The 49,246-nt window shown below is 35.1% G+C and carries 50 protein-coding genes and 2 pseudogenes (1 of these 52 running past the window's edge); 20 read left to right on the top strand and 32 right to left on the bottom strand.

Annotated features, from left to right (window positions below):
• Positions 1 to 60: 60 nt before the first annotated feature.
• The 12 genes from istB to DIS06_RS13055 form a co-directional block, all read right to left on the bottom strand.
• Entirely contained in the window at positions 61 to 825 is a 765-nt protein-coding gene (istB, locus tag DIS06_RS13110) for an IS21-like element helper ATPase IstB (protein WP_110113690.1), read from the bottom strand.
• Positions 822 to 2,084, bottom strand: a complete 1,263-nt coding sequence (gene istA, locus DIS06_RS13105; protein ID WP_239422054.1) for an IS21 family transposase — start codon at positions 2,082 to 2,084, stop codon at positions 822 to 824. Before istA ends, istB begins: the two co-directional genes overlap by 4 nt.
• Positions 2,085 to 2,291: 207 nt before the next feature.
• Positions 2,292 to 3,521: an MDR family MFS transporter gene (locus DIS06_RS13100; protein ID WP_162595973.1), complete on the bottom strand. Its 1,230-nt coding sequence runs from the start codon at positions 3,519 to 3,521 to the stop codon at positions 2,292 to 2,294.
• Between the two features lie 102 nt (positions 3,522 to 3,623).
• Positions 3,624 to 4,040, bottom strand: coding sequence for an ArsD-related vicinal cysteine protein VcpD (gene vcpD / locus DIS06_RS13095; RefSeq protein WP_094913327.1), 417 nt, complete (start codon positions 4,038 to 4,040; stop codon positions 3,624 to 3,626).
• A gap of 19 nt (positions 4,041 to 4,059) precedes the next feature.
• Positions 4,060 to 5,163, bottom strand: coding sequence for a GTP-binding protein (locus DIS06_RS13090; RefSeq protein WP_094913326.1), 1,104 nt, complete (start codon positions 5,161 to 5,163; stop codon positions 4,060 to 4,062).
• Between the two features lie 31 nt (positions 5,164 to 5,194).
• The gene (gene arsL / locus DIS06_RS13085; RefSeq protein ID WP_094913331.1) at positions 5,195 to 6,469 is read right to left on the bottom strand and encodes an arsinothricin biosynthesis radical SAM protein ArsL; all 1,275 of its coding nucleotides are present in this window, start codon (positions 6,467 to 6,469) and stop codon (positions 5,195 to 5,197) included.
• A 16-nt stretch (positions 6,470 to 6,485) separates the two neighbouring features.
• Positions 6,486 to 7,298: a putative arsinothricin biosynthesis methyltransferase ArsM gene (arsM, locus tag DIS06_RS13080; RefSeq protein ID WP_162595972.1), complete on the bottom strand. Its 813-nt coding sequence runs from the start codon at positions 7,296 to 7,298 to the stop codon at positions 6,486 to 6,488.
• 18 nt (positions 7,299 to 7,316) lie between these two features.
• Positions 7,317 to 8,537 carry an ATP-grasp domain-containing protein gene (locus DIS06_RS13075; RefSeq protein ID WP_094913324.1) on the bottom strand — a complete coding sequence of 407 codons (1,221 nt, stop codon included), beginning with the start codon at positions 8,535 to 8,537 and terminating at the stop codon, positions 7,317 to 7,319.
• A gap of 11 nt (positions 8,538 to 8,548) precedes the next feature.
• The gene (locus tag DIS06_RS13070; RefSeq protein ID WP_094913323.1) at positions 8,549 to 8,863 is read right to left on the bottom strand and encodes a carboxymuconolactone decarboxylase family protein; all 315 of its coding nucleotides are present in this window, start codon (positions 8,861 to 8,863) and stop codon (positions 8,549 to 8,551) included.
• A 392-nt stretch (positions 8,864 to 9,255) separates the two neighbouring features.
• Positions 9,256 to 9,498, bottom strand: coding sequence for a hypothetical protein (locus tag DIS06_RS13065; protein ID WP_094913322.1), 243 nt, complete (start codon positions 9,496 to 9,498; stop codon positions 9,256 to 9,258).
• Between the two features lie 297 nt (positions 9,499 to 9,795).
• Complete coding sequence (locus DIS06_RS13060) at positions 9,796 to 10,473, bottom strand: hypothetical protein (protein ID WP_061793455.1); 678 nt, start codon at positions 10,471 to 10,473, stop codon at positions 9,796 to 9,798.
• A gap of 211 nt (positions 10,474 to 10,684) precedes the next feature.
• Positions 10,685 to 11,140, bottom strand: coding sequence for a DUF4304 domain-containing protein (locus DIS06_RS13055; RefSeq protein WP_061793456.1), 456 nt, complete (start codon positions 11,138 to 11,140; stop codon positions 10,685 to 10,687).
• A gap of 341 nt (positions 11,141 to 11,481) precedes the next feature.
• Here DIS06_RS13055 and DIS06_RS13050 point away from each other — a divergent pair, with 341 nt between their 5' ends.
• Positions 11,482 to 12,039: a recombinase family protein gene (locus DIS06_RS13050; protein WP_110113689.1), complete on the top strand. Its 558-nt coding sequence runs from the start codon at positions 11,482 to 11,484 to the stop codon at positions 12,037 to 12,039.
• Positions 12,040 to 12,080: 41 nt separating this feature from the next.
• Complete coding sequence (locus tag DIS06_RS13045) at positions 12,081 to 15,146, top strand: Tn3 family transposase (RefSeq protein ID WP_061793468.1); 3,066 nt, start codon at positions 12,081 to 12,083, stop codon at positions 15,144 to 15,146.
• On the opposite strand, the gene DIS06_RS13040 is transcribed toward DIS06_RS13045, so the two are convergent.
• The 3 genes and pseudogenes from DIS06_RS13040 to DIS06_RS20960 form a co-directional block, all read right to left on the bottom strand.
• On the bottom strand, positions 15,115 to 15,498 hold the full coding sequence (locus tag DIS06_RS13040) for a hypothetical protein (RefSeq protein WP_110113688.1): 384 nt from the start codon (positions 15,496 to 15,498) through the stop codon (positions 15,115 to 15,117). The genes DIS06_RS13045 and DIS06_RS13040 overlap by 32 nt on opposite strands.
• 11 nt (positions 15,499 to 15,509) lie before the next feature.
• The gene (locus tag DIS06_RS13035) at positions 15,510 to 16,910 is read right to left on the bottom strand and encodes a protein NO VEIN domain-containing protein (protein ID WP_110113687.1); all 1,401 of its coding nucleotides are present in this window, start codon (positions 16,908 to 16,910) and stop codon (positions 15,510 to 15,512) included.
• A 615-nt stretch (positions 16,911 to 17,525) separates the two neighbouring features.
• A pseudogene (locus DIS06_RS20960) lies at positions 17,526 to 17,630 on the bottom strand (YHYH domain-containing protein); the annotation flags it as partial.
• A gap of 799 nt (positions 17,631 to 18,429) precedes the next feature.
• Between DIS06_RS20960 and DIS06_RS13025 the strand changes: the two are divergent.
• Entirely contained in the window at positions 18,430 to 18,729 is a 300-nt protein-coding gene (locus DIS06_RS13025) for a hypothetical protein (protein ID WP_110113685.1), read from the top strand.
• A 406-nt stretch (positions 18,730 to 19,135) separates the two neighbouring features.
• Here DIS06_RS13025 and merA read toward each other — a convergent pair whose 3' ends face one another.
• From merA to DIS06_RS13005, 4 genes are all read right to left on the bottom strand, one after another.
• Positions 19,136 to 20,785 (bottom strand): mercury(II) reductase, encoded by a 1,650-nt coding sequence (gene merA / locus DIS06_RS13020; RefSeq protein ID WP_263622130.1) that lies wholly within the window; start codon positions 20,783 to 20,785, stop codon positions 19,136 to 19,138.
• Positions 20,786 to 20,820: 35 nt separating this feature from the next.
• Positions 20,821 to 21,240 carry a mercury resistance transcriptional regulator MerR gene (gene merR, locus DIS06_RS13015; RefSeq protein WP_404825867.1) on the bottom strand — a complete coding sequence of 140 codons (420 nt, stop codon included), beginning with the start codon at positions 21,238 to 21,240 and terminating at the stop codon, positions 20,821 to 20,823.
• Between the two features lie 190 nt (positions 21,241 to 21,430).
• Positions 21,431 to 22,402: an arsenic resistance protein gene (locus DIS06_RS13010; protein WP_110113683.1), complete on the bottom strand. Its 972-nt coding sequence runs from the start codon at positions 22,400 to 22,402 to the stop codon at positions 21,431 to 21,433.
• A gap of 105 nt (positions 22,403 to 22,507) precedes the next feature.
• Positions 22,508 to 22,909: a MerR family transcriptional regulator gene (locus DIS06_RS13005; protein WP_110113682.1), complete on the bottom strand. Its 402-nt coding sequence runs from the start codon at positions 22,907 to 22,909 to the stop codon at positions 22,508 to 22,510.
• 69 nt (positions 22,910 to 22,978) lie between these two features.
• On the opposite strand from DIS06_RS13005, the gene DIS06_RS13000 reads away from it, so the two are divergent.
• The 5 genes from DIS06_RS13000 to DIS06_RS12980 all read left to right on the top strand — a co-directional run bounded on the left by DIS06_RS13000 (position 22,979) and on the right by DIS06_RS12980 (position 25,822).
• Positions 22,979 to 23,224, top strand: a complete 246-nt coding sequence (locus DIS06_RS13000) for a hypothetical protein (protein WP_110113681.1) — start codon at positions 22,979 to 22,981, stop codon at positions 23,222 to 23,224.
• A 24-nt stretch (positions 23,225 to 23,248) separates the two neighbouring features.
• The gene (locus tag DIS06_RS12995; protein ID WP_110113680.1) at positions 23,249 to 23,578 is read left to right on the top strand and encodes a hypothetical protein; all 330 of its coding nucleotides are present in this window, start codon (positions 23,249 to 23,251) and stop codon (positions 23,576 to 23,578) included.
• A gap of 374 nt (positions 23,579 to 23,952) precedes the next feature.
• Positions 23,953 to 24,267 (top strand): ArsR/SmtB family transcription factor, encoded by a 315-nt coding sequence (locus DIS06_RS12990; RefSeq protein WP_110113679.1) that lies wholly within the window; start codon positions 23,953 to 23,955, stop codon positions 24,265 to 24,267.
• Between the two features lie 28 nt (positions 24,268 to 24,295).
• The gene (locus tag DIS06_RS12985; protein WP_110113678.1) at positions 24,296 to 25,594 is read left to right on the top strand and encodes an NAD(P)-binding domain-containing protein; all 1,299 of its coding nucleotides are present in this window, start codon (positions 24,296 to 24,298) and stop codon (positions 25,592 to 25,594) included.
• A 15-nt stretch (positions 25,595 to 25,609) separates the two neighbouring features.
• On the top strand, positions 25,610 to 25,822 hold the full coding sequence (locus DIS06_RS12980; protein WP_110113677.1) for a hypothetical protein: 213 nt from the start codon (positions 25,610 to 25,612) through the stop codon (positions 25,820 to 25,822).
• 264 nt (positions 25,823 to 26,086) lie between these two features.
• Here the strand turns inward: DIS06_RS12980 and DIS06_RS12975 are convergent, their stop codons facing one another.
• The 8 genes from DIS06_RS12975 to DIS06_RS12940 form a co-directional block, all read right to left on the bottom strand.
• Positions 26,087 to 27,727 carry an FAD-dependent oxidoreductase gene (locus tag DIS06_RS12975; RefSeq protein WP_110113676.1) on the bottom strand — a complete coding sequence of 547 codons (1,641 nt, stop codon included), beginning with the start codon at positions 27,725 to 27,727 and terminating at the stop codon, positions 26,087 to 26,089.
• Between the two features lie 68 nt (positions 27,728 to 27,795).
• Entirely contained in the window at positions 27,796 to 28,077 is a 282-nt protein-coding gene (locus tag DIS06_RS12970) for a HesB/IscA family protein (protein ID WP_110113675.1), read from the bottom strand.
• A gap of 32 nt (positions 28,078 to 28,109) precedes the next feature.
• Positions 28,110 to 29,876 (bottom strand): arsenical pump-driving ATPase, encoded by a 1,767-nt coding sequence (arsA, locus tag DIS06_RS12965; RefSeq protein ID WP_110113674.1) that lies wholly within the window; start codon positions 29,874 to 29,876, stop codon positions 28,110 to 28,112.
• A gap of 15 nt (positions 29,877 to 29,891) precedes the next feature.
• Positions 29,892 to 30,248 (bottom strand): arsenite efflux transporter metallochaperone ArsD, encoded by a 357-nt coding sequence (gene arsD, locus DIS06_RS12960; protein ID WP_110113673.1) that lies wholly within the window; start codon positions 30,246 to 30,248, stop codon positions 29,892 to 29,894.
• 88 nt (positions 30,249 to 30,336) lie between these two features.
• Positions 30,337 to 30,756: an arsenate reductase (thioredoxin) gene (gene arsC, locus DIS06_RS12955; RefSeq protein WP_110113672.1), complete on the bottom strand. Its 420-nt coding sequence runs from the start codon at positions 30,754 to 30,756 to the stop codon at positions 30,337 to 30,339.
• Complete coding sequence (locus DIS06_RS12950) at positions 30,749 to 30,955, bottom strand: hypothetical protein (protein ID WP_110113671.1); 207 nt, start codon at positions 30,953 to 30,955, stop codon at positions 30,749 to 30,751. Before DIS06_RS12950 ends, arsC begins: the two co-directional genes overlap by 8 nt.
• 42 nt (positions 30,956 to 30,997) lie before the next feature.
• Positions 30,998 to 32,296: an arsenic transporter gene (locus DIS06_RS12945; RefSeq protein WP_110113670.1), complete on the bottom strand. Its 1,299-nt coding sequence runs from the start codon at positions 32,294 to 32,296 to the stop codon at positions 30,998 to 31,000.
• A gap of 15 nt (positions 32,297 to 32,311) precedes the next feature.
• On the bottom strand, positions 32,312 to 32,656 hold the full coding sequence (locus tag DIS06_RS12940) for an ArsR/SmtB family transcription factor (RefSeq protein WP_110113669.1): 345 nt from the start codon (positions 32,654 to 32,656) through the stop codon (positions 32,312 to 32,314).
• Between the two features lie 351 nt (positions 32,657 to 33,007).
• Between DIS06_RS12940 and DIS06_RS12935 the strand changes: the two genes are divergently transcribed.
• From DIS06_RS12935 to DIS06_RS12925, 3 genes and pseudogenes are all read left to right on the top strand, one after another.
• Positions 33,008 to 33,559 carry a recombinase family protein gene (locus tag DIS06_RS12935; protein WP_110113668.1) on the top strand — a complete coding sequence of 184 codons (552 nt, stop codon included), beginning with the start codon at positions 33,008 to 33,010 and terminating at the stop codon, positions 33,557 to 33,559.
• Between the two features lie 36 nt (positions 33,560 to 33,595).
• Positions 33,596 to 36,544 carry a Tn3 family transposase gene (locus tag DIS06_RS12930; RefSeq protein WP_110113667.1) on the top strand — a complete coding sequence of 983 codons (2,949 nt, stop codon included), beginning with the start codon at positions 33,596 to 33,598 and terminating at the stop codon, positions 36,542 to 36,544.
• 348 nt (positions 36,545 to 36,892) lie between these two features.
• Positions 36,893 to 37,600: pseudogene (locus tag DIS06_RS12925) on the top strand (IS6 family transposase).
• Between the two features lie 27 nt (positions 37,601 to 37,627).
• On the opposite strand, the gene DIS06_RS12920 reads toward DIS06_RS12925, so the two are convergent.
• The 4 genes from DIS06_RS12920 to DIS06_RS12905 form a co-directional block, all read right to left on the bottom strand.
• Positions 37,628 to 38,317, bottom strand: a complete 690-nt coding sequence (locus DIS06_RS12920) for a helix-turn-helix domain-containing protein (protein WP_110113666.1) — start codon at positions 38,315 to 38,317, stop codon at positions 37,628 to 37,630.
• A gap of 206 nt (positions 38,318 to 38,523) precedes the next feature.
• The gene (locus DIS06_RS12915; protein WP_110113665.1) at positions 38,524 to 39,312 is read right to left on the bottom strand and encodes a ParB N-terminal domain-containing protein; all 789 of its coding nucleotides are present in this window, start codon (positions 39,310 to 39,312) and stop codon (positions 38,524 to 38,526) included.
• A 108-nt stretch (positions 39,313 to 39,420) separates the two neighbouring features.
• Entirely contained in the window at positions 39,421 to 40,722 is a 1,302-nt protein-coding gene (locus DIS06_RS12910) for a replication protein (protein ID WP_110113664.1), read from the bottom strand.
• Positions 40,723 to 41,260: 538 nt separating this feature from the next.
• Positions 41,261 to 41,827: a hypothetical protein gene (locus DIS06_RS12905; RefSeq protein WP_110113663.1), complete on the bottom strand. Its 567-nt coding sequence runs from the start codon at positions 41,825 to 41,827 to the stop codon at positions 41,261 to 41,263.
• Positions 41,828 to 42,647: 820 nt separating this feature from the next.
• On the opposite strand from DIS06_RS12905, the gene DIS06_RS12900 reads away from it, so the two are divergent.
• Genes DIS06_RS12900 through DIS06_RS12890 form a run of 3 tightly spaced genes read left to right on the top strand, consistent with a single transcriptional unit; the run spans position 42,648 to position 45,605 of the window.
• Positions 42,648 to 43,628 carry an alpha/beta hydrolase gene (locus DIS06_RS12900; RefSeq protein ID WP_110113662.1) on the top strand — a complete coding sequence of 327 codons (981 nt, stop codon included), beginning with the start codon at positions 42,648 to 42,650 and terminating at the stop codon, positions 43,626 to 43,628.
• Positions 43,629 to 43,635: 7 nt separating this feature from the next.
• Entirely contained in the window at positions 43,636 to 45,030 is a 1,395-nt protein-coding gene (locus tag DIS06_RS12895; protein ID WP_225002294.1) for a sensor histidine kinase, read from the top strand.
• Positions 45,018 to 45,605, top strand: a complete 588-nt coding sequence (locus DIS06_RS12890) for a response regulator (RefSeq protein WP_110113661.1) — start codon at positions 45,018 to 45,020, stop codon at positions 45,603 to 45,605. Before DIS06_RS12895 ends, DIS06_RS12890 begins: the two co-directional genes overlap by 13 nt.
• Before the next feature lie 167 nt (positions 45,606 to 45,772).
• On the opposite strand, the gene DIS06_RS12885 is transcribed toward DIS06_RS12890, so the two are convergent.
• Positions 45,773 to 46,168 carry a helix-turn-helix transcriptional regulator gene (locus DIS06_RS12885; RefSeq protein ID WP_047752052.1) on the bottom strand — a complete coding sequence of 132 codons (396 nt, stop codon included), beginning with the start codon at positions 46,166 to 46,168 and terminating at the stop codon, positions 45,773 to 45,775.
• Positions 46,169 to 46,315: 147 nt separating this feature from the next.
• On the opposite strand from DIS06_RS12885, the gene DIS06_RS12880 reads away from it, so the two are divergent.
• The 6 genes from DIS06_RS12880 to DIS06_RS12855 form a co-directional block, all read left to right on the top strand.
• Positions 46,316 to 46,531: a helix-turn-helix transcriptional regulator gene (locus tag DIS06_RS12880; protein ID WP_181170547.1), complete on the top strand. Its 216-nt coding sequence runs from the start codon at positions 46,316 to 46,318 to the stop codon at positions 46,529 to 46,531.
• Positions 46,532 to 46,568: 37 nt separating this feature from the next.
• Entirely contained in the window at positions 46,569 to 46,817 is a 249-nt protein-coding gene (locus tag DIS06_RS12875; RefSeq protein ID WP_047933333.1) for a hypothetical protein, read from the top strand.
• A 482-nt stretch (positions 46,818 to 47,299) separates the two neighbouring features.
• Complete coding sequence (locus tag DIS06_RS12870) at positions 47,300 to 47,764, top strand: hypothetical protein (protein ID WP_110113660.1); 465 nt, start codon at positions 47,300 to 47,302, stop codon at positions 47,762 to 47,764.
• A gap of 28 nt (positions 47,765 to 47,792) precedes the next feature.
• Positions 47,793 to 48,041, top strand: coding sequence for a hypothetical protein (locus DIS06_RS12865; RefSeq protein ID WP_098998315.1), 249 nt, complete (start codon positions 47,793 to 47,795; stop codon positions 48,039 to 48,041).
• Positions 48,042 to 48,061: 20 nt separating this feature from the next.
• The gene (locus DIS06_RS12860) at positions 48,062 to 48,367 is read left to right on the top strand and encodes a hypothetical protein (RefSeq protein WP_047933325.1); all 306 of its coding nucleotides are present in this window, start codon (positions 48,062 to 48,064) and stop codon (positions 48,365 to 48,367) included.
• 67 nt (positions 48,368 to 48,434) lie between these two features.
• Positions 48,435 to 49,246: the 5' portion of a hypothetical protein gene (locus tag DIS06_RS12855; RefSeq protein WP_110113659.1), read on the top strand. It continues 313 nt past the right edge of the window; 812 of the gene's 1,125 nt are visible here — the first part of the coding sequence; the start codon lies at positions 48,435 to 48,437; its stop codon lies off the right edge, out of view.

The raw sequence follows: 49,246 nt of genomic DNA, 5'->3' as shown, positions 1-49,246 counted from the left end.
TGTCAACAACGATTCAAATTTCCCCAATTTCAACGAAATGAAATTCCCCATTATGAACGGCTAAGTCGTTGTTTGGGCAGGATAAATTCCTGCTTTTTTCTTTTCTCGCAAACGGTAGGAGTCACCCTTGATGTTAAATGTAATCGCATGATGTAAGAGGCGATCCAAGATAGCCGTTGCCAGTACATCGTCACCAAAAACTTTTCCCCATTCAAGGTACGATTTATTAGATGTTAAAATCATTGCTCCTTGTTCGTATCGCTTTGAAACAACCTGGAAGAAAACATTGGCTGTTAGTTCATCAAAAGGAAAATAACCTACTTCATCTACAATCAACACGTCTGGACGACTCCAACGATTTACGAGTCGCTGGAGTGTCCCTTTATCATTGGCCTTGCGGCACTGAGCCACTAAGTCGTCGGCCGACAAAAATAGGGCTGTATATCCTTGGGTAATCGCTTCAATCGCAAAGGAGACGGCTAAATGAGTTTTTCCTACACCCGGAGGACCCAGTAATATGCGATTTTCACCATTGGCAATAAAGCGACATGTTAAGGTTTCCTTGACCCTTTTCTCGCTCAGACTTGGTTGAAATGTAAAGTCAAAATCATGAATCGTTTTGGTGTAAGGCAGCTTTGCCCGTTTCATTCGCTTTTCTAGTTGATCGGAATCTTGTTGCTCCGTTTCATGCAAAACGATAGTGTGAAGAAACTCAGAATATGATACATTATCCTTAGAAGCGTCTTCTAGTAAACTATCAAGTTGGTTGGCTGTATGATGCCAGCCGAGCTTCTTTAAACGTTCCAATAAGAGTTCGTTCATCATACAGACTCACCTTCTTCCAGTGCGGCGTAAGCAGCGAGAGGGCGTTTTTCCACATTTGGAGATGGGGTATGAGAGTGAAGACCGTCGGTCGCCAAACCTTCAACGTTCTTCGCTTTCTGCCCTTTTTCTTTTGTATGTAGCCCATCATAGTGTTCCATTCGGATATGAGTAGTTGCTTTTCCTGTAAGAACCGGATGCTTTGCGATACATTCATGTTCATCGTAAATCTCTAAATGATGATCGAGTGTTTCTTTAATTTTGAGCATTTGTCCAGCGTAACGGTAAGGAACTGAATACTTTTTTCCACGATACGACACCACACAGTCCCGACTGACTTCTCTGGTCTCCCAATGTGAAGTAGGAAACAGAGGCTTCACTCCCCATACCTGCAGGAACTTCTGTTCCTGCTCAAATCGTTGAAAGGGTGACTCATTAGTAGTCTGATTGATTTTCTTGTTAGCTATTTGATCTAACCATATACGTACATCTTCATTCAATGCATATAAAGTTGGTCCATGTTTTCGCTGAAAGAAGTTGTCTTTCAAATACTTAATGGTTCTCTCTACTTTTCCTTTTGTCTGTGGACGCTTAGGGCGACATGCTTTTGGTACAATCCCATAGTAGGCTAAGAAATCTTCAAACTTGCGGTTAAAACGGATTTCTATAGGACTATGCTTGATAACAACGGTCTTCATATTGTCGTAGAGAATTTGTTCTGGTATCCCGTTAAAATACGAGAAAGCATTCATATGACACTTCATTAAAGTTTCGAGATTCATGTTGGTAGTAAACTCTACATACTTCATTCGAGAATAACCTAAGATCATGACAAATGCATAAATGTCTTGTAGTTTGCCATTGACTAAGTATCTTCCTACGTACGCCCAATCCATTTGTGCTTGTTTCCCTGGTGGTGTTTCAAACCGTAAGGTTGCCTGTTTCTTTGGTTGTTGACGAAGAGGACGAACAAAATCTCTTAGAATCGTCATCTTTCCCTCGTAACCCATCGCTTGAATCTCCTCTAACAGTACAACACAGTTGGTTGTCCCTTCTTTAACTCGTTGAAGGATGTAGGACTTATAAGGTTCCAGCTTACTCTCTTTATGCTGATCAGTTTCCTTGCGTTCCGGCAACTGATTGCTTTTTAGATATTTGCTGATTGTTTTACGATCGAAGCCTGTTGCTTCTGCAATGGCTGTTTTCGTCCATCCTTTCTGAAATAATTCTCTAATCATAAAAAACTCCCCAATCTTCAGCATCGTTTCTTCAACTCCATCTTTGATGTTTGTTTCGAAACGATTATCTGTTATTTTTGAGGAATTTAAAACCGTTGTTATTGAGTATTTTACAACCGTTGATTACATATCCTTTCATTATGGGCATATTAGTACTTTTAACTAATAAGACTTACTTATAAAATCTTTCTCTTGCAATATAATCTTATAAGTAAGTCAATAATTTTAGCTTTACATGCTATTCTGTACTTCAATAATTTTAGCTTCCTCTTTACTAGCAACTTTGTTACCCAGTATATAGAAGATTAAGGACACTGCTGTTAGTACACTTATGATTATAAACATCATTTCTCCTCCTAACCCCTCAAGGAGAGAGCCTCCGAGTGCAGGTCCAATGAACATACCAAGCATTCTAAAATTACTAGCTCCAAAGTATGTTCCTTTTAAATCACCTTTTGCAAGCTTATCTATAAACAGGCTTCCAGAAGGAACTATTAAGATTTCACCTAATGTAAAGACAATGATACCGAGAACAAATATAGACCAGTGGAAGCCTGCCGAAAATGCTAACATTCCAATGCAAAGTAACCCAGTACCGATTGCCATATTTACTAAAATAGGTTTCTTTTCTGACCATTTGGTGATGAATGGTTGAAATATTACTACAACTATTGCATTAATCGTTAATAGCATGGAGTAAATAGAAGCAGCATTGTCTATTTTTTCTTTCATAAAAAGAGGTAGGTTCGAATCATATTGTGCATAGCCTATAAATGATAAAATGCCTGCAAGGATAAAGAATCCTAAAGCTAAGTCTTTTCTTATAACATTGATGGCTGCAGAAATACGTACTTTCTCTTTTTTACCAGCTGGTTTAAGCTCGTTTGAGAATTTATTTAATGTAAAAGTTAGAGCGATAGCATAAATTAAATACAGACATCCTGTAATGATGAAAGTTAAACCGGCGGATTTTAATGCAAAATATGCTCCTAATAATGGACCAATAGCAGCTCCAACATTTATAGCCATATATCTGTATGAAAAGACCCGCATTTTCTTTTCCTCAGTTGTTAAATCAGATAATAGAGCTTGGCTTGTTGGTTCAAAAAATGATCGACAAAGACCATTTAAAATATTTAGAAGAATAATAAGTACTACATTAGTTGTCATTCCAAATCCAATAAAGACGAAAGCCCATACAAACAGGGTATATAATAAAACTTTCTTTCTCCCAAACTGGTCTGATAAATTCCCGCCAAAAAAGCCACCGAACACGCCAGAAATAGCACCGAAACCAACTGTAAGGCCTATTAGTCCAACACTAAGATCACTTTCATTAGCTAAATAAATAGTCAAGAAAGGTAAACTCATAAATGAACCAGCCCTAGCAAACATTGTTCCAAAAATAATCACCCACACTAATGGATGATAAAATTTAAACTCCTTTATTAAGCGATTCATATATATAACTCCTAACATTGTGTTTATAATAATAGCTACTCAGTAATGAGTAGCTATTATTATTTAATTCTCTTAAAAAAACAAAATTAAATTAAACTTTGGCTATTGTAAAACTTCAAGATCAAATTCATTTTGTTTCATTTCAGTCTTAATAGAATCAATAATTTCTTCAATATTAGGACTTTTCAAAAAAGAGACTAAGCAATCATTTACATAAACAGCTGGAGTAACAGTTTCAATGATTCTATCAGATTGAATAAAGGAGTAACCTTTATCTCTTACTGACGTTGTAAGTTTTTTAGTAGCAAGGACACGATCCAATGAAATGTTATAATCATATACGTAAACACTAACTTCATTATTAAAATTATTTGTAATCTCTTTTTTTATATTTTGTACTTCTTCAAGGTTAACATCTATGCTATTACAACATTCACTCTCTTTACTTTCACAACAATCTTCGCTTGAAGTGTTCTGATTTAAAGCTGGGATAATCTCGACAAGTATTTTGTTCGCCAATTTCCTATACCTCCCATTGTTAGTTAGTTGCTAATCGATGCACAGGTTTGGGCGGTAATGGACTAAAACATTGCTCATATGTAATAGTTAATGCCGTACCTAATGTTTTATTTGTATAAGCTAATGCATCATTTACTATTAGTTTTAAAAGGTTAGGGTTTGATTCACATCTTATATTGATTACAACTCTAAAATCTGTCGATTCTGTAAAGTTTTCAATAGATGTTTCCGGAATCATTCCGGTTTGTACCAAACTGGTTTTAACATAGCTTTGCCCTTTACCCAAATATGTCTTTAAATGGGCAATAGCCATTTTCTCTTTTTGAAAATGTGCATCTATTTTGCTTATAAAAGTATCTGTCCATAGCTGAGGATTAATTAATCCCTCATTCTTTTCTAAATCCCCGAGAATATTAAGCCAGGCTAATTCAGCTTCTCCTTGAGCATAAATATCATAATCAATGTCTAAAATTCTGTGACCTCCATCATCAGTTTTTAACCAATGATTTGCTAAGTCTTCAATATTCAAGTTGTGTTTTGCTGAAATCATTTTAACTTCAGTATCAGGAAATCTTTCATTTAAAAATGTAGTAACTTGCTCTAATTTGCTTTTAGTAAATTGATCAATTTTATTGAGAACAATTAAGTCAGCTTCAGCGATTTGTTTTTCAAAAATATAGTTAACTGTTTTTGAAAAATTAACGCCTTCTTCTACATTTAATTCATTAATTATTCTGTTAGGGTCTAATACGATTGTTAAAGGAGAGATAATGAACTCGGCATTGTAATACTGTTTTAAAGGTTGAATGACAGTAGCAGCTAAATCTGTGCAGCTTCCAACAGCTTCTGTAATGATTATATCTGGTTGCTTAGTAGATATAATGTTATTCAATACTTCATAAAGCTCATCGAATTTACAACAGAAACACCCACCTGTTATTTCTTCTGTATTTAATCCATTATCTTTCGCTAGTTGTGTATCTATTAACTCATCACTTTGATCGTTGGTTACTAAAGCAACTTTGAATCCACGAGATTCTAGATGAATTGCCGATTTAATCATTGTAGTAGTTTTACCTGCACCTAAAAATCCACCTAATAAAATAATTTTTGTCTGCTTCATTAAATTAACTCCCCTCCAAAATAGTAATAATTTAACACTTCAAACAACAACGCTTAAATATGCCTTCTTCTTGAGGCGTTAATGATGAAAAATATAATTCATCGATAGATGGATCTGGATGTTTCCATTCATAATGAAATTCGTACTCTGTTAAATCTAAAGATTGAATGGAGTTTCTCTGTAATAATGGTGATCCTTTATATAGATATAATCTGGTTTCATATTGAATAGGATCAATAATGTCTTCCAATTGATTATCAGCAACAAAAGCTCTAAAAGTAGATAAATCTTCTAGTTTCGTCCATGGATTAAACATGATAAAGGTTGGGTTTAGTTTTATTCCTGTTTCCCTTAAAAATGAAATTGCTCCTTCAATGTCTTCTATAGAGGTATCTTTGGCTACTTCATCAAGAACTTCTTTAGAAGGAAACTCTAATGCAGAAGTAATAAATTTGACATTCAGCTCTTTCATTTCTTTTAAAGTTTCTTGGTTCTCCAAGATATGGTCTACCCGTGTAGTAAAGTCATAAGTTAGAAAAGGAAATTCTTCATTAAGCTTTCTTAGAATTTTAATTCCATGGTACTTTGCATTAAAAAAGTCAGCATCAATGAAAGTTAAGTGAGTCATTCCTTGGTTTACTAAATTTCTTACATCACTAATTACGATATCTTCAGGTACTAGAATTACTTTTCCATCATAAGCTGCAAAAACTGAACAATATAAACATTTATGGTGACAACCTCTTGCAATTTCTGTAGTACCAACTACTTGTTCAGAACCTAATAGTTTATTGATTTGAATTTGTGGGTATTTCTCAAGTGGCGGTAATATTGTCCTTGTAGGTACGTCTAAGTGCTTTCTAGACATAAAAGGGTGAATTACTTTTCCTTGTAAAGCATCTTCGGCTAGTAGGATGCCTGACAAATCTTCAACCTTTTCCCCTGCTAGAAGATCTGTTAACTTTACCAAAGGGATTTCCCACTCCCCACTAATACAGGAATCGCTATATATACCGGAGAGTCTATTTGCATTAATAGTCGCATGTTGTCCAAAGAAGGTGATATGGGCATTCGGATTTTCTTCTCTTACCATTTTGGAAATCTCAATACCAGCAGATACCGCGTCGAATAATGGAATTGATATAGCCACAAGATCAACATCTTTAAACTTTTCTTTTTGAATTCCTTCAACATATGTATCTAAAACAGATACTTCGACTCCAGCATTAATTAAAGCTGTCGCTGCAGAAGCGACAGTATGAGGCTGAAATCCTCCTTCAAAGTTGGATACTAATAATGTTTTCACAAAGATCACTCCAATTTTATTTTTTTGCAACAATAAGGTAATAACCTAACTCTTCATCAATAAATTTTGCTACTTCAGGACTTTCTTGGACTAATTTTTGATGTTCTTCCTTAATTGAATCGTGTTCGGATCTTAAGCGCTTATCTCTTTCATCTTTATCAATGGAATAGTCGATACATTCAATATTTCTAAAGCCTTGTTTTTCTAAAATTCTTACATTTTCACTTAAACTTAGACTTCCACCACGACATCCACAGACTAATCCCTCGTGTTCTCTAACTTCATCTGTAACCGGCTTAAAGGATACAAAATCTGTGTAAACAAATAGACCGCCTGATTCTAGGACTCTATATGCCTCTGATATAACCTTTTCTCTATCTGGTACTAGGTTCATAACACATTCGCTATATGCGAAATCAAATTGTTCATCCATGTAAGGTAAATCCTTTAGATCTCCCTTAAAGAATCCAACCTTTTTTTGTAATTCTATTTCTAATTCTTTTGAGTTTTCTCTAGCCTTTGACACCATATTTTCACTGAAATCAATCCCGATAAATTGCTTACCAAGTGTATGTTCCTTTGCTAATCCTATTAAAGTAGTACCCATTCCTGAGCCCATATCTAATATTCTTTTTTTACTTCCAGATATTAAGTACTCTTTTATCTTCTGTGTCGGACCCTGAGGGGAAAATCTATTTTCGCTTGAATTATAAGGGCCTTCTCCCTTAGCTACCGAATCGTAGAAATTATATATTTCTTTGCTAAAACCACTTTCATTAACGGCCTCGTTTGGACTACAGCATGATGATTGAACTGTTAATTTATTCACAATCATTACCTCCCGATCTTATAAAATATTAAGTTGCAATGCTTCTTCTGTTTTCTCAATTTTATTTTTAATATCTTCGTAAGTTTCCCCTTCTACAACAAAGTAACCTAATCGATTGTAATTGCTGGTTGTACCACTAACTTTTGATCCTGGCTTATAAAATAATGAATAATTTTGTGCTAGGCCTAGATCTTTCATATCATAGTGCAGGACACCCGATTTATCAGCTGCTAAAAAACGAATAGCTGCAAATTTAGCTTTTTTGACATTAGATTGTATTCTTTCTTTTTCTCCAAGAATAATTTGAAGTGATAACCTTCTTAAATCTATTCCTGTTACTGTAGTTACTAAGTCAGGGATTCTATCTCCACCAGGCCTTGCATTAACTTCTATTAATCTAGGGCCATTGGGAGCTAATTTAATTTCAGAATGGGTAACCCCGTTATTAATGCCTAATAAACTTAACGTTTCCTTAATCAGTGAGTTAATTAGCTCCAAATCTCTTTCACTAATTTGTGCTGGAACAATATGTCCAACTTCCACAGTGGGGTTAAATGTAGCTGTTTGTTTTTCTGTTACTGCAAGAACTGTTGTCTCGTCATTAATGGTGAAAGCTTCAACACTAAATTCAGGACCTTCTAAGTATTCTTCCATTAATATTTCAGAGTCGATTTCTTGGCCCACGAGATTTTTTTCTTTTGTTCTAATGTTAGATACGGCATCCCATGCTTCTTCAATTGTGTTGCATTTTTTAACCATACTACTCCCTGACTCATTTGATGGTTTAATAATCACAGGAAAAGTAAAATCTTCTACAGCGTTCAATACTTCTCTCTCATGAGTAATTAATTTGTGTTTAACTTCCCATTTTGTTCCCTTTAAAGCTTTTCTAGTAAGTTTTTTGTTCCTACAATTAATTGCTCCTGTATAACTCATAGCATTTTTAAGTCCTAAATTTTCAGATATTTTTGAACATAAGGTTAAACGGTATTCATTTAATGTATAAACGCCGACTATCTCAAACTGATTTTTCAGTTTATTTACTTCACTCAATACTGAAAGCTCATCATTTAAGTCAATTTCTAGAGGGTAATCAACAAACAACGCTTCATGAAGCTCTATCCTAGAGTTGAATAGTATAGCTTTGTATCCTAATTCTTTAACTAGCTTTGCTTCTTCACATTCATTGTTTCTTGTTCCTAAAATAACGACAGCTTGTTTTTTTTCTTTGGTTAACAAATTAATCCCCCTCACACGCAACAGTTGGATTGAGATTGATCTGTACTATTTGAGCTATCTGCACAAGAATCAGTAAGACCAAAATCTAATTGATCTTTAAACATTGTTAATGTAAGCGCATATAATTGACTAATTTCTTCGTTTGTAATCCCATTTTGTTTTGCCTTGATAACTAAGCCTCTTATTTTATCTTTGTTTCCAAGGGCCATACATGCAGCCATACTTGCAATTAATTTTTCTTTCTCATTCATTGGTCCACCATTAAGTGCTTCATCGCTAAATGAGTTAAATTTAGAATTTAATGAACAAATTCCTTCAAGCAACATTAACCATTTCCCCCTTATATGTTTTAACGTTATAGTTTTTTATAATCCAATCGTTTAACTGATAGAAAATAAAATAGCATTCAAATATTTTACTTGTAAATTGCAAGTAAAGTATTTGAATAAAAAAAGAATTCCTTTTAATTTTAACCGTATGTTAAAATAAACTAGAAAATATTTCTTTTTTTTAATTGTAATTTGCAACTGTTTATTTTGTCAATATAAAACAAAAAGATAACATGGATAAGTTATCTTTTTTTACACTGAATTAATAATTTATAAAATATTTAATCTTTTTTACAATATTTCTCTTTACTTTTGACTAATTAATTAAAAAAGGCCACCAATTATCATTTGTATAAAACGTTAGTAATCTATTATTGTATTCATATCTTTTATGTTAAATCTTTTAACCGTTTTATTTGCTTCACTACATATTTTGCATCTGAACCAACTCCTCGAATCGTTGCCGATGAAAACGATCGTTGCCATGAAAGACCTACAAAATATAAACCATTGATTTTTTGGCTAACTCCTTTTCTTTGCAAAGGACTACCTAAAGTATTTAAAGCTCCATCAAGGGGTTTTAGATATACAACATTTGGTCGATATCCTGTAGCAAAGATGACTGTATCCACTTTTTCCTCTTTTCCTTCTTCCCATATAACCCCTTGTTGGGGTAGTACCAGCGAAGCTGTCACCACCCGCAATAAGGAAATGTCAAGGTTATAATAAGTTGTTTAAGTTAAATACTTTCAACACACATACCCCCGTCTTGTTTTGGATGGGGGTAAAATAAAGTTGTTAAATAAGGATACTTTAGCAATAAAGTCTTTATAAATCTAAGTGTTCTTCAACAATCGCGCCCGATTGTTGAAGAACAGAAGGGCTTCTATTAGCTGGTTTAGTTCAAAAGGGTATAGAACGGGAGAACATTACTCCCACTCATAATCATCAGTCACTAGCTCGACCTTTTCAGGTATTATTTTTTGAAGAGAGTCTATTGTTGAAAAGTGTTCATCATTTGAGAACGCAGTAATATAATCGCCATCATACCCTACCCAAAACATCGTCGAACTTTCAGTTAAAGTTGCTATCGGCGTATTGGCTATCCACTTTAATTTAACGAGACTGGTTCGGTTTTTTTTAGTCTTTTTTACATGATAAGGCGATTCATATTCCCTTTCCTCTAGTCTGAATACATCCTGTTTTAAGGACCACAATGATAAGTTCAACATGCTTCCATTCCCGTACAAATAAGGATAATATTCTTTAAATTGTTGCGGGCTTCGTATAATTGTTTTTACAAAGAACGTGTCTTTACGACTCCCCTTCATATAATTAAACTCTATATTTTGCAGCTTAAACAGTTCTTCGTACTCTGCTTGTTGAAAATCATAGATTTCCGCAAGGGAATAAATAGGGTAATAATCTTGGTTCTCCATCCAATTGCAAAAGAATTCTTCATGGGCATCTGTATAATTACCATCAATATAACAAGAAAACTCTACGATATATTGGAACTCACCGTTAATCCCAAAAGGATAGGTGGCTTCTGGCCCCGATACAGTTATTATTTTTTCGGGAGGGAAGTAGCTTATTTCTACCTTCATTTTAATCGCCTCTCTTAAAAGGTTCGAATAATTATATTTTTATTATATTACTACGTGTATCATTGTTTTCGCTGGCTTATTAGTATTATCAGCTTATTGATCTAACCTCCGTTTGTTCAATAAGAAAAGCATCCCTTGTTGAAGGAGTGCGCCCGATTGCTACCTTAGCTTGTTAAACTAACGCTCCCGTTACACAATAAGGGAAATATCTTTAATCAAAATTGATTTCACCTTGTTTTTTTGCTTTTTTCTTAATAATCCGCGCTATTTTATCTGAATTCCACCACTCCTCGGCTTTAGGTAAAAGAGAAACAACCTCATATGCTAATTTTTCGTAAATGTCGGGTGGAATAGGTTCCTCGTCATATCTAAATGAGTCGTGTTCCTCCGTTGGTTCAAGTCGAATACATGGAACATGGTGAGTTGTGTTTACCTTATCTGGAGGAAAGTGAGTTCCACCCTTGATTGTAAAACCATTGGTTGGTGAAGCACCTATTTCAACAATGAACCCACCACCATACTTGTCAAAGAAAAAAGAGATAAGGTCAATTCGGGTTTCTAATCTACGTCGAAAATGCGGAAAAGAACCTTTAAATCCCTTTTCCCTTAATAATGGAATAAGAATTGATTTCAGTGCTTTAATCATTTCATCACGTCCAGAAGCCATTATACCCTACTCCTTTTAATTTATTAAATCCTATTTTATCCGAGTGCTCCTTACGTTAACCTGCACCGTTAGTTCAATTAACCTTGCTCCAGAATCTGGCCCGATTGCGGAATAGAGTAACTGAAGCTTTTAACTTTAACTTTACTACTTTTTTATAAAGTAGTATTTGTTATGTAATCGCTGTAACAAAAACGACCATTTCTGTTACATGATATGAAAATTAATATTTTGCTTACTAATCCAGTATATATCGCGTAACAAAAATATGTAACAAAATCATTTGTAACAATATTAATTGTTTGATAGTTTTGGTACAATTATGACGAAAGGTGAGGATGTAAATGAAATTTGGTTACATGCGCGTTTCGACCATTGATCAAAATTTAGATCGCCAAAAGAGGCAACTTGAAGAATCTGGATGTGAACGTATCTTTTTTGAAAAAATAACAGGAACGAAAAGGGATCGACCAGAGTTGAACCGTATGTTGGAGTTTCTTCGACCAGAAGACACCGTCGTTGTAACGGATTTAACTCGCTTATCACGTTCCACAAAGGATCTGATTGAGATTACAGAACTCATTGCCCAAAAAGGCGCACATTTAAAAAGTTTAAAGGAGTCTTGGCTGGACACAACAACGGCACATGGAAAAATGTTGTTTACTATTTTTGCTGGAATTGCACAATTTGAGCGAGATCTCACTTCTGAAAGAACAAGGGAAGGCATTTTAGCTGCAAAAAAACGGGGAAAGTTTCCGGGAAGGCCAAAAGCTGATGAAGAAAAGATCAATTATGCCCTATATCTTATGGATCAAGGGATGAGCCGGACAGACGCTGCTGAAAAGGCTGGTATTTCCCGTATGACTTTGTATAGAAAGCTGAAAAGGGAGGAAAAAGGTTAATCAAAATTAGGAAGTGAATGAGCTATTTGGAAAGGACAAATATGGATATTGAAAAGAACAAAAGTAACCAAAATCGTTTAAGGATTCTTAGTGAGGAAGAAATAAAGACTATTTATGAAAAACCAAATTTCACATATGAAGATCGTTGTTCTTACTTTTCTCTCTCACAGCCTGAGAAAGATTTGCTACATACATTGCGTTCCATCAAATCTAAAGCTTATTTCGTTCTACAACTGGGTTATTTCAAAGCCAAACAGCTATTTTTTACATTTGACTTCCATGAGGTAGGAGAGGATCTACAGTATGTTTTAAAGGAATACTTCAACAATAGTGAACTTGATGATTGGAGTCCGATTGATAAATCTACTCGTTTAAAACAACAACAATTGATTCTTAAATTATTTAGCTACCGTAGTTGTGGCATCGCAGAACGGCATACCATGGAGGAAAAGGCCCGTAAGGCTGCAACATTTTTCGGTAGACCCATTTATATCTTTCGCGAAATCATGAATTATTTGTCTGAGCATCGTATTGTCGTTCCCGTTTATAGTTTTATGCAAGATATCATAGGTCAAGTAATAACCAATGAACAAAATCGATTGATTACACTAATTCAAGACCATCTTAAAGAAATGGATATCAAAGCCTTAGATCAGTTACTGGAAGACTCGTCTGGATTGTATGAGATTACGTTACTGAAGCATGAGCCGAAAGATTTCAGTGCTACTGAGATAAAGCGAGAGATGGAACGAGGTAAACAAATACAACAGTTGTATCATTTGGCCCAAGAATTGTTACCAAAGCTAAATATTTCGAACGAAAGCATCAAGTATTACGCTTCTTTAATAAGCTATTACTCTGTCTTTAGACTGAAACGTCTGAATGAATGGATTGTTTATATTTACTTATTATGTTTCGTATTTCATCGTTATCAACGGATGAACGACAATCTGATTAACACCTTCATATATAGCGTGAGGGGTTATATCGATGATGCAAAATCAACAGCAAAAGAACGTGTTTACCAGTGCTATACAGAGAGCAATCAAGACATAAAAAAAGCAGGGGAACTACTCAAAATATTTACTGATGATCATATTCCTGCCGATACTCCCTTTAAAGATATTCAAAGTCGTGCATTTACGATTCTGGAACGTCAGAAACTGGAATCCGTAGCGAAACAGATCACTGCAAATATAAAATATGATGAAACTGCCTTCCAATGGGAACAGATTGATCAGCAGGCACGGCGATTTAAGCGTTATTTAAGACCCATATTTTTGAAGGTTGATTTCGTTGCTCCTTCAACTAATGATCCATTAATTAAAGCAATCGATTTTATGAAGACTGCTTTTAATAAGAATAAAGCGTTAGGACAATATCACTCAGATGATTTGCCAAATGGTTTCATATCCGATGGTGTGAAGCGTTATATCTCCGAACAAAAAACAATTTTAGCAGATCGCTATGAATTTTTGGTCTATCGCCTCCTACGCAACCGTTTGGAGGCAGGGGATATTTTTTGCTGTGACAGTATCCGATTTCGTAGTTTTGAGGATGACCTGATCAATGATCATCAATGGAAACAGAAAGAAACGTTGATCGCTGATACTGGTCTGACGATTTTCAATCAACCTATTCATAGTCATTTAGTTGAGCTTGAGAAGCGATTAGAAGACCGAATAACCGAGGTTAACCGAAGCATTTCATCCGGGGAAAATGAACATCTCCAAATCAAAAAACGAGGTTCACATACCCGATGGACATTACCATACACTCGGGATACAGAATCTCTTAATCACTCATTCTATGATACATTACAGCAAATAGATATTAGAAGTGTCTTGCACTTTGTTCAGCAAAACTGTCAATTCCTTAACTCTTTTGAGCACATTCTAGGACGTTACGCTAAACAGAATAAAGACAATCGAATTCTTGTCGCCTGTCTGATCGCATGGGGAACCAACATGGGGTTAGGTAGGATGGGGGAAATTTCTGATATTAGCTATCCGGTACTGGCTGCCACATCTGATAACTTTATTCGTCTGGAGACTTTAAAAGAAGCGAATGATTGTATCAGTAATGCAATAGCTAAACTCCCAATCTTTAAACAATATGACATTGGGGAGACGATCCATTCAAGTAGTGACGGGCAGAAAGTTGAGACTCGAATCAATACCATTAATTCTCGCCATTCACCTAAATACTTTGGTCTTGGTAAAGGGATTGTTTCCTATACAATGGTAGCCAACCATATCCCTGTCAACGCTCGAATTATTGGGGCCAATGAGCATGAAAGCCATTATGTGTTTGATATTCTTTACCATAACTCGACGGATATTCAGCCCGATATGCATTCCACGGATACTCATGGAACCAATGAAGTGAATTTTGCAATTCTTCAACTTTTTGGTTATCAGTTTGCGCCTCGCTATAAGGATATTCACAATAAAGTTAGCAAATCTCTTTATGGATTCAAACATCCAAGTCAATATGGCGATAAATTAATCAAGCCAGTCCGAAAGATTAATACGAATCTCATTATAGAAGAATGGGAAAATATTCAGCGAATTATGCTATCCCTTGCAGTTAAAACAACCACACAGAGCATTATAATTGGTAAGCTGAGTGCTTATGCACGGAAGAATAAAACCAAACGTGCTTTATGGGAGTACGATAACATTATAAGGAGTCTATATTTTTTGGATTATATTGATTCTCCACCTTTACGACGGAATGTGCAAAAGGCATTAAATCGAGGGGAAAGTTATCATAAATTACGTAAAGCAGTATCCTTTGCTAATTTTGGAAAATTGCGTTTTAAAAATGAAAATGATCAACATATATGGGGCGAATGCAGTCGCTTACTCTCCAATTGCATTATTTTTTACAATGCCAGTATTTTATCTAATATGTTGGCTTACCAAGAAACAAAGGGACTGGATTCAGACGTTATGAAACAAATATCTCCAGTCGCATGGCAACATATTAATTTCTATGGAAGATACGAGTTTAATATACAACAAGAGTCTGTTGACATGGATGCAATCATTCAAGAATTGGCCCATTCAAAATTTATATCTGAAATAGGGATAAACAATATATAAGGAGTACCTTGTTAGAAATTTTGGGGAAGCGCTCCTTATTCCCCTTTTTCGGGGGATGTGCAAAAACACCCTCTTTCTGTTTCAAAAAGTTTTGCATAGTGAACCTGGCTTCTAATATAGTTCTTTCTGCATCCTCCATTTTTTTCTGTGCTTCCTCGTTAGAACGTCTTATTTTTGTTGAAACTATTGTTGTCACAATTGCGGCTATTGAAACAAGTACCGCGGCTATTGCATAGGTGATAGTTAGGGTGTTATTCAAGAACGATATTTGATTTTCCTGAATTGAAATAACCTTGTCTTGCATTTCTTTAATTAGTGCTTCGTTATTTTGAACTGTATTCAGTAACAACATACGTTTTTCCCCTATTGATTTTTAGTCACTTTATAATTTGTTTCTTCAAATATAAAATTGGTGTTTTCAGCGATATCCTTAATTCTTTCGACTGTCGGTTCATTCGAAAGAATATTTTTCACAAAATAAACTACGTGTTTTTTATCTTGTTCTTTGAATTTCTTTGCTGTATCCAATTCATGTTTGGATAAGAAAAATTGGTCTTTATTTGAAGTTGTCGTCTTAACTTCTATATGTAATGGTGTTCCATCCCGTTCATAAGAAAGAATATCGTAACCATTAGTAGGGTCTTCGGCTATTTCTCTATTAACCATTTCTTCATATTTCGTTCCACTAAGTTTTTTACATTCGCTTTCATAAACAAAGATTTCGCCCATCAGTCCAATTTCCATTAACCGTTCATGTAGTTCTAAGTAATTTATAGGTTTATTTTTAAAGTTTCTAGCCAGTTCTCCAAAAGTATAAACTGAGGCTTCTACTTTTGCTTCTTGTTCCGATGACATGACTTTAACGCTAGTAGTTGGTATATCTTCATCAGCTAGATTCAGTTTTTTTTTAATATCATCTGCACACTCGAAACAAACAATTCTTCCATTTACAGAAGCCCAATTTTGAGTTTTATTTTCATAGCTTTCGCTACAATTACTGCACTTCAGTATATTTTCATTTCTTGTTTTTTTAATTATAAATGGAGTTAGTTTTCTATCTAGATTAGCTATTTCACCTAAATCTTTTATAAGTTTATTGGCCGTAAAAAAGCCATTATACCTAGTTTCTCGGCTATTTAAATCTTCAAACATAGGGTGAAATTTACTCGGAACTTCAAAAGTATTACCTGCATCAGTAATTACTTTCCCGTCCTGGAGATGAATACTTTTAATTTCCTTTAATTCCTCTACACTACATCCCTCTTGATATAACATATGCCAACAAAATTCTATTTTTTGCATTTCTAGTTTAGTAAAGTCTTTATTCAATACTTCCTCAATCGCCATAAATTCAGGTAATGTCAAGGGTTCATTTGGTGAAATCCTTTTCACTTTTACTTTACCTCTGTTTTTTAGCCTATTAAATTCAGCTACAATATCGTCTTTTAGCATTCTAGAGGAGAATCCTTCTTCATTCTTTAGAAGACCAAAGCCATATAGGAATTTAATAAAAGATTCCCTATAGGTACTCTGCGTATTTCTATCTCCTTCATCTTTAGAAACTACATTATTGTAATCTGAAAAAGTAATATCGGCTGCTTCCTTTGCCAGTATATCAAGTAACATTATATTTATGGCACTTCTGTAGGTCTTTTTTGAAGCCTTTGAACTATAATAACTTAAAAATTCCTCTATCACCCTGTTAGTGTAATCATTGAATATCCCTATTGCCTCGGCTGTAGGTACTACCTCTTTCTTTGACAAACTGACCCCTCCTAGTAATAAACAATCGAACTAATTCTATATTACTACGAATATGTAATAAATGGTTTTAAATAACTGAAAAAGAATTGGTATCCTTTATTTAATTAAGGTAAGCTTAATCGTGCTATTTTAAAAATAAGGGCATATTTATTAGTAATACCAATAACATAGGCTGGCGATATAAAGCCCCAGTGTATCCAGCCCTATACTGCTAATATTCTTAGAGATTTACAGAAAAAATCAGTTTATTACTTTGAAAATAGAGGTAAGAGTAAAAAGACATATTTGATAAACCTTTCTCTCTACTCTTCAGGTTTGTAAAAGGTCAGTACTATATAGTGCTGGCTTTTTTCGTTGTATCTGGATGTATCACTGTATGGCTATTGTTACTATGTAGGTATTGTTAAAAAAAGTTTTAAAAAATCCCACGCAAAAATTTTTACGCAGGAAATGACTTTTTATTGTAGGTGAAATCTGTAGTGCCCCTTATCTTCTATATTTCCACCAGTCACGAATCGTATCAAATAGCCAGTAGAGTAGGCCACCGATAAACAGTAATGCACCTAGCCCTGCGAAAGGGTCAATAACGGTAATGTCAGAATCATCTTCCTCTTCAGGTTCGTCATGATAGTGGTACTCTCCATATTCCAGCCCCCAGTCCTCACAGTTGGTGTAGCACGTATGCCCTCCATCTTCATCAGTGTTGCCAGGGTGTGCATATGTAACTTCCTGAGTAAATAAACAACTTAATAGAAATAGAAATGTAAAGATTGCCACCTTAAATATACCTTTCATTAGTCCCCAGCCCTTATACTCTTTTTTATATTTATTATACAGTAGGTTTTAGGGAAAATTACCAATTTCACAGGGTGGTTTAAAGGTAATTTATTACAATTAAAGTTACAGAAAAGCTGTGTGTATATTTTACGTGTAGCAGACCGACCACCCTGATACCCCCCGTCCCCCCCATATAGGGGCTTCCTCGCTTCGTACTGTTCATCGTGCATTTATTCCTGTATCAAGAGTGTCATTATGCTATATTCCTGCTTGCTTCGCTTGTTTCTTCATTTGTTTCCTTTCCTTTATTCATTGTTATTGTTCTATTGTCTTCTATTGCCTTGTGTATGTGTTCGTGTATCAATGATGCAGTCCGATGCATGTGGCTGGTGGCGGTGCCTCGCCCTGTCTGTATGGTGGTGTGTGATGGCACATGGTAGTAGCTTGGTATTGTCTGTATGGCAGCACTATATTGGTAGTGTGATATGTGGTGGTGATAATTCGTGGTCTTATAACTACAGTTAAGGGTCGAACACATGCTGGTAACGACGTTTATGAAAGCAGAACTTTGGAAAATGAATTACGGGAAAATATAAGGTTATATGAACTTATTAAAAGATAAAATATTGAAATTATATAAGTATTTAATCCTGTTTTAGATTCGTTACATAGGAAGTTTCTCTGTCCTTTTTAAGGGTTTAGTGCTAAAATTTCCCTGAATATCATTTTAGGGGGGCTTTTTATGACGTTAGACACTAAAGATGTTAGAAAACAAGTGAAAGATATGGTTGAGACTTTCGATGATAGTCCATTTCATGTTGAACACATTGGTGAAAAACTTGCAGAAAACAACAGACCTTTTAGTGAAAAAGGGGGCGTGATAACTAAAGAAATAAGACAAGCATGGGATAATGCAGCCAGGGACATTTTACGAGACCTTGGCAAGGAACAAGTGTTGATAGAAAATAGTGACGGTACTTTCTCTAAAAGGGGTACCGCCAACATTTCGGAAATTTTGTACGTTAAGAGAATCTTAACCTAAAAAGTCGAATTCCTGTACGTAAGGAACCGACTTTTTTAGGTTAGCTTGTTAAATTAAAGCACCATTATATACAGTATGATTTTTAAGCGTAATCATCGTAAACAACGAAACAAAAACAGCCTGTTTTTTAACTATGTTTACTTATTATCTTCAGTAAGTAATTATTTTTTTAACGTTAACAAAGATAGGACTTTACGTGGAGAGGTGGGTATGATAGGCTTGGATGCCTGATGAAACAACGGCTTCATCCTTTCAAGACCAATCATGCCCACAGAGGCTCCATGTCAAGTCCTTAAACGCTTATCTACGGATACATGTAAACAAAGATAAAAGGTGTACCACATCAACGTTTTAGAACGGATACTGTATATAACTGCGCTTATAGTTTAAGTATATTTATTCACATTTACCCTGCACAACAAGATAATTTCGAAACATCTTTATCAAATGTAAGTGCAGTTAGTTTTATTCCTTCCGCCATTGTTAAATATGGTGCAAGGGTATCTTTTAAATCATCCACAGTTAAGCCAAACTTAACTGCTAATGTCGCTGCATAAATCACATCACCTGCATTTTCAGATACAACATGAACCCCTAGAACTTTTAATGTTTTAGCATCAGCAACCATCTTAAATACACCTGTCGTTTCATGGTTTACTAATGCTCTTGGAATATCCTCTAAAGATAATACAGATGTTTTTACTTCATAGCCTTGATCTTTTGCTTGTTCTTCTGTTAATCCAACTGTTGCAACTGACGGATTTATAAATGTGACAGCAGGAACAACAGATAAATCTATTTTTTTATTTAACCCACCAATCGCATTATCAGCGACGATTCCACCTTCATATGCAGCTACATATACGAATTGAGGTCCTAATGTAACATCGCCTGCAGCATAAATGTTTTCATTACTTGTCCTTGCATAATCATTTATCAATATTTCTTTACATCTTCCAACTTCAACCCCTGCTGCACTTAAATTTAAAGAATCCGTATTTGGTTTTCTTCCTGTTGCAACAAGTAATTGTTCTGATTCCACTACCTTTTTCTTGCCATCTACCGTTACATAAACCTTTTTTACGTCTCCAACTTGTTCTATACGCCAATAAGTTGCCCCTTTTACAAGGTTAATACCTTGTTCTGTCAAAACTTTTTCTACGGCTTCTGAAATCTCTGGATCATATCCTTTTAAAAGACGCTCACTTCTTTGTATAAGTGTTACATCTGAACCTAAATTATGAAACAATTGCCCAAGTTCCAATCCGATATACCCTGAACCAATAACAGTTAATCGTTTAGGCACCTTTTTTAATTCGAGTAGTGTTGTACTAGTTAGATAGTCCACTTCTTCAAGTCCTGAAATCGTTGGTATAGATGGCGAAGCACCTGTTGCAATTAAAAATCGTTTTGCAGAAATTTTCTCCCCATTTACCTCAACTGTATTTTCATCAACAAACTTAGCTTCACCCTTTATTAAATCAATGCCATATTCATCAATTAAATCTATATATTTTTGATTTCGAAGTTCGCTAACTAATTCATCCTTTTGATTCACCAAAGAGGCTAAATCGACTTCCCCAGCAGATGTTTGTAAACCTGTGAACGGATTTGCTTTTGCTAAATGATTGATTTCTCCTGCTCTAAGAAGTGTTTTTGATGGAACACAGCCAATATTTACACAAGTTCCTCCAACTATTTCACGTTCAATCATTCCCACTTTTGCCCCATATTCAGTTGATTTAATAGCAGCAGAAAAAGCTGCCCCTCCTGAACCGATTATGAGTAAATCATAATCATCTTTGTTGTCTAACTCGATATTTATCAAGTCCTGTAATGAAAATTCTTCTATTTCTTCTGGTTGATAATTTGCTTGCTGAATCGCCTGCTCTACATTTTCAGCATTAACTTCATCTGGTAATTCAAGTACGGATTCACCACGTCTAAAACTGGTTTCGATATTTTTAGCACCTATGCTTGTTAATGCAGCATCAATATGTTGTTCACATCCTGTACAGGTCATTCCATTGATTTTAATCCGATATTTTTTCACCATTTATTCCTCCTCTATTTATAAATTACACGGTAACTTCAATCAAAAATTAACGATTCAATAATAGGGCATTGATGTAATGATTTTTGATCTGGACATCGACTTTTTAAGTCCTTTAACATTAACTCAATACGCTTTAAGTCTGCAATTTGTTTTTGAATTTCTATTTCCTTTTTTGATACAAATTCAAATATATTTTTGCAACGAACTTCATCATTATCAACAACGCCAAGTAATTTATAAATTTCACCCAATGAAAATCCAAGGTCTTGCAATCTTTTGATAAATTTTACACGCTTAACATCATCATCTGTATATATCCTATAGCCTGCATTTGTTCGAGAGGGTTCTTTTAATAATGCTTTCTGTTCGTAATATCTAATCGTCTCTTTATTTACACCGCATTTTTCTGCAAATAAAGTAATTTGGTAACTCAAATTATTCACCCCTATAAACATAATAAACCGTGTACCTTAGTACACGGTCAAGTATAATATTAAATTCCTCTTCTTCAAATGTTCATGTTCTGCCCCTATAAGGCAATAAGCGACTTTCCTAATTTAACAATCGCATCAATTAGTGGAATATCATTAATTAATTTTATTTTAAAACTTCAATAAAACGTTAGTTATTACTTAAGGTCCCACTTTAATCAGTATGATCTTTCAGTATTAATTTAGGTATAGCCTTGATATAGAATAATTCTCCTATCAACTCCACAATGGTCTGTGTAACAATTACGGCTGCAGCTAACGTTGCCCAAGAATCGGGTAAAGCTAATGCTAAAGGAAGAACTACAAGGGAGTTCCTTGTTCCAGTACTAAAGATTAATGCTCTTCCTGCACCCTTATCTAAATTGAAAACATATGCAATAAAACGAGATACAAGTGGTGTAATGATTAAAAACAAAATATATATCGGAATTACACGCATAATTATCTCGAAATCACTGTATATCTTACCAATTTTCGAAGCCACTACCACAATTAATACTAAAGCCATAAATGGGACGGGTAACCATGCTGTAAGTTCTAATGCCTTCTCGCCAAGCGCTCTCTTTTTAGCCCATAATTGAGTAATAACGGCTAATATTAGAGGTACAACTATTAGTAATAGAAAAGCTTCTATGAATGGACCTATTTGTACAACTCCTACCATCTCTTCACCTATAAATAGCCATAGATACAATGGAAGCAATACCATTTGTACTACAAACAAAATAGGTGTGGAAGCCAACATTAATTTCTCGTTTCCCTTCCCTAGTTGAGTAAAGACTATTACGTAGTCAATACATGGGGTAAGTAAAACCAAGCAAACTCCTAATAAAATTGGTGGAGATTGAGGAAATATTGTTATTAAGATCCATACAATTATGGGAACAGCTATAAAATTTCCAATTAGTAATGCCACCATAAATCTGATATTTGAAATTGCCTCACGTAGCTTTAAGAATGGTATTTGCGCAAACATTCCATACATGAGAATGGCTATGAATGGCGAAATAGTCCAATCCAAGCTTGTTCCTAAATCCTCGTTCGAGATACCTAATACTCCTCCGAATATAAGAGAAATACCATATATCCAAATTTGTTGATTTTCTAACTTCTCCCTAGTAATCATATTTAAAATCATCCCTCATTAATAATACCTCTTTCAAGGTCAATTTGTTCCTCAATTAAGTAATCCTTTAGCTTTGCCAAAATACATTCTTTCTTCTATTAAGGTTTAACAACAAGTGCCATCTGAATTAACCTTTGTTAAACACTCTGACCAAGTAAGACATTCACACTTCAATCCGTTCTTTAATACATCCAGCATTGCGTCAATATGCTTCTTTTGTTCCTCTAATTCAGAACACTTGATAGTCGCCATTTTTCTCCACCTTTCAGATGGAGACACCTGATTATCAAAACCCTCTAAAAGAACGCCAATTTCTTGAATACTAAAACCTGCTAATTGAGCCGTTTTTATAAATTTTAATCGGTCGATACCTTCAGTTGTATAGCGTCTTTGTCCACTTACTTTTTTAGGAGTGGGCATTATTCCAATTGACTCGTAATAACGAATAGCTGAAGGATTAACATCTGTCTTTTTTGCTAACTCACCAATAGAAAGGAGCGAATCCATAATTATCACCTCTTGACTTAAAGTTTACTTTAACTATTATACTTTAACTATACATTAGGAGATGGTTATTTGAAAAAGTTATTTGCTGGAATTGGAATAGTTGGTTTATGTGCGCTATGTTGTGCATTACCCGTTATTGGTATTACAGGACTTGCGGGTATCGTTGGAGTAAGTTTTGGTTATTGGCAATGGGGAATTTTGCTGATTGCTTTGGCATTATCTGTTTTTCTCATTTTAAAAACAGTGAAAAAGAACCGTACATGTAATGCAAGTGCAGGTTGCAATTGTTCCTCTAGTTCGTGTAAACATAGTTAACTATCATAAAGGAGGTTTTCTGTTATGGATCAATGTAATTGTTGTACAAGCTCCTCAAATGTTGCTTGTAATATTAGTGCCTTCAATTCAGAAAAAAGAAGACGTTATGAGGTACTTCGAAAGGAATTGACTGAAACGCTGTCAGTCAAGGGAATTATCAATGGTTACACTTTTGTTTTCCCAAATGATCAACCGTTATTACTGAAAATAGCCGAATGGATTACTTTGGAAAATAGATGTTGTCCATTCATAAAATTTTCACTAAATGTAAGTGGGGATTCAGAATCTATAAGAGTGGAATTGACTGGAAACGAAGATGTTAAGAACCTCTTGAAAGAAGAATTCCAATTATAAAAAATCACAGTTTTAAAAATGGTAGCTGAATAGCTACCATTTTTAATTTGAACATATTTTTTACATTTTCTTCATTAGAACTGTGAAATTTAGATATTTCTTCTTCAACTCTTCTGCCAGTTAGCACAAAATAGGCTATCAAATCGACGATTTCCTTATTGTTATAGCACCAATTAAATTAAGTGAAAAACTTCACAATACAATCCATAATGCATGATTATATTCGTAAAGAAATGTAACTTAAGATACTTTTACAATTAATAACTATAATACATTATTAATCAAAAAAAATTGATTTATAACTTGTTAATCAAAAATATTTGATGTATGATATGTTCATCAAATATTTTTGATTAAACGAATGGAGGGTATTTATGCTTCCTGTAACAGTTGATTTACAAAGTACATTCAAACATTATGAAAAAACATTTAAAGCACTTGCTGATGGAAAGAGGCTGCACATCCTATATTTATTGGCAAATACACCTGAAGATTCGATTTGCGTTTGCGATTTAATGGAAGAAATGGACCTGCCGCAATCAAAACTCTCTTATCATTTAAAAATATTATTGCAAGCAAACTTAATTATTCAGAATAAAAAAGGTACTTGGAGCTATTACTCCTTAAATCATAAAGAAATAAATAATGTTCTATCAGAAGAACTTTGTTGCTTGTTCCGTAAAAACTAAATTGAATTAATGAAAAGGAGATGTATATATGTCGGAATCACCTATAGTAATCATTGGCGCAGGTCCGGTAGGTCTTGCCGCAGCTGCCCATTTAATTGAATATGATCAAGGATTTCTTGTTTTGGAAAAAGGTTCTAAAGTGGCAGATAACATTCTTGTTTGGGGACACGTCCAGTTATTTTCCCCATGGGAATTCAACATAAATGAAGCTGCCAAAAAGTTATTACAAAAAACGGATTGGGTTGAACCTAAAGCTGATAAATTACCAACTGGTAAGGAACTGGTGGATGAATACTTAGAACCTTTATCAAATCATCCAGAACTAAAGGAAAGAATCCTTTATAATGCTGAAGTTATGAATATAACCAAAAAGAACACAGATAAAATGAAATCTAATTCTCGTAAACAACAACCTTTCACTCTTTATGTAAACCTTAATGGAAGCATTAAAAAAATAGAAGCAAAAGCAGTTATTGATGCCACTGGAACTTGGAATCACCCTAACCCTCCTTTTGCAGATGGTGTATGGAGTAATGAAGCACTAAAAAACAGATTGCATACCCATATCCCAAATTTACTTGAAGAACAAGCAATTTTTAAAAACAAGCACGTGGCAGTAATAGGGAGTGGGCATTCTGCTTTAAATACATTAATTGACCTAGCAGAATTAAAAAACAAATTTCCAAACACAAAGATTTCCTGGATCATTCGTAAGCAACACGTAGAAGAAGCTTTTGGAGGAGAAGCGAATGATGAACTGCAAGCAAGAGGTGAACTCGGTACCCAAGCACACCAGCTTGTTGATAATGGTCTTGCCAAAGTTCTCACTGGATTTTATGTAGAAGAAATTACAGAGAAAAATGGACATTTTGAAATAAAAGGTACAAACGGGGAAATTTTAAGTGAGGTAGATGAAATTGTAGTAAATACCGGAGCCAGACCTGACTTTTCCTTTTTGAACGAGATAAGATTAGATATAGACCCTGCAGTGGAAAGCACACGCGAACTTGCTCCTCTTATTGACCCTAATCTTCATAGCTGTGGAACAGTACGTCCACATGGTGAAAAGGAGTTACGTCAGCCAGAGTATGGATTCTATATAGCCGGGGTAAAAAGTTACGGCCGTGCTCCGACATTTTTAATGGCAACAGGTTATGAACAGGTTCGTTCAATCGCTGCATACCTTGCAGGGGACTTGGAGGAAGCTAGAAAAGTAAAACTGAATCTACCTGAAACAGGGGTTTGTAAAGTATCCCCCATATCAATACCGTTGGAAATAAAAGGAGTAAATACTGGAAGTAGCTGTTGCACAACAACTAGAAATTGAAAGAAGAGGTTGTAAATGGTCATTAATCGTGGTGGAGTCCTAAAAAAAGAGTATTTTAGGTCCTATATGAATCTAATAATGAATGCCATGGAATGCTCTGTAGAAAAAGCGAAAGACATTACGTTTCAACGAATATTTAGCAACAATCCAAAAAAATTAGGAACCACAAGTTATCAGGAATTTCTTCTGGCATATGAAGAATTACAAAAAGAAATAAAACATTTATAAGTTACCTTCTTACAAAACAATAACTAAAAAGGGCTATTCATTTGAATAGCCCTTCAGGCTGTCGAGAAAGTCTCGGCAGCTTTTTTCACAATTTCACTTTACAACATATAGTAGTTCGATAATGTCTTAAGAACCTTATGTTGCGATCGGAATCAATTAAAACATCAAAAACCTCCTTTTTCAAAATCATACTTTTAAAATTAGGGGGTTTTTCTACAAGCTGAAGGGCTATTCATTTGAATAGCCCTTTCTTTCATTAATTAACTACTGTTTACTAAAGCTTTGGTAATTCTTGTTCCCACCAGAAAGATTAAATACCTCTTTAAATCCCATATTCCTTAATACATTCTGAGCTGCATTACCGGTTACTCCACTGTTACAGTAAGTAACAGTTGGGATGTCACGATTTAAGTTTTTAGCTTCGGAGCGTAAGTTGGCCAGAGGGATATTAATTGCTCCATTTACGTTAGAAACTTCAAATTGCTTGGTAGCTCTCGTATCAATAATTTGTAATTGTTCACCACTTTCAATCCGGTCTGTTAATTCTTGTGGTGTAATTAACTTGTTTTTCTTATCAATTGCATTCTGCAAAGCCATTCCTGTATACATAACTGGATCTTTTGTTGTACTGAATGGTGGTGCATAGGCTAAATCTAAATGGAACAGATCTCCAGCCTTAGCTCCAAATGATATAGCTGTTACAAATACATCAATTCGCTTATCAACACCATCTGCACCCACTATTTGAACACCAAGAACTCGACTTGTTTTTCTGTCTGCAATTGCCTTAATAACGATTTCTTTTCCTCCAAGATAATCTGCCCTCGATGGTTTAATATTGTGGAGAACTTCAATGTTAAAACCTTCCTGAAGTGCTTCTTTTTCACTTAACCCAGTATAACCAACAGCAAGGTCAAACACTCTCAAGATTCCAGTACCCAGGATTCCCCGGTGCTCCAAATCTCCACCAGTGATTACATCTCCGGCAATACGACCCATTTTGTTTGCAGTAGAACCCAATGGACGGTAAATTGCTTCTCCAGTAATGACGGAGAAGCTTTCCGCAACGTCGCCTACTGCATACACATCAGGAAGATTCGTTTGCATTTTGGTGTTGACTTTTACAGCACCTGATGCCCCTAATTCAACACCAATTTCTTGCGCCAATTTTGTATTTGGACGTACGCCAGTTGCTAAGATGACGATATCCGATTCAATGGCTTTCCCTGATTTTGTTTCTACAACACTTTCTGTAATTGTACTGGCTTCCTCATTTAGCAGCAGATTCACACCATTACTTCTTACATGTTCTTCAACACTTCTTGCCATATCCTTATCCAAGTGTGGCATGATTTGGTCACTTCTTTGGATTATGGTTACTTCCAATCCTTTATGCTTCAGTTGCTCAGCAACTTCAAGTCCAATAAACCCGGCACCTATTATGGTAACCTTTTTTGGGTTATTCGCTCTCATATAGGAATCGATACTAGCTGTATTTTGGATGGTACGTACCTGAAATACATGTTCTTTATCTGCGCCAGCAATGTTTGGCGTTATTGGTGTTGCACCTGTTGCAAATACTAACGTATCATAACTTTCTTCCATGGTTTCATTGGTATCTAGGTTTTTAACCGTTACTTTTTTACTTTCCGGATCAATCGTTGTTACCTCATGGCGAGTAAAAATATCGACGTTGTAACGCTTTTTGAACCAAGTAGCACTTCTAGGTGTCAATGATTCTAACTCATCAACTTCCCCACCTAAGAAATAAGGGATTCCGCATATCGAGTATGAGATATCGTAGTCTGCATTATATAAAGTTATCTCCGCATTTTCATCGTTTCTGCGAGCTTTCGCAGCAACAGAAGTACCAGCTGCAACTGAGCCAATGATTATTATTTTCATGTTAAAATTTCCTCCACAAGTATCCAGTTGATAGTATGTTTAATTTTTATTGTAGTTGTATCATTCTACTAGCAGCACTGATCCATTCCTAATAGAACAAATTGTGAGCCATTTGGAGTTTCATCATTGTCTAGTGTTAATCCTTCTAGTGTATCCTTTACATCTTTATCAATAGCTACTTTTATTCCATTGATTTCTTCAATGATGTCATTCTCTTCCGGTGCATCAAAGGATATTCCTAGCTGCGGCCCACAACAACCTGCACCCATGGAGTAAAAGCGAATCCCTTCTCCACCTTTTTCTGTCAAAATCGTTTGTAAATTTTGTTTTGCCTTTTCAGTTATATTCATTTTAAATTCCTCCCGATTAATTTAGTGAAAACTTATGATTGAGTAATCTTACTGTCATTGTTTAGGTTAGCTTCCTTTGTCCATGGAATAAGTGCACATCGTTCAGCCAATTCATTTTCTACTTCGCTAATCCATTGTTTTTCGCTTGAAGCCCTTGCCTTTAAGACTTTGTCTTCTGTTCCTGCTGCAGACAAACTTCGATTAATGATCCACCATTTCGGATTGATTTGAGCACGTCTAAGATCTTCTTGTAAACGGGTTGATTCAAATACAGGCGTAGCTTCTGCTAACGTTACAATTACCACTTCGGTTTCTTCTGGATTACGAAGACGAGGTAACAGTGCTTTCACGCTTTCTGGCGTACTTCCTGTAGAGCGACTCATCTCTTTATGATAAGCTTCTGATGAATCGAGTAATAGCAACGTATGACCTGTTGGCGCTGTATCAATGACAATTATTTCGTCTTCTGACCTTGCCACTACATCTGCAAAGGCACGGAATACTGCAATTTCTTCAGTGCATGGTGATTCCAGGTCTTCTTTTAAATATGCTAATTCTCCTTCGCCTAATTCCCCTGCTGCTGAAATGACTTCTTTTTTGTAATTTTCAACTTCAATTTCCGGGTCAATACTGCTGATTGATAAATTTTCGTCTACATCACTATTTTTAAACATGTAATCGAGATGAGATGCTGGATCGGTTGTCGTTAGATGAACCTTGTGTCCCTTTTCCGAAAGTCCGACTGCAATAGCAGAGGCAACGGATGTTTTTCCAACACCGCCCTTACCCATTGTAAAAATTACTCGTGTATTTCTATCCGAGAAATCATCGATAACGTCACGTAACTGGGCTAATTGATTCAATTCAATATCTTCATTGTTATTTCCTTTGTCAACAAATGGATTATCGCTAACCAGTTGGCGTAGGCTATCAATACCTGTAAGAGAATAAGGGACATATGGTAGTGATAATGTGTTTATTGGCTTTAACTCTTTTGGTATTTGACTTAACGCATCTTGTTGACTTTCATAAAATGCAGTCGCGACTTCATCATCTGAATCATGTGACTGAAGGAGTCCATTAATGATCAGCATTTGATTTTGTATTCCTACTTCTCTCAATTCTAAAGATGCCCGATTTGCCTCAATGAGTGTTGATTCTTCTGGTCTTGCAACTAACATAAGCGTTGTTTTTTCGGAATCAGAGAGAGCCTGAACTGCTTTTCCGTACATATCCTTCTTATCTCCAAGACCTGAAAGGGGTCCCAAACAAGATGCACCATGTGTACTTTCTTCCAAAAATCCACTCCAGGCAGTTGGGAGCGACAAGAGTCTTAATGTATGACCAGTTGGGGCTGTGTCAAACAACACATGATCAAATTGATTTAAGATCGATTCATCAGCTAATAAATGGGAGAATTCATCAAACGCCGCAATTTCTACCGTACAAGCACCAGAAAGTTGTTCTTCCATTTGGTTCAACACGGATTCCGGAAGTTTACCCCGATACGGTCCAACCGTTTTCTCACGATAGGCTCTTGCAGCTTCTTCTGGGTCAATGTTGCTAGCAAATAAGTTTTCCACTTCGGGAATTTCAATCGGATTGCTGGATAGTCCAACCCCAAAGACATCCTGTAAATTTGATGCTGGATCGGTACTGACCAGGAGTACCTTTTTCCCTTGATCTGCAAGGGATACCGCCGTTGCACATGCTACGGAGGTTTTTCCTACACCACCTTTACCTGTAAAGAACAAAACCGGTGTTTTTACATGTTGTGCTGGATTATATAGTTGATACATATCAATTCCTCCTAGTTAATCAAGTTTCATGGATACACGCACTCGGGGTTTTTGCGTAAGCTCATCAGTTTTCGTTTCAAACCATTCAGCAAAATCCTCATTTGTTGGATATGTCCCCACTCTTACTACCTCATTGTCTAAAAGCGTTATTGGTAGTGCATCCACTCCCTTATCATGAAGTACTTGATTAACTGTTTCGTTATCCGAAAAAGCTGCTGGGTCATTTGCTAAGTTATAACGTGTAATATCTACGCCCTTTTTTTCTAATGAATAAACTGCTGAAGCAACCCTTGTTAAATCAGGGTCAACACTCGGTCCACAAACTCCAGTGGAACAACACATTGCCGGATCAAAGATTTCAACTTTTTTCATGTCTACACATCTCCTCATTAATATATAACTATATCCTTATGTTAAAGGTTATAGAAAAGCCCCGACTCTTCTCATGGCTTTCCCACTATTATTCTCCTGTTTCTGCAAACCGTTTGATACGTTCACCAATTTCATCACGAACGCTTTGGAATACTTTCCATTGTTCCTCTTCAGTTCCTTCTGCTTTTGCCGGATCATCAAATCCCCAATGTTCTCGCTTAACATGTGGTGGTGTCATTGGACATTTGTCAGCTGCATCTCCACAAAGCGTAACAGCCAGAGTTGCGTTGTTCAAGAATTCTGTATCGATGATTTCTGATTTTTGATTTGATATATCAATATCCACTTCAGCCATTGCCTTTATAGCATTAGGATTTAAACCATGTGCTTCAATTCCAGCACTTCTGACTTCCCATTCGTCACCAATGTATTTCTTAGCCCAACCTTCAGCCATTTGGCTTCGGCATGAATTTCCTGTACATAAGAAGTAAATTGTTTTTTTAGCCATTCTGATTCTCCTTTTCTTTCCCTTCTTCCTTTTTTCTCAATATACCTGTAGCTTTCCCTGCCAGCAAAAAGAAGATGATACCCAGTACATAGCCAATTAAGGGAAAGTAAAGATTGATTGTTCTAAGTCCTAATCCTGCAGAAATAAAAAACAAGCTTATTAAACCCAATAAGGTAGGAACTATAAATGAAAGTCGCATAACCATGCCCCCTCTCCCATCACACAGTTTACATAGGTACAGTTAAAAAATGACTAATGTTAGATACAAGCCTATTAACGTAATAAATAGAATTGGAATCGTTAAGACAATCCCAGTCTTAAAATAGGTTCCCCATGAAATTTTAACTCCCTTTTGGGATAATACATGTAGCCATACTAAAGTTGCCAAAGAGCCAATTGGGGTGATTTTTGGACCTAAATCAGAACCAACCACATTCGCATAAATAAGGGCTTCTCTTAATACACCTGATGTATTTGTTTCCGCAATTGCTAAAGCATCAATCATTACAGTTGGCATATTATTCATAATGGATGACAGGAATGCTGCAATAAAGCCCATCCCAACAGTAGCAACAAATAATCCTTCATCAGCGACTGCTTGAATCACTCCAGCTAGTGCAGAGGTAAGACCTGCGTTTCCTAATCCATAAACAACCACATACATACCAATGGAAAAAACAACAATATTCCACGGTGCGCCTTTAATCACTTCTTTTGTATGAACAACTGGACTCCGTCTTGCCAATATGATAAAGAATATCGCAATGATTCCTGCAATAATTGATACCGGTACATTGATGTATTCACTCGTAAAGTAACCAATTACTAATAACCCGAGGATATACCAAGATAAGCGAAATATTTTTATATCCTTAATTGCATCTTTTGGTTCTCTCAATTTGGATAGATCGTAATTTTTAGGTATACTCTTTCTAAAATAAATCAATAATACAGTAATCGTTGCAGCCAGCGCAAAAAAGTTTGGAATAATCATTCTGGAAGCATACTCTACAAATCCAATACCAAAGAAATCGGCTGAAACGATATTAACTAAGTTACTGACAACAAAAGGCAAGGAAGTTGTATCTGCAATGAAACCACTTGCCATGATAAACGGAAAAATCATTTGTTCTTTAAAATTCAAGTTTCTTACCATCGCAAGGACAATAGGTGTAAGGATTAGCGCTGCGCCATCATTTGCAAATAAAGCAGCTACAACAGCGCCCAATATACTAATATAAACGAACATCTTTATCCCATGACCTTTTGCTACTCGAGCCATGTGTAGTGCAGCCCATTCAAATAAACCTATCTCATCTAATACTAATGAGATCAGAATAATTGCTACAAAAGATAAGGTAGCATTCCAAGTGATGTCGATTACCTCAAGCACATCAGCAAATCCGACTACTCCTACTAATAACGCAATAATGGCTCCGCCCATTGCAGACCAGCCAATGTCTAATCCCTTTGGCTGCCAAATAACAAAGATTAGTGTTACTACAAAAATTAAAATTGCGAGTATAAGCGTTGATGACAATGTTTAAACCTCCAATTAACAACATGTAATTCGTGTACCTTGTTCTTCCAACTCTTTTAATTTTTCGCCTTGGTCTGGCAATTGATCAAGAATCTGACTGACGAAAGAATAATATTCGTTGTTTTTATTAACCGAATAGAAAATCCATTGTCCCCTTCGTTCTTCCTTAACCAATCCCACATCTTTTAATTTACGAAGATGTTGACTGATGGATGGCTGGCTCACTTTAAAAATCTCAACAAATTCACATACACAACAGTCGTGGGAGTCAAGAATTTTAACCATCGTTAATCGTGTTTTATCACCTAATAATTTCAATATTAATGCAGCTTTTTCCATTTCAATCACTGTTTTCAGCATCTCCATATCCCCTTCCTAATATAATTTCAATATTAGTATATAACTATTTGCTTATTCATACAACAAATTAGCCCAAAGAAATATAATTTTATATCTTCTTAATGGCTTTATATTATTATATAATAATATGTTTATATATGTTACCGATTAAATGTTATGTTTCTTTAAATGTATATAAGTACAAAAAACGGTCGTTTATGGAACTAAAAATAAATTTGTCAGAAAACAACCTTTTTCTATTAATTCACAGAACCAAAACTCATTCCCAAAAACAAAGTCACATTTTTAATTACTAAGACCCTTTTTGGTGCTATTATAAGTTTATAAACAACTTGAAGTAGGTGATGAATGTTGATTTTTGGTTACGCACGAGTGAGTACGGAGGAACAAAACTTGGATATGCAAGTTGATGCTTTAACCAAATTTGGAGTGGAAAAGATTTATAAAGAAAAATTGACGGGTACAAGAAAAGACAGACCTCAATTAGAAGAGCTTCTTAAAGTCTTACGCACTGGCGACAAAATTGTTGTATATAAACTTGATCGTATTTCACGTTCTACAAAACACCTTATTGAACTTAGTGAATTATTCAACGATTTGGGAGTCGGTTTTGTATCTATTACTGACAGTATTGACACTTCAACCGCAATGGGTAAATTTTTCTTTCGTACAATGGCAAGCATTGCAGAATTAGAACGAGATATTATTAGTGAAAGAACAAAGTCCGGTCTTCAAGCAGCAAGATCCAGAGGAAGAAAGGGTGGTAGACCTACAAAAAAAAGAGACAAAGTAGAAATGGCGATAAAAATGTATACGAGCAAGGATTACACAATTAACCAAATAACAGAAGCAACAGGAATCAGTAAAACCTCACTGTATAGATACTTAGACAAAGTAAATTAGGAACAGACCAAAATTACTTATAAGGATTGATTTAACTTGAGTGTAAAAGAATTACTGACACCACAACAAAGAAGAGATATTTTAAACCTTAATAATTTATCGGAATTTGAATTCACTGCATATTACAGTCTATCTGACTATGATATTGAAGTCATAAATCGCCACAGAAGAGACCATAATCGACTGGGGTTTGCACTCCAATTATGCATATTAAGAAATCCCGGTTGTACCTTAAATAACATGTTAGAAATACCCGATAACCTTATTACCTACGTGGCTAAACAAATTGATGTAGACCCAGACGTTTTCTCTTCATATGCTCAACGTGATACAACAAGGCGTGAACATTTAGAAGAAATACGTCAAGTATATGGGTATAGAAATTTTAATAACAGTAATTATCGTACGGCTTCTAATGCTCTTTTAAAATCCGCATTAGAAAATGAAAATACAATGTATCTAGTACGTAATGCAATTGATTTATTACGAAAGGAAAAAATAATATTGCCTGCAATACCTACAATAGAGAGAATGGTTTGGTTAGCGAGAACACGTGCAGAGAAAAAAATATATGCCATACTAATCAGTAATCTTTCTGAAAGAAATAAGCACGGATTAGAAAAGTTGATTGATTTAACTGTAAATAATAACAAAACACAATTGGCTTGGCTTCGAGAAATTCCCGGTCAGTCATCACCAGATTCTTTTTTAAAGGTCATAAAAAGATTACAGTACATTAAAGAAATGAATATCACTGTCGAGACCTCACTAATACATCCCAATAGACTTTTGCAATTAGCACGAATTGGGGCAAGGTATGAACCACATTCTTTTAGAAGGTTTAAAGAAAATAGAAGATATTCATTATTGACCGCCCACTTGTTAACTCTTTCCCAAGACTTAACCGACCATGCCATTGAAATTCATGATAGACAAATGATGGTGTTACAATCAAAAGGAAGAAAAACTCAAGAAGAAATGCAAAAGCAAAACGGTAAATCGGTCAATGAAAAAGTAGTACATTATGCAGATATAGGGACGGCTTTAATCAAAGCTAAGGAACAAGGAATCGATCCTTACGTGGCACTTGAACAGGTAATGACTTGGGAGAAGATTGTAGAATCCATTGAAGAAGCTAAAATATTATCAAGACCAATGGATTATGATTACCTCGATTTAATAAAAACACGATATAACTATTTAAGAAAATATACGCCAGTCTTATTGAATTCTTTAAAGTTTAAATCTACTAAATCAGCAGATCCTTTGTTGAAAGCAATGGATTCGATACGTGAATTAAATGATTCTGGAAAAAGAAAAATCCCTGATGGCTCACCTTTGGATTTTGTTCCTAGACGTTGGCAAAAACATGTTTTTGATGACGAAGGTAACATTAACCGTCAATATTATGAAATGGCTGCTTTAACAGAACTCAAAAACTATATCAGATCTGGTGATGTTTGGGTTGAGGGCAGTCGATTACATAAGGACTTTGAAGAATATTTAGTGTCAAAGGACGATTGGGAAAAAGCAAAGGTTAAAGGGAGTAAGATAGCTGTAAAAGTAAGTTTTGATCAGTATATACAGGAAAGAATTGAAACTTTAAATACTAAACTATATTGGATTTCAAAAAACATTGATAAGGTCGAAAGTATCAACATTGAAAAACAAAAAATACGTGTTGAGAGACTACAAGCAGATACTCCCGAAGAATCTAGAAACTTTAGCTTATCCCTTTATAATATGCTTCCAAGGGTTAAACTCACTGATTTATTAATGGAAGTTGCTGAATGGACTGGATTTGAAGAGTCATTTGTTCACGCTTCTTCAAATCAGCCACCTAAAGGCGAGGAAAAATCCATTGTAATGGCTGCGTTGATGGCGATGGGTACGAATATTGGATTAACTAAAATGGCAGAAGCAACTCCTGATATTTCATATCGCCAGATGGCTAATGTTATGCAATGGAGATTACATGAAGATGCAATGACACGTGCTCAAGCTACACTGGTAAATTACCAGCACCGTCTATCCTTGGCTTCATATTGGGGAGATGGATCAACATCTTCTTCAGATGGTATGCGTGTACCTGTTGGCGTATCATCGTTACATGCAGACTCAAATCCGCATTATGGAACTGGGAAAGGGACAACAATTTACCGTTTTACAAGTGATCAATTTTCTTCATTTTATGCAAAAGTTATTAATACGAATGCAAGAGATGCTGTACATGTGATAGATGGATTATTACATCATGAATCTGACCTTACAATAGAAGAGCATTACACTGATACAGCCGGATATACGGATCAAGTTTTCGGATTAAGTCATTTGTTAGGATTTCGTTTTGCACCTAGGCTAAGAGATGTAAGTGACACAAAATTATATACCATTTCTTCCCCTAATGATTTTCCAAACATAAAAGGTATACTTCAAGGTAAGATTAACACAAACGTTATTAAAGATAATTTTGATGATGTATTAAGGCTGGCGCACTCAATTCGGGAAGGACGAGTTTCTGGATCGTTAATAATGGGGAAGTTAGGTTCATATGCAAGGCAAAACAAAATAGCCACAGCTCTTCGAGAGATTGGGAGAATTGAAAAAACAATCTTTATCCTTGACTATATTACAAATGAAACATTAAGAAGAAGGATACATCGTGGGCTAAATAAAGGTGAAGCCATGAATGGATTGGCTAGAGCTTTATTTTTTGGTAAACGTGGTGAATTCAGAGAGCGTGGCATACAAGATCAACTCCAAAGAGCTAGTGCATTAAATATATTAATCAATGCAATAAGCTTATGGAACACTGTGTATTTGGGTGAAGTGACAAAAGAGTTTAAGCAAAATGATGTCCTAAAAGAAAATTTACTCCCACACATCTCCCCTTTAGGATGGGGACACATTAATTTTCTTGGGGAATATAAATTTGATTCGAATAGATTGCCAGGGAATTCTCTAAGATCATTGAATAAAAGTTAATCTATAACATAAGCCAAATTCCTTAACGTACAGGGATTTGGCTATATTTATGTCAAAATGTGCTTAGCGTACAAAATTTCCGAAATGTTGGCGGTACCCCTAAAATATAGGTAAAATTAAGACAGGTGTATCCTTGGAGAACAATTTAAGTCTCTTCTCCAACGAACAGTTGTATTAAAGAAAGATTAAACAAAAAGACCTCCTCATATGAAGTGGTCTTTTTGTTTTGTTAATGTAAGAAAATAGATAAAAACAGGTTCTGGTGCAAAAACTTCAGGGCAATTGCAAGTAATCTCTAAATTTTGGACATACTGATACTATTACTCTAAAAAAAGGGGCATGATCAGTATGGAAAACCAAAATGTATTCAAATGGAAACATTATCAGCCTGACATTATTTTGTTAACAGTGAGATGGTACCTACGGTACAACTTAAGTTTTCGTGATTTGGTGGAAATGATGGAGGAGCGTGGCTTATCCATGGCTCATACAACGATTATGCGTTGGGTTCATCAATATGGACCGGAATTAGATGAAAGAGTACGACGTCATCTTAAGCCAACAAATGATTCCTGGAGAGTCGATGAAACGTATATTAAAGTAAAAGGTCAATGGATGTACTTATATCGTGCAGTTGATTCAGAAGGGAATACCATTGATTTTTATCTAAGTGAATTAAGAGATAAACAAGCAGCCAAGCGCTTTTTCAAGAAAGCCTTGGCTACTTCTCATGTTTGTAAACCTCGCGTCATAACAGTGGATAAAAACCCAGCTTATCCTGTAGCAATTCAAGAGTTAAAAGAAGAGAAACGTATGCCTGAAGGCATCCAAATGAGACAAGTGAAATATCTCAATAATATCGTAGAACAGGATCATCGTTTTATAAAAAAGCGAGTTAGTTCGATGTTAGGATTGAAATCATTTCGTACAGCTACTTACATACTGAGTGGCATAGAAGCCATGCATATGATGAAAAAGAAGCAGGTTCATTAGGGGGTGAAGTCTACCCAAAATCAAAAAGAATTCATCCATAAGTTGTTTGGATTAGCTTCATAAGTTAGCAATTTAAAGGAAACTCACACTCTATGTTTCTAACGAGTGATTTTTGCACCAGAACCCCTTAGAAAAATTAATCAGTTCCTTATTCTGCTGCGCCCATTTCCAAAAGGCTGCTACGTCAATTCCTAAAAATGTTCGTTTGTTTGCTCTTAAGATGTTATAGGGCAATTCTTTTTTCTGAATCCAGTTATAAATGGTATGAACATCAACTTGCAGACACTCTGCTAGTTCATATACTGTCATACTTCCCATATGAGCTCTTACTCCAGGTATACCTAAACGATATAATCTAGACTCTAACGCTTGTATACTTCGCTGTAAACGTCTAGATAGTTGATCAAGGGTCTTGATTCCATACCATCTTATCAAGTACTCATCCTCTTTTTTTGTCCATCTACGTAATGACGTTTTTCGTACTAATTTTAACAGTCTGATCCGATTCGCAACAGAAGAAGGGCTCTTGCCTAACTGTTTTCCAATCTCTCGATTGTTCATCCTGTTAATATTTACTTTTAAGAACGTATCTTGGTCAGGAGTCCATCTTTTACGTATGCCATTTTGTTTGTTGCGAAGTTGGAGTCGTGAGACCCGTTTATTAACCGATTCTTTACTACGGTTTAAACATTCACCAATTTTTTGGAGTGTCATCTGCCCATATTGTTCTTTTAGAAATAAATCTTCTTCCTTCGTCCACAGTTTTTGATTTTTAGTCACTATATCTCCCTCCAATTCGCGACTTAGATGTATAGAAAGCTACGTATAGAGAATAGTAGTGAAGATGTTCATCTTATCTCAGCAGAAATTAAATCCTGTTTCATTTACCTTTTATATACTGGTCATAGGCTACCACTTTGTTTATTCTGTTTTTGTCTAATTTGTCAATGAAACTGTAAACAATCGTTCTTTTTTTCTTTGAGTTCTTACTTTTGATACTCGTATACAACAGGAACTTTGTCCATTTTCACCGTTTTCGCCACGACATAACGACGATAGCCATCTTTTAAGACGTTCGATCCTTTTTCAATCGTCAATGGCTCATCTAGGCGCCCCGTACGCTTCACAAAATCAATGACCTTTTGTGTTTTTTCAGGGTTTGGGCGTGTCTTTAAGAACTCTTCAGGTACAATAATGTCATCGAAGCTTAAAAGATCTTGTGTCCCTTTTGGCTGATTAGTCATTTGTTTCTTTTTTGGATCCACCTTTTTCTCTTGAACAGGCGTCTCCTTCACTTCTGGTTGTACTGATTGAGGTTCTTTCTTCTGTTCATTTGCTACAGGCTGAGAAATAGGTGCTTGTGCTTCTTCCTGTGCAGTAGATTCTGTGTTCTTTTGGGCTTCAGAAGACGCAGAAGCTTCTTGTTTAGCTTCTTTTTTCGCATCTGAATCATTCTTCTCTTTATCATTTTTATTCGGAAGAACGGTAATCTGGAAACAGATTACTCCTACCTCACCAGGACATTCATCAATGGGAATGTCTAACGTTGGTTCTCCTTGAATGAGAATTTTTTCATGCATAATACTTTTCTTCGTGAGTCCCGTTTTATTAAAGGCTTTCTTCGCAACAAACACGGTATACGAAATAAACGTACTCTTCTTTAATCCTTTCGGCGCAGATGGTGACCCTTTTTCACGCATATCAAAGGCAACATAGCGATCGTACTCTCGTAGTGGCCCTGTGGCTGATCCGGTTAAGGTAATTTTATGTGGCATAATAGTTTCCTCCTGCGTAGATTAGTAGTTATTGTTTATTTAGAACACAGTTCTAAATAAACATAGTCTATTAAAACATCAGCTTTTAAGAGATTTCTACTTTTTTAATTAAGAAGCTGTGTCTTTTAACTGATTGTGTTGACGCAAGTATTCTTGTTCCTCTGACGTTAAAGCTTGTCCTAGGTCTTGTTTTACCTGAGCGATCTCCAACAAGCTATACGTGGAGCTGTGCTCCTGCAGCAAATTCTCTTCTTCTGGTGTTAGCTCTTGTCCTAAATCTTGCTTTAACTGAATCATTTCAAGCTGTTGATCCAAAGAAATTTCTGTTTCTTTTGGAGCTTCTTTTTGCTGCTGTTCAGCCTTTAACCAACTTGGAACGAGTTCTTTACGGATAATATGTTTGGGTTTAGCTAAAGTTGTTGTTTGACTTTCGTTATGTATAACTTCTTGTTGATTTGCGTATACTGATGAATAATCCTGACTTTTAGGCTTTGTTAAATCATAGAATTGATTTTTTGCAATTTGATAGATTAATCGACACATATCCCGTAGGGATAACGGATTGCCTTGTTGATTGGCTTCATGCACATATTTATCTAATCCCACAATGGATGTATACGCAATTTCATGTACTTGCTCTTTTTCAATCTCAATCTCTGTATCTCGTTTTACGGCTTTTGCAGCATTTTGAATACGAGCATAGAAGTCTTGTAGTTGATGTCCATATTTACCTGCATAGACTTGATTGACTTTCTTGGGAACACCTTTAATATAGCTGAATGACTGTGAAACAGATATTAAATGATTATTTATATGATTTACAGGTGAATCAAGGTTAATAAAGGCATCAGATGATTTATGGGTCTCTAAGCTTGGTGTATCAACGTTTTCAACACTTTCTGGAGACGTCACAGGACGTGTCACAGGAGTGGTCATTTCTTCTTGTTGAAGCGTTTGTATTCCTGTTGTATCATGGGCAAAAAAGATTTCGTCGCAAATGTGATGAAAGTTTTTATGGCTTTTAAGGATAAATACATAACTGTCCGGATGAGTACCTGTTGTATCTTCTTTAATGTAGCGAGCGACAATGATAAACGGTGTCGCTTTTAACGAGCGTACAAAACGAGAAACGGTACTTTTAGACACATTAAATTTCTTCATAAGCGTTTCAGAACGGATTGCTTGAATGCCCGTAGCCACTAGGTTATAGATGACATAATCGAGCATTTCCATTCTCTTTTTAGGAAATTCTTTATGTATAGCAGATTGTTGTTGTTTAAAGTGGGTACGAAGAATGTCTAAGAACTCTTCTTTCTTTTTACGAAGTATGGATTTATTGGTCCATAACCATTTGAACCGTCCATTGAAGGTATCTACATCTTTTAAATAGCAAGTTAATATCTTTGTCATTTGTTCATCTTCTCCTTTAAGGAACACAAAAAAGACACTGTTTCCCTGGAAAAAGGAAAACAATGTCTTGATTTTGATGAACTAAGCCCTTGAAATAGCTGTCAATTTCATATAAAATAAAAACATAAGTTTTATCTTATAGAAAAACTAACTCTATTAACAAGAGACTTCGACAAGTGTTTTCCCTACTGCAATTAGGGGGAACGGTTTAAGTGTGTTGGTCGCACTACTTAAACAGTTGAAGTCTTTTTTCTATTCCGGACATTTTTGTTAGTTTTATTATAGCGTTAATTAATCTCATAATTCAATAAAAATTAGTAATATATCTCAAAAGAATTCTTTTTAACTGTTTTTCCCTAACAATAAATTTAGTTTATTATACAATTCATTTTAAAAAATGAGGAGGGTCAAAAAAATACCCCTCCTCAATATATTGAAAATATGTTATAATAAGTAACTTTTATAATGAAATTACGACACTATAATAATAAAAAGCTTTTACTATCCCGGTCAGTCCCAGGATAGTAAAAGCTTTTTATTATTTACCCATTAATTTTTCCCACCATGTTTTTTTCTTTTCTAACTCTGCACTAGCAGAAGCTTCTTCAATCATTTTTTTACTTTCAGACAATCCCTTCCTGAGTTCTCCTATCAACTCAGCGTCTTTTCTGTTTATCATTTGCTTCAGTTCTTGATTTGTTTGGCTAACTTTTTGTAACTCTTCTACTAATTTTTGGTTAAATTGCATCTGCTGTGTCATCTGTTGTTCTTGTTGTTGTAACATCTTTTTTATTTCACTTAGTTCATCATTTATAGAGATGGAACCTTTTTCTTCTTGATTTTTGACTGTAATAGTTATAGGAAGCCCATCACTTGCTAAATTATCGTTCACATCTTCTTTTAATAACCCCTCGCTATAGAGTTCACGGATTTTCTTTAATAGATCTAGCGATTCAATACTTATTTTATAACGTCTACCTTCTTTTTTGAAATTTAAAAACTGTTCATGATTAATTAGATACCTTTTTAATGTTTCAGGAGGAATGTTGGTATATTCAGATGCTTCTGGTACACCAATGAAGTTTACGCTTTCAGAATTATTCATGTAATCCACCACCATTTATTAGTATTTTATGTACGTTCACTCAGTTCACGGTCGTTCGTTTGTGGGTTTTGTGAAAGTTCACTCGATTCACAGTCATTCATTTACCTTATTTAATTATGTTCACTCAGTTCACGGTTATTCACCTGTTAAGTTTATCGGTGTTCACTCGATTCACAGCCATCTATTCATTTAATTTTATATGATTTCGATAAAAAATCAACAATTCCTGTTTGGAGTTTGTGTATATATCTTATTTTATGAGCTTTTATGACTTAAGTTTAACTTAAGTCATACTTAAATGAATGGGATGTATTTTGTGATGAATACATGGTGAACTTGTGGTGTAATTAGTTGAACTTGTTCTTTGGTTATTTAAAAAGCAGTTGTTAAGCTTGATTTAAGTTTAACTAAAGGTGAACTTGTTGTTTTAGATGAAACCAATTTCTGTTCTGAAGCAACAGGTGGGGTTCTGCAATGAACTAATAACAGTTCATTATCTATTTTTAGAATGGGATTAAGGTGATTTCTATTAAAAATGTACAGAATGTCTACGGAGTTAGTGGAACATTTAAATATGATTAAAGTGACAAAAAATCTTTTTTTATAAAATTTAGGACTATAGGCTATCATATGATTAAAAAAATGGTAAAAAAATAGTTTTATTTATCTTAATGTCAACAAAAAGAGATTAATTGATTCTCGTACATTAAAAATAAAGGGATTGTTGATTCATGTAAATATAGTAGATAGTTTGATATCATGAGAAATAATGTAAAAAATAACATAAACATAAAGAATCGGCTGGGGGGGAGATATTAACTTGTTACTTTCAAAATTGATAGATTATTATGCTCTGTATGATTTGCATAAAGACCGAAGTAAAGAGAATCAATATCATATTGATTTTGATCATGCACCAACGAATATAGATAGAGATGTTTTTTTTGAAGTACCATCATCACTTGCAGATATTGATTTGAATATAACTTCTAAAGAAAATGGCTACAGCATAGGGGAATTTGGATTTGAAAGTTTGAGACCTTCTGGGGATCATCCCAATGATTACGTAAGAGGTGAGTCTTTCTTAAATGAAGTTGGAAATAAGCCTAATGTTATTTTTGTACATGGTTGGCGAATGAAAGGATTTGATAGGGTAAAGAAGATTTTTCATGATTCAATTATGAATAACTTAGGATGGAACATGTACTACTATACACTTCCTTACCATTTAGAACGTCAGCCAGAAGCATCACTTTACAGTGGAGAATTTATGGTTAGTGCCAATATTAATAGGACTGTTGAATCTACTAGGCAAGCAATCGTTGATTTAAGGGCTCTAATTCAATGGATGAAAAATAACAAACAAGGTCCCGTAATTATAATTGGTGTTAGTCTCGGTGGCTTTATCTCAAATTTAGTTGCTACACTTGAGTCAGAAATTGATGCATTAGTTTCTATATTTTATTCTAATCGTCTTAGTTATTCAATATGGAATACAATTCCTGGTAAGTATATAAGAAGGGACTTAGAGTCTCATGGAGTTAATTACAACGATCTAGTAAAGTATTGGGAATTAGTCGAGCCAAATCAAGCACTTCCAAAAATTAATAAAGAAAATATACTACTAATTTCTGCTAAACATGATCAGTACGTTCATATCCAAGATGCAGATCTGTTGTGGGAGTCTTGGGGTAAACCTACACGTTATGTCTACAATTGTGGGCATGCAGGAATAGTACTTAAACGAAAAAAAATTGAAAAGGATACCATTTCGTTTCTACAAAATAAGCTAAAGAGGTAATGGACATATGTTTATGTTTATAATGGTGGCTTTACTGTGGTTAATGAGTTCAATTCTTTTTTTTAGAAATCCTCAAAATGAGAAAATTAGATGGGCAAGTGTTATAGGATTTTGTGGAGGTTTTGGAGGTATAGGAGCCTTACTAGGAAAAGGGATACATCGGCCAGAATGGGTATTACATTTGGATGGGATATTTACATCGATAGGACACTATTTCACACCATATGGTATGTTGATTTTTGGAATAGTTTATTCGGATGCAATTGGTAATGTAAGAAAGAGAAATATATTAAAGGTACTCTTACTAATTCCGATTTTTATTATGTATCTTATGTTTCAAGTATATCCAGAGTTTAAAGTTGATTTCCGTATTTTAGCAATTTGGGTAGTACCCTATGTAATAGTAGCTAATATTTTATTGATATACGCCGCATGGCGAGAAGATCGTCCAATTATTAAGAGAAGAAAAATACTGACTTGTGTATTTGTAGTCCCAATGTTTACATTTGCGCTGACCACAAATATTATCTTAGAAGCGTTGGGGATTGTGGGCGTATGGCATTATAATCCTTGGATTATAGTAATTCAATTTCTTGTTTTTGTTTACTTTGGAGTTAAATATGGAATTCTTGGAGTGCGGATTAGGTTTGAAAAGGAAATGCGTGATTCCACAATGAAAGCAGCGCGTTCCGGTACAGCGTTGTTCAACCATACAATAAAAAATGAAATAGCTAAAATTGATTTATTAGTGAATCAGATTAAAGAACAAATGCCACCTGAAGAAAGGTCTGCTGAAAATCTAGGGTTAGTTTTAAATTCAACAAATCACGTTTTAGAACTTTCAAGGCGTATTCAAAGTAAGATAGACGCTATAAACCTTAAAGAATCTGAATTTTCCCTCAGAGAAAGTATAGATTCAGCAATTAACTTGCTTAAACCTTATTTAAATATGCATCCTGATATCACAATCATTAAACAATATGAAGTCGATGCTATAGTATTTGGTGATACTGAGCAATTACAAGAAACTTATTTAAATATAATCAAAAATGCCAGTGAAGCAATGAATGGTCAAGGTGTAATTTTAATAAAAGTCTACAAGACTCGAAAAAAGATTCATATTGACTTTATAGATGAGGGTAAAGGAATCGAAAAAGATGAACTTACTCATGTATTAGATCCATTTTATTCAACTAAACATAATCAAACAAATTTTGGACTTGGTTTAACCTACTGTTACAATGTCCTCAAAAAACATGGTGGCGATATTTTAGTGAAAAGTAAGGTCAAAAAAGGAACGACTTTTACATTAACTTTGCCTTCTAAGAGAATTATTGAATTTAGGGTAAATGAACAATTTAATTCTAAACTAATAGGAGAGAATAACCTATGGACAAAATAAAATTAATGATTGTAGAAGATGATCCTGTTTGGATGCAATGTATAAGTGATTATATAGAAAAAGAGAACAATATTACTGTTGTTAAACAAGCTTACAATAAAGAGGAAGCCTTACAAGTTGATTATAATAATATTGATGTAGTTTTATTGGATTTAACGTTATTAAAAGATGAGGGTGATGAAGAAAACCTGAATGGTTTAGAAGTCGCTAGGCACTTATATGAAAAAGGTTTAAAGAAAATCATTATGTTAACATCTTGGGATGAAAAGGATATTATACTTGAATGCTTTGATACAGGTGTTGTTAACTACATAACAAAAACGTCTTATAGAGATATTCCTAACGCTATTAGAGAAGCATTCAGAGGGAAAGTTAGTCTCCATGCTGATGTTACAAATGTATTAGTTGGAGAGTTAAGGAAAGAAAGAAAAATAAAGATATTAACACCAACTGAACGTGAAGTTTATAGCTTAAGGGAACAAGGGTTAAATAAATCACAAATTGCTGACAAATTATATAAATCTGTCGAAACAATAAAAAGACAATTACGAATTATAAAAAGCAAAATGCAGTAAGGAGTTAGTTTGTAGCTAATATTCACATTGCATTTTGCTTTTTTTTGTTATGTTTTCAAGAACTATAATCTATAGAGAAAACTATAAATTTTACCATGATTATAACCGTTTGAGGAGGGGTATTTTTTTGACCCTCCTCCAAATGGTTATAATCTTCTAACATATATTTATAACTTATTATTCATTAACGAGTTAAGTAAAGATTTTAAGGATTCTCTGTCGGACTGTGGTAATCGATTAACTTTCAAAAGTATATCTGTAAGTAACCTAACTTCGTCAGAAGACAAAGAGCTAATTAAATTTGTAAGTTGGCTTATTTCAGGAGTATAAGAGGCATCTGTTTTTTCTTTAGAAGCACTTATAGGCAAAACATCGTTAAGCGTGACACCAAGAGCGTTGCAAATTTTGGCTAAGGATTCGACCTGAATAGATCGAGTACCTCGTTCTATTTCACTAATGGTACTTTGTGAAGTTCCAGATAAAGAACCTAATTCCATAGTGGTAAGTTTCATTGACTTTCTATATTCCTTAATTTTCATACCCATATATTTCTTGATATCCATTGCACTTCATCCTTATAAAATATTTGTATTTAGATTTATCTTATCAGAAAAAATTCGTAAATAATAAAAACCTAAAAATATTTGTAAAAAAATTATCTTTAATCTGTTTACAAATTATATATTATCGAATATAATGTGCTCAAGGAGGTGCTGGAAATAAAGACCATACGAGAAAAGAGGTTAGAGAAGAAATGGAGCCAAACTTATTTATCTCAGTTATCAGGAGTCCCGCAACCAACTATTTCTCAAATTGAAAATGGGACTCGTCAATATCCAACGTTTGAAAATATGAAGAAAATCGCAGAGGCACTGGATCTTAGATTAGAAGATATTTTCTTACCAGGTCAGAAGGATATGAACTAAGTTTTTAAATACTTAACAGCTTAAAGGGGCGATGAACATGGAAGCACAAAAGCGACTAGCATTCTATGATATATCAGATGCACGGGCGAAAAGTGCCAAAACCTTTGATGGAAAGTTGTATACGTTAAAAGGAGGGATAGCAGTAGAAAAAGGCACAGGCGATGTCAAACGTGTAGCTGATATTTATTATGAAGTACGTTCAGTGATGGATCAGGCTCATACCATCGTCGCCAAGCGAAGAAAAAAAGATGAAGAATTGAAGGAAGTTTTACAAAAGACCTGCTAGTTCTTAGATGCAGCATACAAGCGATTTTGAAACGTGCCGAGAGCACGAGTAAGGGAACCTTGACAATTACATATTGCGTGCCTCCCCTAAACGGATCACAAGGGGGTTAAGGTATACGATAACGATAAGGTTCGATGAGTGCGTCCTAAAACTCATCGGTGATCTAGCAATAAAACAGTGACGGTGTATCCACGATCTGTGAAGAATGGTGGCGTGAGGGTAACTCCGAAGAAGCGACAACATTCCAAACAGTAGATACACGAGGTTCTTCGTACATGCCGAAAACGTTGTGCATTATTGGGCTTAGTGAAAACTATGCATGCCAATATAGGGTTTGCCCTTCCAGCCAGAAACGGGTATATATTTCCTTTCATAGCCTTGAAAAGACAGAGATGATCGCTAAACATATGGTAAAATATTACTCTCGGTAGGTTTCAGAATCGATTGTTATGTCTGAATATTAAGAACGAAGGAGGATGGTTATGAAAAACAAAAAATGGTTACTTTCTGCGGTTGCAGGAATCGTTGTGGCTCTAGGAATAGGCACAGCGTTTGTCTCTTCCAACAATTCAAGTGAAGTGAAAGGAAATGGTGAACTAGAAGAGTTAGATCCCCTTGAAATGAAAAAATTTATGAAAGAAGATGGCACAGGATTTGTGATGTATTCCTTTGAGGAAAGCAAACGAGATGTTTACATGAATGAGGTAGAAAAAGCCTTAAAAGAACAGGGGGTAGACGGAAAGGAACTAGATAGTAACGATCCTCAATATGATGGTTCAAAAAACCAAACAGATTATGGATTGACACAAAATGCGGAAACTCTAGCTGCTTATAAGGATGGTGAATTAAAACAACAGATTAAATTAAGTGACTATGATCCATCTCAGTTAGAAACGGAACTTTCTCATTTTATTGAAACATCGAAAGAACTGTATTTCGAAGAATAAGAGATTTGCTTTGAAAGGTGGTGGTATCTTGACGATCTCCCAAAAGGAATTAAAGAAGTCCAAAGACCTCGTGGAAAAGTTGCTAAAAGTGAATGGAAATAAATACAATGACTGGCTACATCAGCAGCACCAACAGTTTATTGAAGAAAATCAGGATTTAATTCTTCAAGCATTAAGCGCCTTTACAGGTGAAGAAGAGGAGGAGGAAAAAAGCGAACCGAAAGCAGCTGAACAAGTTCCTGTAAGACCACAAAGTATTCCGGTAACGCAAAATTAACGAAAAGAGGAGTGAAATACATGTTAGATTTATTGAATAGCGTAGATGTGACGCAGTTAACTTCGCATTTAACCCTTGGGGCGGCTGATGGCATGAATGGCCTCATCGAAAGTGGAAAGTCCATTATTAAATGGATGCAACGTATTGCGATGGTTGCGGCAGCTCTTGCCTTTTGTGTAGGCGGTTATCACTTAATTTTAGGTGGAGAACGAGGTCGTCATAAATGTATCGCATGGTTTGTTGGAGGCGCAGTTGGGTTAGTGGTTGTCATGGGTGCCTATGCATTAGCTGAAGGTGTTAATACAAATATCCGATTTGGAAGCTAAGAAAGCTATACAGTTGATTGTATAGCTTTTTTCTATGCTCATTTTTAGATGAAAGGAATGGAGAAACATGCTGTCTGTCATGTTTATAAAAAGTGAGACAAAAGAGTTAAAGCCATTTCAAAAGTTATCGATTCCAGAAGCATGTGAGATAACAGAAACAGTAGAAACACAGTATCGACTTACTAGAAAAAAGGCTCATGCTGATTTTTTTATCCTCGATGAGGAAGATCAAGAGGTATATGCAGGAACATTGTCCATTGGATCGGGTCATGCTCGGCATGTAGTCGATCATATTAAGAAAAAGTTAAGCTCTTTAAAAATGGACGATATACAGGAAGCTCGAAAGAGAAGTTTTCTTGAACAATTGGAAAAGGAAGTACCGGACCATCTGAAAACAACAGATGGTTCTTTTTCTTTAGAGGAAGAAACAGAGAATCATATGCAAACGACTCAACCACCTGTCCTTTCTACTCATAATCGAAGGTTGATCTATGGAGGAGGGATTTTATCCCTTCTTATCCTTTCAGCAACGTGTTTTTCGACGGTAGCTACTTCTCAAGATCGTGCTGAAACCATTCAAGATTTACAAAAACAAGTCAAACTCGAACAAAAAATAACAGGAACATATGAAAGGGCGCTATTAGGGGATTCACAAGGGGCTTTAAAACGGCTTTCTTCTATTGATGAACAAAGCCTTACGAAAGAACAGAAAAACGTTTATATGAGCCTTCTCGTCGATCAAAAAAAGTATGAGGAAGCTGTTAAGCTTCAAGGAAACCATCCAGAAGTAGTAGAAAGCATGATTTCAAAGAAGGGAGATGTCAGTGCGTTAAAAGAGTTTCAACAAACGTTTCCTTCGTCAACTGGAGCCTTTGATCT

Origin of the sequence: Bacillus sp. CGMCC 1.16541 (assembly GCF_003184905.1) — a bacterium.
GTDB lineage: Bacteria > Bacillota > Bacilli > Bacillales > Bacillaceae_H > Priestia.
The sequence above is the reverse complement of the archived record's forward strand: the minus strand, read 5'-3'. Positions and strand labels throughout refer to the sequence as shown.

Bases quoted from the DNA above. Each gene is read 5' to 3' on its own strand.
- DIS06_RS13025 (WP_110113685.1), top strand. From the start codon at position 18,430: ATGACGTTAGACACTAAAGATGTTAGAAAACAAGTGAAAGATATGGTT.
- DIS06_RS12905 (WP_110113663.1), bottom strand. From the start codon at position 41,827: ATGAATAATTCTGAAAGCGTAAACTTCATTGGTGTACCAGAAGCATCT.
- DIS06_RS12975 (WP_110113676.1), bottom strand. From the start codon at position 27,727: ATGAAAATAATAATCATTGGCTCAGTTGCAGCTGGTACTTCTGTTGCT.
- DIS06_RS12885 (WP_047752052.1), bottom strand. From the start codon at position 46,168: ATGGATATCAAGAAATATATGGGTATGAAAATTAAGGAATATAGAAAG.
- DIS06_RS12915 (WP_110113665.1), bottom strand. From the start codon at position 39,312: ATGCCACATAAAATTACCTTAACCGGATCAGCCACAGGGCCACTACGA.
- DIS06_RS13070 (WP_094913323.1), bottom strand. From the start codon at position 8,863: ATGTTGCTTGAAGGAATTTGTTCATTAAATTCTAAATTTAACTCATTT.
- DIS06_RS13040 (WP_110113688.1), bottom strand. From the start codon at position 15,498: ATGTTGTTACTGAATACAGTTCAAAATAACGAAGCACTAATTAAAGAA.
- istB (WP_110113690.1), bottom strand. From the start codon at position 825: ATGATGAACGAACTCTTATTGGAACGTTTAAAGAAGCTCGGCTGGCAT.
- DIS06_RS13005 (WP_110113682.1), bottom strand. From the start codon at position 22,909: ATGGATTCGCTCCTTTCTATTGGTGAGTTAGCAAAAAAGACAGATGTT.
- DIS06_RS12860 (WP_047933325.1), top strand. From the start codon at position 48,062: ATGTTAGATTTATTGAATAGCGTAGATGTGACGCAGTTAACTTCGCAT.
- DIS06_RS13100 (WP_162595973.1), bottom strand. From the start codon at position 3,521: ATGAATCGCTTAATAAAGGAGTTTAAATTTTATCATCCATTAGTGTGG.
- arsC (WP_110113672.1), bottom strand. From the start codon at position 30,756: ATGGCTAAAAAAACAATTTACTTCTTATGTACAGGAAATTCATGCCGA.
- DIS06_RS12910 (WP_110113664.1), bottom strand. From the start codon at position 40,722: ATGACAAAGATATTAACTTGCTATTTAAAAGATGTAGATACCTTCAAT.
- DIS06_RS12980 (WP_110113677.1), top strand. From the start codon at position 25,610: ATGGTCATTAATCGTGGTGGAGTCCTAAAAAAAGAGTATTTTAGGTCC.
- DIS06_RS12940 (WP_110113669.1), bottom strand. From the start codon at position 32,656: ATGCTGAAAACAGTGATTGAAATGGAAAAAGCTGCATTAATATTGAAA.
- DIS06_RS13060 (WP_061793455.1), bottom strand. From the start codon at position 10,473: ATGAAGGTAGAAATAAGCTACTTCCCTCCCGAAAAAATAATAACTGTA.
- DIS06_RS13045 (WP_061793468.1), top strand. From the start codon at position 12,081: ATGGATATTGAAAAGAACAAAAGTAACCAAAATCGTTTAAGGATTCTT.
- DIS06_RS12895 (WP_225002294.1), top strand. From the start codon at position 43,636: ATGTTTATGTTTATAATGGTGGCTTTACTGTGGTTAATGAGTTCAATT.
- DIS06_RS12875 (WP_047933333.1), top strand. From the start codon at position 46,569: ATGGAAGCACAAAAGCGACTAGCATTCTATGATATATCAGATGCACGG.
- merA (WP_263622130.1), bottom strand. From the start codon at position 20,785: ATGGTGAAAAAATATCGGATTAAAATCAATGGAATGACCTGTACAGGA.
- DIS06_RS13050 (WP_110113689.1), top strand. From the start codon at position 11,482: ATGAAATTTGGTTACATGCGCGTTTCGACCATTGATCAAAATTTAGAT.
- DIS06_RS13055 (WP_061793456.1), bottom strand. From the start codon at position 11,140: ATGGCTTCTGGACGTGATGAAATGATTAAAGCACTGAAATCAATTCTT.
- DIS06_RS12990 (WP_110113679.1), top strand. From the start codon at position 23,953: ATGCTTCCTGTAACAGTTGATTTACAAAGTACATTCAAACATTATGAA.
- DIS06_RS12970 (WP_110113675.1), bottom strand. From the start codon at position 28,077: ATGAATATAACTGAAAAGGCAAAACAAAATTTACAAACGATTTTGACA.
- DIS06_RS12890 (WP_110113661.1), top strand. From the start codon at position 45,018: ATGGACAAAATAAAATTAATGATTGTAGAAGATGATCCTGTTTGGATG.
- DIS06_RS13090 (WP_094913326.1), bottom strand. From the start codon at position 5,163: ATGAAGCAGACAAAAATTATTTTATTAGGTGGATTTTTAGGTGCAGGT.
- merR (WP_404825867.1), bottom strand. From the start codon at position 21,240: ATGTTTATAGGGGTGAATAATTTGAGTTACCAAATTACTTTATTTGCA.
- DIS06_RS13010 (WP_110113683.1), bottom strand. From the start codon at position 22,402: ATGATTACTAGGGAGAAGTTAGAAAATCAACAAATTTGGATATATGGT.
- istA (WP_239422054.1), bottom strand. From the start codon at position 2,084: ATGCTGAAGATTGGGGAGTTTTTTATGATTAGAGAATTATTTCAGAAA.
- DIS06_RS12985 (WP_110113678.1), top strand. From the start codon at position 24,296: ATGTCGGAATCACCTATAGTAATCATTGGCGCAGGTCCGGTAGGTCTT.
- DIS06_RS12950 (WP_110113671.1), bottom strand. From the start codon at position 30,955: ATGCGACTTTCATTTATAGTTCCTACCTTATTGGGTTTAATAAGCTTG.
- DIS06_RS12995 (WP_110113680.1), top strand. From the start codon at position 23,249: ATGGATCAATGTAATTGTTGTACAAGCTCCTCAAATGTTGCTTGTAAT.
- arsA (WP_110113674.1), bottom strand. From the start codon at position 29,876: ATGTATCAACTATATAATCCAGCACAACATGTAAAAACACCGGTTTTG.
- DIS06_RS12870 (WP_110113660.1), top strand. From the start codon at position 47,300: ATGAAAAACAAAAAATGGTTACTTTCTGCGGTTGCAGGAATCGTTGTG.
- arsD (WP_110113673.1), bottom strand. From the start codon at position 30,248: ATGAAAAAAGTTGAAATCTTTGATCCGGCAATGTGTTGTTCCACTGGA.